Raw genomic sequence first — 52,769 nt, forward strand, 5'->3', positions numbered from 1 at the left:
GTCGGCCGCCACTACCAGCAGTACCAGATCGATGCCATGGGCGCCGGCCAGCATGTTGTGGATAAAGCGCTCGTGACCGGGCACGTCGATGAAGCCGGTCAGCGCTGCGCCCTCGGTCAACGCCGCATAGCGATAGCCAAGGTCGATGGTCATGCCACGGGCGCGCTCCTCCTGGCGCTGGTCACCGGCCTGGCCGGTCAGGGCCTGGAGCAGTGCGGTCTTGCCGTGGTCGATGTGGCCGGCGGTACCAACGATCACTGTACCGGCCCCAATTGCAGGGCGGGCAACTGAGCCAGCCACTGGGCCTCGTCATCCAGTTGGCGCAGGTCCAGCCACAGGGCGTCATCGTCGATTCGGCCGAGCACTGGCACGGGCAGACCGCGCAAGGCGCGCTCCACTACATGCAGGCTGCGCCCGCGCAACTTCTTCGACACCTGCGGGCGCAGGCACAATGCCGCGCTTGGCAGGCGGGCCACCGGTTGGCTGCCACTGCCAATCATGCCCAACGCCGGCTCCACACTGACCGCCCATTGCTCGCCGAGGCGAGCTTTGATTTCAGGGGCCAGGCGCTCGGCCTGGGCCTGGATTTCTGCCTGGCTGCGGGTCAGCAGGCGCAGGCTGGGCAGGCGCTCGGCCAGGCGGTCGGGGTTTCGGTACAACGCCAGCACCGCTTCGAGTGCGGCAAGGGTGATCTTGTCGACCCGCAGCGCGCGCTTGAGCGGGTTCTTCTTGATTCTGGCGATCAGCTCCTTGCGCCCGACGATGATTCCGGCTTGCGGCCCGCCAAGCAGTTTGTCGCCGCTGAAGGTGACGATATCGGCGCCGTCAGTCAGGGCCTGACGCACAGTAGGCTCGGCGGGCAGGCCCCAGCGGGTAAGGTCAAGCAGGCTGCCGCTGCCAAGGTCTTCAAGCAACGGCAAGTCATGTTGGTGGGCGATACGCGCCAGCTCGGCGGTGGGCACCTGGGTAGTGAAGCCCTGAATGCTGTAGTTGCTGCAATGCACCCGCATCAGCAGGCCCGTACGCGGGCTGATGGCGGCCTCGTAGTCACGGGCGTGAGTGCGGTTGGTGGTGCCGACTTCGTGCAGCTTCACGCCGGCGCGGGCCATGATGTCGGGGATGCGGAAGGCACCGCCGATCTCGATCAGCTCACCGCGGGAGATGATCCCCTCCTTGCGCGCACCCAGGCTGTTGAGCGCCAGCAGCACGGCGGCGGCGTTGTTGTTGACCACGGTGACGGCTTCGGCGCCTGTCAGCTCGCGGATCAGGCCCTCGATCAGGTCGTCACGGTCGCCGCGCTTGCCGGTGGCCAGGTCGAACTCCAGGTTGAGCGGGTAGCGGGCGGCGGTCTGCATGGCCTCGATGGCCTCCTCTGGCAACAGGGCGCGGCCGAGGTTGGTGTGCAACACGGTGCCGGTGAGGTTGAACACTCGGCGGACCTGGCTGCGTTGCTGGGTGGCCAAGCGTTCGCCAGTGCGGCCCAACAGGACTTCAGCGGCCAGTTCGGCGGTGCTGAGCTGGCCGGTGCGGGCGGGGTCGCGCAGGTCGTCGAGCAGTTGCCGCAGGGTGGCCAGGACCGCGTCGCGACCGTGGCGGTCGATCAGCGGGAGGCAGGCTGGGTGGCGCAAAAGGGTGTCGATGGAGGGCAGGCGTGGGGTGTCGCTGGCTAGGCTGGAGGACATGCGGTACTACCTTGGACTGATCCGTTGTCTGTACTGGCCTCTTCGCGGGTAAACCCGCTGCTACAAGGGCCGCGCAAGCCTCAAAAGCTGCGCGGGCCCTGTGGGAGCGGGTTTACCCGCGAAGAAGCGACTCGGTCTTACAGTGTAGACACTCTCCATTACCCGGGTGCGAGCATCAGGTTCGGTGCCAACCGATGGAAGCCCTCCTCGTCCAGGCGAATGTCCAGTGCCAGGCTGGCCAGGTCATCGGCCAGCGGCTCGGCCGCCGCATCGTTTTCCAGGTAGTTCTGCTTCAGGTAGCTCTCGCACTCCGGGCAGCACTCCGCCCGTAGCGGCGCCTTGCCCGGCGCATGGCGGTCATCGTCAAGGCTGGTATAGCGCAGGTCCTTGCTCGACTCGCAGTACACGCATTTGACCCGCACCACATGCCATTCGCAGGCACACAGCGAACAAGCCAGGTAGCGCAGGCCATTGTGCTTGCCGCGGTTGCGCACCACCCCGGCCATCGCCGGCGAACCGCAGGCCGGGCACTGGGCCAGGCTGTCGGCGGGCTTGAGCTCTGGTGCGGGCAGCGCCAGCAACCAGCTGGACCAGGCCGCCTGCAAGGCCGCCCCGATGAACGGCACCAGTGCTGCGGGCACTGCGTCGTACTGGCCGGCGAGCAAGGCGATGCCCCAACCCTTGCGTTGACAGTCATCACTGCTGCGCAGGACTTGCAGCGCCTCCCCTAATGGACCGCTGGTCTGCGCATTGAAGTGCTTGAGCAAGGCCTGCAACCAGACCAGCCACGGCCCTTCACGCACCAGGCTGTCCGCCGCCAGTGGCGGCAAACCATGACTTATGCACAGGCGCTGACGCTCCTCTGCCACCGGCATGCCAGCGGGTGGGTTATCCACAAGCTGCTGCTGGATACGGCACAAACACGCCACCAGCTTCAGGTATTCGCCAAGGGCATTGCCCTCGGCCAGCTGCTCCAGGCGCTCGGCGCGCAGTTCGAACAGGTTGGCGGGGGGCAGGTGCAGAAACGGCGGCATCACTGCCGACGCTTCGATCTGCCCGGGTTCGAGTATCGTGCTCAAGCGCTCATCCTTCTTTTCGTCCGTGATTGCCCGGCGTCTTGTCACCAGTCACTTCGCGGTACCACAACTCATGGTGCTTGCGCGCCCAGGCGCGGCTGACCCAGCCATGCAGCATGGCGCCGATCGAGCCCTTGATCCAGATACCGGCGTAGATGTGCACGATGATGCTGAGGATCAGCACGAACGCCGCCAGGGCGTGGAGCAGAGCGGACAGCCGAATGACCTCGATGCCGAACAAATGGCTGAAGTATGCACGCCAGATCACCACACCGCTGACCAGCAGAACCAGCATGCACACCAGCAGGGTCCAGAACAACAGCTTCTGCCCGGCGTTGTACTTGCCGATCGGTGGCACACCCTCCTCCTTGTTGAGCATCACCCGGTCCACCCGGCGCAGCCACAGTCGGTCATTGGCAGTGATGAAATTGGCGCGCCAGAAACGCAGCACCAGGCCGAGGAAGAACACGAACATCGCCACCCCGAGGAAGGGGTGCAGGATGCGTGTCCACGGGCCACCGCCGAACAGGTTGCTGAGCCAGAACAGCGCCGGATGGAACAGCGCCAGCCCCGACAGGCCAGCCAGGATGAACAGGATCGCGACGACCCAGTGGTTACTGCGCTCGTTGGCGTTGTAGCGCAGGATGGGTTTGTTGTCGTTCATGGTCGCTGCTCCCCTTGCCCACCGGGCTTGGTCGGATCATAGACATGGACCGACGGGTCCACCTGGTGCACGCTTTCATCCGCGGGTGTCGGGTGTTCGTCCTCCTCCACCCGCTGTGGCCCTACCCGCACATAGTGGAAGAACCCGGCCAGCACCGCAGCCCCCATGGCCAGCAGCGCCAGCGGCTTGGTAATGCCCTTCCACAGCCCCACCAGCGGACTGATCACCGGCTGGTCCGGCAGGCCGGCGTACAGCTTCGGCGTGTCGGCATGGTGCAGCACATACATCACGTGGGTGCCACCGACGCCGTCCGGGTCGTAAAGCCCAGCCTTGTCGTAGCCCCGCGACTGCAGGTCGACGATGCGCTCGGCAGCATGCACCTTCATCTCATCCTTGGTGCCGAACACGATCGCCCCGGTCGGGCAGGTTTTCACGCAGGCCGGCTCCAGGCCCACGGTCACGCGGTCGGAACACAGGGTGCACTTGTACGCCTTGTGGTCCTTCTGCGAAATACGCGGGATATTGAACGGGCAACCGGTGATGCAGTACCCACAACCGATGCAGTGGTCCTGGTTGAAGTCGACGATGCCGTTGGCGTGCTTGATGATCGCCCCAGGGCTCGGGCACGCCTTCAGGCAACCTGGCTCGGCGCAGTGCATGCAGCCATCCTTGCGAATCAGCCACTCCAGGTTGCCGTCGTCGCGCTCGTGCTCGGTAAAGCGCATCAGGGTCCAGGTCTCGGCAGTGAGGTCCTGGGGGTTGTCGTAGGTGCCGTGGTTGTGGCCGACCTCGTCACGCAGTTCGTTCCACTCCGAACACGCCACCTGGCAAGCCTTGCAGCCGATGCATTTGGTGGTGTCGATCAGCTTGGCGACTTCCTGCTGCTGGCGTACCGAAGGCGGTACGGTGGTGGTGGCCGAGCGGGCGATGATGTCTTGGCTGGCCATCAGAGTTTCTCCACTTTGACGAGGAACGACTTGGACTCTGGCGTCTGGGTATTGCCGTCACCCAGGAAAGGCACCAGGGTGTTGGTCAGGTAGCCATGCCGCGTAGCCCCGGTGAAGCCCCAGTGCAGCGGGATGCCGATCTGGTGCACGGTCTGGTTGTTGACCTGGAGCGGGCGAATCCGCTTGGTCACTACCGCCACCGCATCGATATGCCCGCGCTTGCTCGATACCCGCACCCGGTCACCGGCCTTGATACCTTTCTCGTTGGCCAGCACCTCGCCGATTTCGACGAACTGCTCGGGCTGGGCAATGGCGTTGAGCCGGCAATGCTTGCTCCAGAAGTGGAAGTGCTCGGTCAGCCTGTACGTGGTCGCCGCGTACGGGAACTCTTCGTGCTTGCCGAGGGTGTCCCACACCGAGTCGAACACCCGCCCGGCCGGGTTGCTGGTGGCCTTCTTGTTCTGCGGGTGCAGCGGGTTGATGCCAATCGGCGTCTCGAACGGCTCGTAGTGCTCGGGGAACGGGCCTTCGGCCATCTTGTCGATGGCAAAGAACCGCGCCACGCCTTCGGGGTTCATGATGAACGGGTTCATCCCCGCCTCGGGCGGCGAGTCGACCTTGAAGTCGGGCACATCGGTCCCGGTCCAGGCCTTGCCGTTCCACCACACCAGGCGCTTCTTCTCCGGGTCCCACGGCTTGCCTTGCGGGTCGCTGGAAGCACGGTTGTAGAGGATGCGGCGGTTGGCCGGCCAGGCCCAGGCCCAGTTCTGCACCTGGTGCATGCCGTACGGGTCGCTGTTGTCACGGCGAGCCATCTGGTTACCCTGCTCGGTCCAGCTGCCGGCGAAGATCCAGCAACCGGACGCAGTGCTGCCGTCGTCCTTGAGCTGGCCAAAGCCCGCCAGTTGCTGGCCGGCCTTGAGCACTGCGCCAGTCGGATCGGTGACGTCCGTCACCGCCCAGCCGTTCATTTCCTTGGCCAGCTCCTCCGGGGATGGCTCTTCAGGGACCTTGTATGGCCAGTTGATGTTCATCAGCGCGTCAGGATAGGCGCCGCCTTCGGCCTGGTAGCGTCGGCGCAGGCGCAGGAACAGCTCGCTCATGATGTGAACGTCGGTGCGGGTCTCGCCCGGGCCGTCGGCGCCCTTCCAGTGCCACTGCAGCCAGCGGCTGCTGTTGACCAGCGAGCCGTCTTCCTCGGCAAAGCAGGTAGTGGGCAGGCGGATCACTTCGGTCTGGATGTTGGCCGTGTCGACATCGTTGAACGGCCCGGCGTTGCGCCAGAACTCCGAGGTCTCGGTGGCCAGCGGGTCCATGATCACCAGCCACTTGAGTTTGCTCAGGGCGGCAGTGACACGGTTCTTGTCCGGCAGCGCGGCAATCGGGTTGAAACCTTGGCACATGTAGCCGTTTACCTTGCCCTGGCCCATCATCTCGAACATGCGCAGCACGTCGTAGGCCGGCACATCGAGCTTGGGCAGCCAGTCGTAGCCCCAGTTGTTCTCCGCCGTGGCATTGGCGCCGTACCACGCCTTCATCAGGCTGACATGGAACTTGCCGTAGTTCTGCCAGTACGACAGTTGGCCAGGACGCAGTGGCTTGGAGGCGCGCTTGTCGATATAGGCGGCATAGTCCTGCTCGGCATCGCCGGCAAGGGTCAAGTAACCCGGCAACGAGTTGGACAGCAGGCCGAGGTCGGTCAGGCCCTGGATGTTGGAGTGCCCGCGCAAGGCGTTGACCCCGCCACCTGGCATGCCGACGTTACCCAGCAGCAACTGCACCATGGCCGCACTGCGGATGATCTGCGCACCGATCGAGTGCTGCGTCCAGCCCAGCGCGTAGAGGATCGTCATGGTCTTGCCCGGTACCGAGCAGGTGGCGATCTCTTCCCAGATCTTCAACATGGCGTCCTGCGGCATGCCACAGGTCATGCTTGCCAGTTCCGGTGTATAGCGGCTGTAGTGCTGCTTCATCAGCTGGAACACGCAGCGCGGGTGCTGCAGCGTCGGGTCAACCTTGGCAAAGCCGTCTGCACCCAGCTCGTAACCCCAGCCGGACTTGTCGGAATACACGCGCTTGGCCTCGTCGTACCCGCTGAACAGGCCATCCTCGAAGCCATAGTTCTCTTTGACGATGAACGACACATCGGTGTAGTTGCGCACGTACTCGTGCTGGATCTTGTCATTGCTCAGCAAGTAATTGATCAACCCGCCCATGAAGGCGATGTCGGTACCGGTACGAATCGGTGCGTAGTAGTCGGCCACCGAAGCGGTACGGGTAAACCGCGGGTCGACCACGATCAGCCGCGCCTTGTTGTGCGCCTTGGCCTCGGTCACCCACTTGAAGCCGCACGGATGCGCTTCTGCTGCGTTGCCACCCATCACCAGGACCAGATTCGCATTGGCGATATCGGACCAGTGGTTGGTCATGGCGCCACGGCCGTACGTCGGGGCAAGACTTGCCACCGTCGGGCCATGTCAGACACGAGCCTGGTTATCGAACCCCAGCATGCCTGTTGCGCGGATGACCTTGTGGGTCAGGTAGCCGGCCTCGCTGGAGGCGGCGGAAGCAGCAAGAAAACCGGTGGTGAGCCAGCGGTTGACCGTTTGCCCCTGGGCGTTCTTTTCGATGAAGTTGGCGTCGCGGTCCTGCTTCATCAGGTCGGCGACGCGATCGAGCGCCTCGTCCCAGCTGACCCGCACCCACTCCTTGCTGCCCGGCTTGCGTACCTCGGGGTACTGCAGGCGGCTCGGGCTGTGGATGAAGTCCAGCAGGCCAGCGCCTTTCGGGCAGAGGGTGCCGCGGTTGACCGGGTGGTCGGCGTCACCTTCGATATGGATGATGTTCTGTTTGACGTTCTTGCCCGCATCGCCCTGGCTGTACATGATCAGGCCGCAGCCGACCGAGCAGTAAGGGCAGGTGTTACGGGTTTCCTTGGTATGCGCCAGCTTGAAGTGACGCACCTGCTCGGCAAATGCTGGTGTCGGGGCCATGCCCAACGCCGCAAGGCTCGAGCCTCCAAGGCCGACGGCGGCGACCTTGAAGAACTGCCGACGGTTCAGGTCCATCGTGCACTCCTGATCAGGTGGTGGACGCACGGAACATGGCCGGCGCCTCTTGGTAGTCACGGTGGCGGCCAATTGATGGCCGCCAACAGTTAAGACTAGCCAAGAATCGAGAAGGTGCGATGACATGGGTCAGCTGAAGGCGCTGTGTTGCCTGATTCGCGGGTGAACCCGCTCCCACAGTTACTGCACATGCCCGAAGCAGGGCGCCATTCCTGTGGGAGCGGGCGTGCACGCGAACACCGGCAACACCGGTGCCATCCACCACCGGCCGATCAGCAAGCCGGCAGGTTGCGCACCACGTTCAGCGCCGCACTGCTCTGGGCCACCGGCATGATCTCGATGGTATTGATGTTCACATGCGCCGGCTGCTCGGCAATCCAGGCCACCGTGGCCGCGATGTCCTCGGGCAGGATGGCCTCCACGTCCCGATACAGCGCCTGCACGGCATCCAGATCGCCGTTCAGGCGCACCACCGAGAAATCGGTCCCCGAGCACAGCCCAGGCTCGATGTTGCTCACTCGAACGCGGGTGCCCGCCAGATCGGCGCGCAGGTTGAGGCTGAAGTGGCGAACGAAGGCCTTGCTGGCGCCATACACGTTACCGCCCGGGTAGGGATAGGTGCCGGCGATCGAGCCGATATTGATGATCATGCCGCTGTCAGCTTCCACCATCTGCGGCAGGATCTTGTGGGTGACCATGGCCAGGCCAGTGATGTTGGTGTCGATCATCCGCTGCCAGTTTTCCGCACTACTGGCCTGGGCACGGTCCACGCCCAGCGCCAGCCCGGCATTATTGACCAGCAGGTCGACCTGCAGTGACGCATCACTAATCTGCTCGACCACCTTCTCGAGCGACACCGGGTCGGTGACATCCAGCGCCAGCGGAATGAAATTGACGCCTAGCTCGGCGGCCAGCGCTTGCAGCTTGTCCATGCGCCGGGCGCCACCGATCACGCGGTAGCCTTTGCCGATCAAGGTACGGCAGATGGCGCGGCCAAAGCCCGAGGAGGCGCCGGTTACGAATGCAGTTTTCATCAGTTGTCTCCTATGGAAGGGTCAGGCCAGATACTTAACGCCCAGGCTGGTGAACAGGCAGAGCATCGAGAACACCAGCGCCTTGCGCACCACTTCGTTGCCCTTGCGCAGGGCCAGTGCACTGCCAAGGTGGTTACCGAGGATGTTGCAGGCCACCAGCGGCACCGCCAGCAGGTAGACGACCTTGCCGGCAATGACGAAGGCCACCAAAGCGCCGATGTTGGATGCGAAGTTGAAGGTTTTTGAATTGGCCGAGCTGGAGACCAGGTCCATGCGCAGCAGGTAATGGAACGCGATGATGAACATGCTGCCGGTACCCGGGCCGAAGAAGCCGTCGTAGAAGCCGATGGCCAGGCAGGTCAGCGGCACCACGGTGAAGACCATGCGCGATGACAGTTCGCGCTCCTCGACCAAGCGGTCCTTGGGGGTGAGGAAGATGAGGATGCCGAAGGGGATCAGCGCCAGGATGATCTTGCCCACAGCCTCCTGGGAGATCGAGACGATCAGGTGCGCTCCCAGGTAGGCACCGAGCAACGAGAATGGCACGCCGACCAGCGCCACCTGCCAGACCATCTTGCTGTTGGCCAGGAAGTTGCGAATGGCTGCCAGTGTGCCAAGGGTACTGACCAGTTTTTCCTGGCCGAGGGCAACCTGCGGTGGCATGCCGACCAGCAGAAAGCCCGGCACCAGGAACAACCCGCCGCCACCGGCAATGCTGTCTACGAAGCCGGCAACGAAAGCGATAGCCCCAAGCATGAGCACCGCCAGCAACCAGTGTTCCGCCCAGAAAGCGCCCAGAATTTCCATAGCGAAGTCCATCCAGTGGAGTGTCCTGCCAAGCACAACGCAAGTGTGCATGTCCCAATCAGCGCGATGATTGTAATTACGAAAATTGAATCGATGCAATATCGAATTAAATCGACTCAATGGCGAAGATTACCATCATTACCCGCATCCTGGCTTTCATGTTAGGCTGCGCGCAATTGCAGAATCTGGTGCCATTTCCATGTGGGTCCCTCAATACGGCGATCAAACCCAGCCGGTTTATCTGATGATCGCTAATGCCCTTGAACAGGACATCGAAAGTGGTCGGCTTGCAGCAGGCGATCGTTTGCCCACCCTCAAAGACCTTGCCGAGGCACTGAATGTAACCCCCGGCACCGTTGGAAGAGCCTACGACGAAGCCGCCAAGCGCGGCCTGGTGGTTGGAGAGGTAGGCCGTGGCACATTTGTCAGGCAGTTGCGACAGCGGTTATCCGCCCCGTCGGTGCCTACACCAGTTACTGGCGGAAGCAGCCAGATCGATCTCTCGATCATCAAACCCAACGACGCCCACATGAGTTGGCTGGGTACGGCGATCAGCGAGCTGGCCACCTCTGCGGACCTGGGACAGGTACTCGACTATGTGACAGAAGGTGGTCACACCTCCCACAAACAAGCAGGTGCAGACTGGATTCGGCGCTGGCTGCCTGATGCGCGCTGGCAACAGGTTGTACTGACCTCTGGCGCGCAGCATGGACTATTGGTGGCCATCAGCAGCCTGTCGAAGAGCGACGATGTGGTGCTGTGCGAATCGTTCTGCTACCCAGGCATCATCTCCCTGGCCCACAGCATGGGCCGCCGCCTGCGTGGCGTGGCCATGGACGAGCATGGCCTTATTCCCGAGGCATTGCGCGCGGCCTGCCTGGAGCATCGCCCTTCCCTGTTGGTGTGTGTCACCACCCACCAGAATCCCACCAACTCGATCATGCCCCACGCACGGCGCCAGGCCATCGCAGAGATCGCCCGCGAGTTCGACCTGTTCATCGTCGATGACGATATCTACGGCTTCCTTGAACCCGCACCGGATTACCAGCCACTGGCGGCGTATGCGCCAGAACGTTCGGTGTATCTCACCAGCCTGTCCAAAAGTGTGCTGCCGGCGCTGCGTATCGGTTACCTGTACGCCCCACCGCAAACCCTCTCGCGGCTATCGTCGATGGTACGCAGCAGCGTCTGGATGCCATCGCCGTTGATGGCACAACTGGCCAGCAACCTGATCAACAGCGGCATGGCCGACCAGTTGGTGCGAGAACAACAGGAAGAGGCGGCCGCGCGCCAGCAAATGGCCCAGGAGATCCTTGGCAAGTACAAGATCCGCAGCCAGCCCAACAGCTTCCACATCTGGCTGGAGTTGCCCGAGCCGTGGACCAGCGACGAATTCGCCAACCTGGCGCGTAACAACGGCGTCACTGTAGTCAGTGGCAGCCAGTTCCTGCCAGAGCGCAGCCACGCCAGCTGCGGCGTGCGCATCGCCTTGATGGCCCCCAGCCGTCAGGAGTTGGGCTTTGCCCTGACCAAGCTGGTCAGCTTGCTGGACTCGCCGGAGCCGCGGCTGTTCTATTGATCAGGCTCGCTACTGGAGTGGCAGTCGGTACCAATTCATTCTCGGGCAAACCCGCCCACAAAAAGGTACGCGGCACCGCCCATAAAAAAACCCAGGGCAACTGCCCTGGGTTTCTGGTTTTGCCAGACGCCTAACCGTTCTGATCAGAACGGAATATCGTCATCGAAGCTGTCGAAGTCAGCCGCCGGCTGCGGGGCTGGCTGCTGCGGGGCCGGGCGCTGAGGAGCCTGTTGCGGGCGCGGGGCCTGCTGGCGTGGGGCCTGGTTGTACTGCTGCGGCTGGCCGCCACCGTAGTTGCCGCCACCCTGGTTGTACGGGTCACCGCCCTGCTGCTGGTTCTGCGGACGACCGCCGAGCAGCTGCATGGTGCCGTTGATGTCGACGATGATCTCGGTGGTGTAGCGCTTGATGCCGTCTTTTTCCCACTCGCGGGTCTGCAGCTTGCCTTCGATGTAGCACTGCGAACCTTTGCGCAGATATTCGCCGGCGATTTCGGCAACCTTGCCGAACAGCGACACACGGTGCCACTCGGTACGCTCGACCTTCTGGCCCGACTGCTTGTCGGTCCACTGCTCGCTGGTAGCCAGGCTCAGGTTGGTCACGGCGTTACCGTTGGGCAGGTAGCGGACTTCGGGATCCTGGCCACAGGTGCCGACCAGAATGACTTTGTTAACCCCACGGGCCATAACGTTCTCCTAGGCTTCGCACGCCGAAGAGGCCGGGTTCACCAGGCGCTCGAGGGTCGTACGGTCCAAAATTTTCGTATCCAGTTTGATATAGATGGCGGCTTCTTCCGCCACCACGACGGCGTCGGTCACACCCGGTACAGCCATCAGGCGCTCGGTCAGGCCGGCTTCCCGGACTGCCTCTGGCGTCAGCGGCATGCGCAGGCTGGTCACATAGGGCGGCTCGTTCATGCGCAAGGCGACGACCAACCAGATGGCACACAGTACCGCACAACCGAGGAACACCATGTTCAGCCCGCCGTGCTGGAACAACCAGCCACCGAGGATTCCTCCCAGGGCAGCACCGAGGAACTGGCTGGTGGAGTAGACCCCCATTGCCGTCCCCTTGCCACCTGCAGGCGACACCTTGCTCACCAGCGAAGGCAGTGATGCCTCCAGCAGGTTGAATGCAGTAAAGAATACCACGGTGCCGATCACCAGTCCGCGCAAACCGTCAGCCCACTGCCAGAAGAACACCTCCACCAGCAGCAACACACTGACCGCCCCGGCCAGCACGCGTTTCATCTTGCGCTTTTTTTCGCCATAGATGATGAACGGGACCATTGCAAAAAATGAGATGAACAACGCGGTCAGGTATACCCACCAGTGCTGCTCCTTCGGCAGGCCGCCGCGCTCGACAAAGGCCAGTGGCAATGCGACGAAGCTGGCCATGAGGATGGCGTGGAGGATGAAGATGCCCACATCCAGGCGCAGAAGGTCCGGATGGCGCAGGGTCGGGCCGATGGCCTGGCGCGCCACACCCGACTCACGGTGCTGCAGGATGCTGTGGGTATTGGGCACCACAAAGGCGATCAGCAAGATGCCGACCAGGGCAAGTCCTGCCGTGGCGAGGAACAATCCTGACAAGCCAAAGGCACGAGTCAGCAATGGGCCGACGACCATGGCGACGGCAAACGACAGGCCGATGCTCATGCCGATCATGGCCATGGCCTTGGTCCGGTGCTGCTCGCGGGTGAGGTCGGACAGCAGCGCCATGACCGCAGCGGAAATCGCCCCGGCGCCCTGCAGGATACGCCCGGCGATCACTCCCCAGATGGAGTCGGCCTGGGCCGCCAATACACTGCCCAGGGCAAAGATGACCAGCCCCAGGTAAATCACCGGCCGGCGGCCGATGCGATCGGAAATCATCCCGAACGGGATCTGCAATACGGCCTGCGTCAGGCCATAGGCACCAATGGCCAGGCCGATCAGCGCAGGCGTGGCACCTGCCAGGTCCATGCCGTAGGTGGCCAGCACCGGCAAGACCATGAACATGCCCAGCATACGAAAGGCAAAGACCAGGGCCAGGCCGCCAGCGGCGCGGGTTTCGCCGCCACTCATGCGCTCGTTGTGGGTGTCGTGCATGGATTAACCTCGTGTGAACCGGCGGCGATTCTATCAGTCCGACAGCTTGACGGCATCTACGCGACGCTTTGCCGCGTACTGGCAGCGCGCCGTATACTTCCTTGTTTATGCCCGCCGAGCGAGGCCGCAGTGGACAAGATCCTGATTCGTGGGGCACGTACCCACAACCTGAAGAACATCGACCTGACCCTGCCCCGGGACAAGCTGATCGTGATCACCGGCCTGTCCGGTTCCGGAAAGTCGTCCCTGGCGTTCGACACCCTGTACGCCGAAGGCCAGCGCCGCTATGTGGAATCGCTGTCGGCCTACGCCCGGCAGTTCCTGTCGATGATGGAAAAGCCCGACGTCGACACCATCGAAGGCCTGTCGCCGGCCATTTCCATCGAGCAGAAGTCGACCTCGCACAACCCCCGCTCCACGGTCGGCACCATCACCGAAATCTACGACTATCTGCGCCTGCTGTACGCTCGCGTGGGTACCCCACGCTGCCCGGATCACGATATCCCGCTGGAAGCGCAAACGATCAGCCAGATGGTCGACCTGGTGCTGGAGCGACCGGAAGGCAGCAAGCTGATGCTGCTGGCGCCGGTGGTGCGCGAGCGCAAGGGCGAGCACCTGGCGGTATTCGACGAGCTACGGGCCCAGGGCTTTGTGCGCGCCCGGGTCAACGGCAAGCTCTACGAGCTCGACGAACTGCCCAAGCTGGACAAGCAGAAAAAACACAGCATCGATGTGGTGGTGGACCGTTTCAAGGTCCGCGCCGACCTGCAACAGCGCCTGGCCGAGTCGTTCGAGACCGCGCTCAAGCTGGCCGACGGCATAGCCCTGGTAGCGCCGATGGATGACGAGCCAGGCGAGGAGACGATCTTCTCCGCGCGTTTCGCCTGCCCGGTCTGTGGCCATGCCATCAGCGAGCTGGAGCCGAAACTGTTCTCCTTCAACAACCCCGCCGGCGCCTGCCCGACCTGCGATGGACTGGGGGTGAAGCAGTTCTTCGACACCAAGCGCCTGGTCAATGCCGAGCTCACCTTGGCCGAAGGCGCGATCCGCGGCTGGGACCGGCGCAACGTGTACTACTTCCAGATGCTCGGCTCGCTGGCCGCGCATTACGGCTTCAGCCTGGAGGAACCATTCGGCCAGCTTTCGGCCGAGCACCAGAAGGTGATCCTGCAGGGCAGCGGCAAGCAGAGCGTCGACTTCAAGTACCTCAACGACCGTGGCGACATCGTCAAGCGCTCGCACCCGTTCGAAGGCATCGTGCCGAACCTGGAGCGTCGCTACCGCGAGACCGAGTCGGCCACCGTGCGCGAAGAACTGGCCAAGTTCCTCGGCACCCAGCCGTGCCCCGATTGCCGCGGCACCCGCCTGCGCCGTGAGGCAAGGCATGTGTGGGTGGGCGAAAAAACGCTACCGGCAGTGACCAACCTGCCGATCGGTGAAGCCAGCAACTACTTCGGCGAGCTGACTCTGACCGGACGCCGTGGCGAGATTGCGGCGAAGATCCTCAAGGAAATCTGCGAGCGCCTGCAGTTCCTGGTGAACGTCGGTCTCGACTATCTCACCCTGGACCGCAGCGCTGATACCCTATCCGGTGGCGAAGCGCAGCGTATCCGCCTGGCCAGCCAGATCGGTGCTGGCCTGGTGGGAGTGATGTACATCCTCGATGAGCCGTCCATCGGCCTTCATCAACGTGACAATGACCGCCTGCTGGCCACCCTCAACCACCTGCGCGACCTGGGCAACACGGTGATCGTGGTGGAACACGACGAAGACGCCATCCGCCTGGCTGACTACGTGGTGGACATCGGCCCTGGGGCCGGCGTGCACGGCGGTCAGATCGTCGCCGAGGGGTCGCCGCAGGAAGTCATGGAGCACCCCGACTCGCTGACCGGCAAGTACCTGTCAGGGCGCAAGAAGATCGTAGTGCCGGCCAAGCGCACGCCGCGCAACAAGAAGCTGCAACTCAAGCTCAAGGGCGCGCGTGGCAACAACCTGCAAAACGTCGACCTTGAAATCCCGATCGGCCTGCTGACCTGCGTGACGGGGGTGTCCGGTTCGGGCAAGTCGACACTGATCAACAACACCCTATTCCCACTGGCCGCGACCGCCCTGAATGGCTCAAGCAGCCTGGAAGCGGCGCCGCATGCCAGCATGGATGGCCTGCAGCACCTGGACAAGGTAGTGGACATCGACCAGAGCCCGATCGGCCGCACCCCTCGCTCGAACCCGGCGACCTACACCGGCATCTTCACGCCGATCCGCGAGCTGTTCTCCGGTGTGCCGGAATCGCGTTCGCGCGGCTATGGTCCGGGGCGTTTCTCGTTCAACGTCAAGGGAGGCCGTTGCGAGGCCTGCCAGGGCGATGGCCTGATCAAGGTGGAGATGCACTTCCTGCCGGATATCTATGTGCCGTGCGACGTGTGCAAGAGCAAGCGCTACAACCGCGAAACCCTGGAGATCAAGTACAAGGGCAAGAACATCCACGAGGTGCTGGAAATGACCATCGAGGATGCCCGCGAGTTCTTCGACGCAGTGCCGGCGCTGGCGCGCAAGCTGCAGACGTTGATGGATGTGGGGCTGTCATACATCAAGCTGGGCCAGTCGGCGACCACGCTGTCGGGCGGTGAGGCACAGCGAGTGAAGCTGTCGCGCGAGCTGTCCAAGCGTGATACCGGCAAGACCTTGTACATTCTCGACGAGCCGACCACGGGCCTGCACTTTGCCGATATTCAGCAGTTGCTGGACGTCCTGCATCGCCTGCGCGACCACGGCAATACCGTGGTGGTGATCGAGCACAACCTGGATGTGATCAAGACCGCGGATTGGCTGGTGGATCTGGGGCCGGAGGGTGGTTCGAAAGGCGGGCAGATCATTGCCTGCGGTACGCCGGAAGAACTGAGTACGATGAAGCAGTCGTATACCGGGCACTACCTGAAACCGTTGCTGGAGCGGGATCGGGCGTAAGGCCTTGGGGGCGCTTTTTGCCCTTTTCGCGACAAAAGGCCGCTCCACAGGAGGAATGCATTTCCCTGTGGGAGCGGCCTTTTGTCGCGATAGGGCTGCAGAGCAGCCCCAGCCTTTTACATCTGCGACTGCAGGTAATTCTCGAGGCCAATGGCCTTGATCAGCCCCTGCTGCTTCTCCAGCCAGTAGGTGTGATCTTCTTCGGTATCAGCCAACTGAGCGCGCAGGATGTCGCGGCTGATGTAGTCCTTGTGCAATTCGCACAGTTCGATGCCTTTGCACAGCGCGCCGCGTACCTTGTACTCGAGCTTGAGGTCGGCCTCGATCATTTCCGGCACGGTGCTGCCCACTTCCAGGTCGTCCGCGCGCATGTCAGGGGTGCCTTCGAGCATGAGGATGCGACGCATCAGGGCATCGGCGTGCTGCGTCTCTTCTTCCATTTCGTGGTTGATGCGCTCGTAGAGCTTGGACAGGCCCCAGTCTTCGTACATACGCGAGTGAATGAAGTACTGGTCGCGAGCCGCCAGTTCGCCCTTCAGCAGCGTAACGAGGTAGTTGATTACGTCCGGGTGACCTTGCATCGCCCTGTTTCTCCATGTGAAAACGTCTATGCCACACAGTGTGAACCAGCTTTTGCCTGCGGTCACTGAAAACCGCGCAATTAGAAGCAAAAAATCGGTTAAACAGTAGTGATATTCATTGAAAAACCGCCCAAATGAGGGCGGTTCTTCTTATCACTTCGACTTAGGCGAGATTGACGCCCAAGGCCTTGGCAACCCCTTCGCCGTAGGCCGGATCGGCCTTGAAGAAGTATTGCAGCTGACGCTGGATCACGTCTTCGCTGACGCCTGCCATGGTGCCGGCTATGTTGTTTATCAGCAGGGCTTTCTGCTCATCGCTCATCAGGCGGAACAGCGCGCCGGCGTGGCTGTAGTAGTCGGTATCCTCGCGGTGGTCGTAGCGATCTGCCGAACCATTCAGGGCCAGTGCAGGCTCGGCGTGGCCTGGTGACTGCTTCGGTGCATCGCTGTAGCTGTTGGGCTCATAGTTCGGCGCGCTGCCGTAACTGCCAGCGGCCATGGAACCATCACGCTGGTAGCTGTTGACCGGGCAGCGTGGTGCGTTCACCGGCAGCTGCTGGTGGTTGGTACCCACCCGGTAGCGATGCGCGTCGGCGTAGGCGAATACCCGCCCTTGCAGCATGCGGTCCGGCGACAGGCCAACACCCGGCACCATGTTGCTCGGGCCAAACGCAGCCTGCTCGACCTCGGCAAAGTAGTTGAGCGGGTTACGGTTGAGCTCCAGCACGCCCACTTCAATCAGCGGGTAGTCCTTCTGCGACCAGGTCTTGGTAACGTCGAAGGGGTTTTCGTCGCGGCTGGCAGCCTCGGCTTCGCTCATCACCTGGATGCATACGGTCCAGCGTGGGTAATCGCCCCGCTCGATGGCTTCGAACAGGTCGCGCTGGGCGTAGTCTGGGTCAGTACCTGCCAGGCGCGCAGCATCTGCCGGTGCGAGGTTCTTGATGCCTTGCTGGGTCTTGAAGTGCCATTTGACCCAGGTGCGTTCACCCTTGGCATTGATCAGGCTGTAGGTATGGCTACCGAAGCCGTGCATGTGGCGGTAGCCGTCCGGAATGCCGCGATCGGAGAACAGAATGGTGACCTGATGCAGCGCCTCGGGAGAGTGTGACCAGAAGTCCCACATCATCTGAGCGTTCTTCAGGTTGGATTGTGGGTGACGCTTCTGGGTGTGGATAAAGTCCGGAAACTTCAGTGGGTCGCGGATGAAGAACACCGGCGTGTTGTTGCCGACGATGTCCCAATTGCCTTCCTCGGTGTAGAACTTGACGGCAAAACCACGGGGATCGCGCTCGGTATCAGCGGAGCCACGCTCACCACCAACGGTGGAGAAGCGCAGGAAGGTTTCGGTCTGCTTGCCAACCTGTTCAAACAACTTGGCACTGGTGTAATCGGTGATATCGCGGGTGACGGTAAAGGTGCCGTAGGCGCCCGAGCCTTTTGCGTGTACGCGGCGCTCAGGAATGTTCTCGCGGTTGAAGTGGGCGAGCTTCTCGATCAGGTGGAAGTCATCGAGCAGCAGCGGGCCGCGCGGGCCGGCGGAACGGGAATTCTGGTTGTCTGCTACAGGTGCACCGCTGGCGGTGGTGAGAATCTTGCTCATGGGCTCTCCTTATCGGTCTTCAAGCGCCGGCTAATCGGCTCTGGGAGAGTATTGACGAGCAAGGTTACAAGAACAAATGCATTACATGACTTGAATCAATAGGAATAAACAATACATCTTAAAACAAAAAACCGGGCACTAGGCCCGGTTCTTTGTAGCAGACAGAACGTCTTACTCAGCAGCTTCTACAGCACCGCCGACCGGACGATCAACCAGCTCGACGTACGCCATAGGAGCGTTGTCGCCAGCGCGGAAACCGCACTTCAGGATGCGCAGGTAGCCGCCCTGACGGGTGGCGTAACGCTTGCCCAGGTCGTTGAACAGCTTGCCAACAGCGGACTTCGAACGGGTACGATCGAAGGCCAGACGGCGGTTAGCTACGCTGTCTTCCTTGGCCAGGGTGATCAGCGGCTCGGCAACGCGGCGCAGTTCCTTGGCTTTCGGCAGGGTGGTTTTGATCAGCTCGTGCTCGATCAGCGACACTGCCATGTTCTGGAACATAGCCTTGCGGTGAGAGCTGGTACGGCTCAGGTGACGTCCACTTTTACGATGACGCATGATTCATTCCTTACCAAACACTACGTTCGGTGATTACGACGATCAGGCGGTCGCCTTGTCGTCTTTCTTAAGACTTGCAGGCGGCCAGTTGTCGAGGCGCATGCCGAGAGACAGACCACGAGAGGCCAGGACGTCCTTGATTTCAGTCAGGGACTTCTTGCCCAGGTTAGGAGTCTTCAACAGCTCTACTTCGGTACGCTGAATCAGGTCGCCGATGTAGTAGATGTTCTCCGCCTTGAGGCAGTTGGCCGAACGTACAGTCAGTTCCAGGTCGTCAACCGGACGCAGCAGGATCGGATCGATCTCGTCTTCCTGCTCGACTACGACAGGCTCGCTGTCACCTTTGAGGTCGACGAACGCGGCCAGCTGCTGTTGCAGGATGGTCGCAGCGCGGCGGATAGCCTCTTCAGGATCCAGGGTTCCGTTGGTTTCCAGATCAATGACCAGCTTGTCCAGGTTGGTACGCTGTTCAACACGGGCGTTCTCGACCACATAGGCGATACGACGCACCGGGCTGAACGAAGCGTCCAACTGCAGACGGCCAATGCTACGGCTTTCGTCTTCGTCGGTTTGACGGGAGTCGGCCGGCTCGTAACCACGACCACGAGCTACAGTGAGCTTCATGTTCAGGGCGCCGTTCGACGCCAGGTTCGCGATTACGTGATCGGGGTTGACGATCTCGACATCGTGATCCAGCTGAATATCGGCAGCGGTAACCACCCCCGAACCCTTTTTCGACAAGGTCAGCGTAACTTCGTCACGACCGTGCAGTTTGATAGCCAGGCCTTTCAGGTTCAACAGGATTTCAATGACGTCTTCCTGAACACCTTCGATCGCGGAGTACTCGTGGAGTACGCCGTCGATCTCGGCCTCGACTACTGCACAGCCAGGCATGGAGGACAACAGGATGCGGCGCAGCGCGTTGCCCAGGGTATGGCCGAAACCACGCTCGAGAGGCTCGAGCGTAATCTTGGCGCGGGTCGGACTGACTACCTGCACATCAATGTGGCGGGGAGTCAGGAACTCATTTACCGAAATCTGCATGGATGCACCTATTTTCTAGCCCTTACTTGGAGTAGAGCTCGACAATCAGGTTCTCGTTGATGTCGGCAGACAGGTCGCTGCGAGCAGGAACGTTCTTGAAAACGCCCGACTTTTTAGCAGCATCCACGTCAACCCACTCAACGCGGCCACGCTGGGCGCACAGTTCAAGGGCTTGAACAATGCGCAGCTGGTTCAGCGACTTCTCGCGAACCGCGACCACGTCACCCGGACGAACTTGGTAGGATGGAATGTTTACAGTCTTACCGTTGACGCTGATCGCTTTGTGCGAAACCAGCTGACGGGACTCGGAACGAGTCGAGCCGAAGCCCATACGGTAGACGACGTTATCCAGACGGCACTCGAGCAGTTGCAGCAGGTTCTCACCGGTTGCGCCTTTTTTCGAGGCTGCAGCCTGGTAGTAACCGCGGAACTGACGCTCCAGAACACCGTAGATACGACGAACTTTTTGCTTCTCGCGCAGCTGGGTACCGTAGTCGGACTGACGGCCACGGCGCTGGCCGTGGATACCTGGGGCTGCTTCGATGTTGCACTTCGATTCCAGAGCGCGAACGCCGCTCTTCAGGAACAGGTCAGTGCCTTCACGACGAGACAGTTTGCATTTTGGACCAATGTAACGTGCCATTTATCTGTCTCCTGATTACACGCGACGCTTCTTCGGCGGACGGCACCCGTTGTGCGGGATTGGCGTCACGTCGGTGATGCTGGCGATCTTGTAGCCGCAGCTGTTCAGTGCACGAACGGCGGACTCACGACCTGGACCTGGACCCTTGACGTTTACGTCGAGGTTCTTCAGACCGTATTCCAGCGCAGCTTGACCAGCACGCTCAGCAGCGATCTGGGCTGCGAACGGGGTGGATTTGCGCGAACCACGGAAACCCGAACCACCGGAGGTCGCCCAGGACAAAGCGTTGCCCTGACGGTCGGTGATGGTCACGATGGTGTTGTTGAAAGAGGCATGGATGTGGGCGATGCCATCAACCACTGTCTTTTTGACTTTCTTACGAGGACGAGCAGCAGGTTTTGCCATGTCTATATTCCTGGGCGATTACTTGCGGATCGGCTTACGCGGGCCCTTACGGGTGCGTGCGTTGGTCTTGGTGCGCTGACCGCGAACCGGCAGACCTTTACGATGACGCAGGCCGCGATAGCAACCCAGGTCCATCAAGCGCTTGATCTTCATGTTGATGTCACGACGCAGGTCACCTTCGGTGGTGAACTTCGCGACTTCGCCACGCAGGGTTTCGATTTGCTCGTCGCTCAGATCCTTGATCTTAGCGGCTGGGTTTACACCAGCGTCTGCACAGATCTTCTGTGCAGTAGTGCGACCGACACCATAGATGTAGGTCAGCGAGATAACAGCATGCTTGTTATCTGGAATGTTGACGCCTGCAATACGGGCCATTCAGTGGGACTCCAATTGACAGCTACCTACGCCCCGGAAGCCAAGAAATAGGGCGCGAGATAATATCGCTGTAGAAACGAATAATCAACCCAGCAGCACACTAGCTGCTGGGTTTGAAGCGCAGATCACACTCAGCCTTGGCGCTGTTTGTGACGCGGTTCCGCGCTGCAGATCACTCGTACGACGCCTTCGCGACGGATGATCTTGCAGTTACGGCACAGCTTTTTCACCGATGCACGAACTTTCATTACCGACTCCTCGAACCTTAGGGGCGTATCAGCGCAGCAGACCGCTGCCACCGTAGCCTTTCAGGTTGGCTTTCTTCATCAGGGATTCGTACTGGTGCGAAACGAGGTGCGATTGTACTTGGGACATGAAGTCCATCACAACCACTACCACAATCAGCAACGAGGTCCCGCCAAGGTAGAACGGCACATTTGCTGCCACCACCAGGAACTGGGGCAGAAGGCAGACGGCCATCATGTAAAGAGCACCGAACATGGTCAGACGGGTCAGAACGCCATCAATGTAGCGTGCCGACTGCTCACCAGGACGGATACCCGGAATAAAGGCACCGGACTTCTTCAGGTTTTCCGCTACGTCTTTCGGGTTGAACATCAGCGCTGTGTAGAAGAAGCAGAAGAAAATGATCCCTGCACTAAACAGCAGAATGTTCAACGGCTGACCAGGAGCGATCGACTGCGAGATGTCCTGCAGCCAGCCCATACCTTCGGACTGACCGAACCAGGCACCCAGCGAAGCCGGGAACAGCAGAATGCTGCTCGCGAAAATGGCCGGGATAACCCCCGCCATGTTCACCTTCAGCGGCAAGTGGCTGGTCTGCGCAGCGAAGACCTTGCGGCCCTGCTGACGCTTGGCGTAGTGAACGGCGATACGACGCTGACCACGCTCAATGAACACCACAAAACCGATAATCGCTACTGCCAGCAAACCGATAGCGACCAGGGCGAAAATGTTGATATCGCCTGTGCGCGCAGACTCGAAAGACTGCCCGATTGCTCTCGGAAGACCGGCAACGATACCCGCGAAGATCAACATCGAGATACCGTTGCCCACACCGCGCTCGGTGATCTGCTCGCCCAGCCACATCATGAACATCGCGCCTGCCACGAAGGTGGAGACGGCAACGACATGGAAGCCCAGGCCTACAGAAAACGCCACGCCCTGGTTGGCCAGGCCAATGGACATGCCAATGGCTTGAACCAGTGCCAGGATAACGGTGCCGTAGCGGGTGTACTGGCTGATCTTGCGACGGCCAGCTTCACCTTCCTTCTTCAACTGTTCCAGTTGCGGGCTGACCGCCGTCATCAGCTGCATGATGATCGATGCCGAGATGTACGGCATGATCCCCAGTGCAAAGATGCTCATGCGCTCAAGCGCGCCACCGGAAAACATGTTGAACAAGCTAAGAATGGTCCCCTCATTCTGCCGAAACAGATCCGCCAGACGGTCTGGATTGATGCCAGGAACCGGGATATGCGCACCTATCCGATAGACGATGATCGCCATGAACAGAAAGCGCAGACGAGCCCAGAGTTCCGACATCCCGCCCTTACCGAGCGAAGAGAGAGCACCTTGCTTAGCCATTTATTCCTCGAACTTGCCGCCAGCTGCTTCGATAGCCGCACGCGCACCCTTGGTGGCTGCGATACCCTTGATGGTGACTGCGCGAGTGACTTCGCCAGACAGCATGATTTTCACGCGCTGTACGTTCTGGCCGATCACGTTGGCATCCTTCAGGGATTGCACGGAGATCACGTCGCCTTCCACCTTGGCCAGCTCGGACAGACGCACTTCGGCGCGATCCATGGCTTTCAGGGAAACGAAGCCGAACTTCGGCAGACGACGGTGCAGCGGCTGTTGACCGCCTTCGAAGCCAGGAGCGATCGAACCACCCGAACGGGAAGTCTGACCTTTGTGGCCACGGCCGCCGGTCTTACCCAGACCGCTACCGATACCACGACCTGGACGATGCTTCTCGCGACGGGAACCCGGCGCTGGACTCAGATCATTGAGTTTCATCGATTAACCCTCGACCTTCAGCATGTAGTAAGCCTTGTTGATCATCCCGCGGTTTTCGGGAGTATCCTGGACTTCTACAGTGTGACCGATGCGACGCAGACCCAGGCCCTTAACGCACAGCTTGTGGTTAGGCAGACGGCCCGAGACGCTCTTGATCAGCGTTACTTTTACGGTTGCCATGATCAGAAGATCTCCTCGACGCTCTTGCCGCGCTTGGCAGCAATGGATTCAGGAGATTGCATGGCTTTCAGACCCTTGAAGGTGGCGTAAACCACGTTCACTGGGTTGGTCGAACCATAGCACTTGGCCAGAACGTTCTGAACACCAGCAACTTCCAGGACAGCACGCATTGCGCCACCGGCGATGATACCGGTACCTTCCGAGGCAGGCTGCATGTAAACCTTCGAGGCGCCGTGGGCAGCCTTGGTGGCGTACTGCAGGGTGGTGCCCTTCAGGTCAACCTGGATCATGTTGCGGCGAGCAGCTTCCATGGCTTTCTGGATCGCGGCAGGTACTTCGCGCGATTTGCCACGGCCGAAGCCAACACGGCCTTTACCATCACCTACCACGGTCAGCGCGGTGAAGGTGAAGATACGGCCGCCTTTTACGGTTTTGGCAACGCGGTTAACTTGAACCAGCTTCTCGATGTAGCCTTCGTCGCGCTTTTGATCGTTATTTGCCATAACTTAGAACTCCAGCCCGCCTTCACGAGCAGCATCGGCCAGCGCTTTGACGCGGCCATGGTACTTGAAGCCGGAACGGTCAAAGGCAACTTGAGATACACCGGCGGCTTTCGCACGCTCAGCTACCAGCTTGCCAACCTTAGTGGCCGCGTCGATGTTGCCAGTGGCGCCATCACGCAGTTCTTTGTCCAAGGTCGAGGCGCTTGCCAGAACCTTGCTGCCGTCGGCCGAAATGACCTGGGCGTAGATGTGCTGCGAGGAGCGGAACACGCACAGGCGCACGACTTCGAGTTCGTGCATCTTGAGACGTGCTTTGCGAGCGCGACGCAGTCGAGTAACTTTTTTGTCGGTCATTTGCTAGGCCCTACTTCTTCTTGGCTTCTTTACGACGGACTACTTCGTCCGCGTAACGCACACCCTTGCCTTTGTAAGGCTCTGGCGGACGGAAGTCGCGGATTTCAGCGGCCACCTGACCCACCAGCTGCTTGTCGATACCCTTGATCAGGATGTCGGTCTGGCTTGGGGTTTCAGCGGTGATACCGGCTGGCAGTTCGTAGTCCACTGGGTGCGAGAAGCCCAGGGCCAGGTTCAGGACGGTGCCCTTGGCCTGTGCCTTGTAACCAACACCGACCAGCTGGAGCTTGCGCTCGAAGCCTTGGCTTACGCCCTGGACCATGTTGTTCACCAGAGCGCGGGTGGTACCGGCCATGGCGCGAGCTTGCTGGTCACCGTTACGAGCGACGAAACGCAGCTCGCCAGACTCTTCGGTAACTTCAACAGACGAGTGAACGTTCAGTTCGAGAGTGCCTTTGGCACCCTTCACCGAAAGCTGCTGGCCGGCGAATTTGACTTCGACGCCTGCTGGCAGCTTAACGGGGTTCTTAGCGACGCGAGACATGCCTATCTCCCCTTAGAACACTGTGCACAGAACTTCGCCGCCGACACCGGCAGCGCGCGCAGCGCGATCAGTCATCACACCTTTGTTGGTGGAGACGATAGACACGCCCAGACCGCCACGTACTTTCGGCAGTTCTGCGACGGACTTGTACTGGCGCAGGCCTGGACGGCTGGAGCGCTTCAGTTCCTCGATGACCGGACGGCCTTCGAAGTACTTCAGTTCGATCGACAGGGAAGGCTTGGCCTCACCAGTTACCTGGTAGCCGGCGATGTAACCTTCGTCTTTCAGAACTTTGGCAACCGCGACCTTCAGGGTGGAGGAAGGCATGCTTACGACGGACTTTTCAGCCATCTGGGCATTACGGATGCGAGTTAGCATGTCCGCTAACGGGTCCTGCATACTCATGGGCTAGATGCTCCTGATACAAGAATTATTAGCCTTGCGGCTATCACAACCACCCGAGCGGACAGGGCAAAAAACCCAGGCTCAGGTGAGCCGGTCATTCTAGACACAAGGTAGAAACGAAACAAGCCCCATATAGGGGCTTGTTTGTTGGCGAGGTCACCGGCGGTCGGAAGATTGCTCCCCTTCCGCCGGGATCCAGCCTGCAGCGATTACCAGGAGGCCTTGACCAGACCTGGTACGTCACCGCGCATTGCAGCTTGACGCAGCATGTTACGGCCCAGGCCGAACTTACGGTATACACCGTGAGGACGACCGGTCAGGCGGCAACGGTTGCGCAGACGCGAAGCGCTGGCATCACGTGGCTGCTTCTGCAGGGCGACAACGGCAGCGAAACGCTCTTCAGGAGAGGCGTTCAGGTTGACGATGGTCGCTTTCAGCTCGGCACGCTTCTTGGCGTACTTGGCTACCGTGAGCTGACGCTTCAGCTCGCGGTTTTTCATGCTCTTCTTGGCCATTTTCCTACTCCAATCAGTTGCGGAACGGGAACTTGAAAGCACGCAGCAGAGCGCGGCCTTCGTCGTCCGAACGAGCAGTGGTGGTCAGGGTGATGTCCAAACCGCGCAGAGCATCGATCTTGTCGTAGTCGATTTCCGGGAAGATGATCTGCTCTTTCACGCCCATGCTGTAGTTGCCACGGCCATCGAAGGACTTGGCATTCAGGCCGCGGAAGTCGCGAACCCGAGGCAGGGAGATCGCCAGCAGGCGGTCCAGGAATTCGTACATCTTGTCGCGACGCAGGGTCACCTTGACACCGATCGGCCAGCCTTCACGGACTTTGAAGCCCGCGATGGATTTACGAGCGAAAGTCACTACCGGCTTTTGACCGGTGATCTTTTCCAGGTCGGCAACAGCGTGCTCGATGACTTTCTTGTCGCCGATCGCTTCGCCCAGACCCATGTTCAGGGTGATCTTGGTAACGCGCGGAACTTCCATCACGTTCGACAGCTTAAGTTCTTCCTTAAGCTTAGGAGCGATTTCGTTCCGGTAAATCTCTTTCAGTCGTGCCATGGTCTTCTACCTAGCAGTGTTCAAGCATCAACCGCTTTTTGGGTCGACTTGAAGACACGAATTTTTTTACCGTCTTCTACTTTGAAACCAACGCGGTCAGCCTTGTTGGTTTCGCCGTTGAAGATGGCAACGTTGGAAGCGTGCAGAGGCGCTTCTTTTTCGACGATACCGCCCTGTACGCCCGCCATCGGGTTAGGCTTGGTATGACGCTTGACCAGGTTCACACCACCAACAACCAGACGGTTGTCAGCCAGAACCTTCAGCACCTTACCGCGCTTACCTTTGTCTTTGCCGGCGATCACGATGATCTCGTCGTCACGACGAATCTTTTGCATGTCGGATCTCCTTACAGCACTTCAGGGGCGAGCGAGACGATCTTCATGAACTTCTCAGTACGAAGTTCACGGGTCACTGGCCCGAAGATGCGAGTGCCGATCGGCTCTTGCTTGTTGTTCAGCAGAACAGCAGCGTTGCCGTCGAAACGAATGATGGAACCGTCAGCGCGACGAACACCGTGACGGGTGCGCACGACAACAGCAGTCATCACTTGGCCTTTCTTGACCTTACCGCGCGGAATTGCTTCCTTGACGGTTACTTTGATGATGTCACCGATGCCGGCGTAACGGCGGTGCGAACCGCCGAGTACCTTGATGCACATGACGCGACGAGCGCCGCTGTTATCGGCCACATCGAGCATGGATTGAGTCTGAATCATAAAATTTCTCCGACCCCTAGCCCTTAGACTTCAACAGCGCGTTCGAGGACTTCAACCAGTGCCCAGGACTTGGTCTTGGCCAGCGGACGGGTTTCACGGATGGAAACCTTGTCGCCGATCTTGCACTGGTTGGCTTCGTCGTGCGCGTGCAGCTTAGTCGAACGCTTAACGTATTTACCGTAGATCGGGTGCTTTACGCGACGCTCGATCAGAACGGTGATGGTCTTGTCCATTTTGTCGCTGACGACACGGCCAGTCAGCGTACGGACGGTTTTTTCAGCTTCAGCCATGATCACTTACCTGCCTGCTGGTTGAGCACAGTTTTCACGCGAGCGATGTCACGCTTAACTTGCGAGAGCAGGTGCGACTGCCCCAACTGGCCAGTTGCTTTCTGCATACGCAGATTGAACTGGTCGCGCAGCAAGCCGAGCAGTTGCTCATTCAGTTGCTGTGCCGATTTTTCACGAAGTTCATTCGCTTTCATCACATCACCGTCCGCTTAACAAAGGAGGTGGCGAGAGGCAGCTTTGCAGCAGCCAGGGCGAAAGCTTCGCGCGCCAGCTCTTCAGAAACACCCTCGATTTCATACAGGACTTTGCCTGGCTGAATCTGGGCAACCCAGTATTCCACGGAACCCTTACCTTTACCCATACGAACCTCGAGAGGCTTCTTGGAGATCGGCTTGTCCGGGAACACACGGATCCAGATCTTACCGCCACGTTTTACGTGACGGGTCAGCGCACGACGTGCGGACTCGATCTGGCGAGCGGTGAGGCGACCGCGAGCAACAGCTTTCAGGGCGAATTCGCCGAAGCTGACTTTGCTACCGCGCAGTGCCAGACCACGGTTGTGGCCAGTCATCTGCTTGCGGAATTTTGTACGCTTTGGTTGCAACATTTGGCGTACCCCTTACTTAGCAGCTTTTTTACGAGGCGCTGGTGCTTGTGGTTTCAGTTCTTCTTGGCGACCACCAATAACTTCGCCTTTGAAGATCCAAACCTTCACACCGATCACACCGTAAGTGGTGTGAGCTTCGTAGGTGTTGTAGTCGATATCGGCACGCAGGGTGTGCAGAGGCACACGACCTTCGCGATACCACTCGGTACGAGCAATCTCAGCACCGCCGAGACGACCGCTCACCTGGATCTTGATGCCCTTGGCACCAATACGCATGGCGTTCTGTACGGCGCGCTTCATGGCGCGACGGAACATTACGCGGCGTTCCAGCTGCTGAGCTACGCTCTGCGCAACCAGCATAGCGTCGAGTTCCGGCTTGCGGATCTCTTCGATGTTGATGTGCACAGGCACACCCATCTGCTTGGTCAGGTCCTGACGCAGCTTCTCGACATCTTCACCTTTCTTACCGATAACGATACCGGGACGAGCGGTGTGGATGGTGATGCGTGCAGTTTGAGCCGGACGATGAATATCGATACGGCTTACGGACGCGCTTTTTAGTTTGTCCTGGAGGTACTCACGCGTTTTCAGATCCTTCAACAGGTAATCTGCGTAAGTAGCACCGTCTGCGTACCAGACGGAGGTGTGCTCCTTGACGATTCCCAGGCGAATGCCAGTGGGATGTACTTTCTGACCCATCTGATCGACTCCGTTACTTGTCCGCAACCTTGACAGTGATATGGCAAGACCGCTTGACGATGCGATCAGCACGGCCTTTGGCACGTGGCATGATGCGCTTCAGCGAACGCCCTTCGTTGACGAAGACGGTGGAGACCTTCAGGTCATCAACGTCTGCGCCTTCGTTGTGTTCGGCGTTGGCAACGGCCGACTCGAGGACTTTCTTCATGATTTCAGCGGCTTTTTTGCTGCTGAAGGCCAACAGGTTGAGCGCTTCGCCCACCTTCTTCCCGCGGATCTGGTCGGCGACCAAGCGGGCTTTCTGGGCGGAGATGCGAGCGCCCGACAACTTAGCGGCTACTTCCATTTCCTTACCCCTTAACGCTTGGCTTTCTTGTCAGCCACGTGCCCGCGATAGGTGCGGGTACCGGCGAACTCGCCCAGTTTGTGGCCGACCATGTCTTCGTTCACCAGAACTGGGACATGTTGACGACCGTTGTGTACCGCGATGGTCAGACCGACCATTTGTGGCAGGATCATCGAACGGCGCGACCAGGTTTTAACTGGCTTGCGATCGTTCTTCTCCACCGCCACTTCGACCTTCTTCAGCAGGTGAAGATCGATAAAAGGACCTTTTTTCAGAGAACGTGGCACTGTCGTATCCCTCTAGTTACTTGCGACGACGGACGATCATGTTGTCGGTACGCTTATTACCACGGGTCTTCGCACCCTTGGTTGGGAAGCCCCATGGCGATACCGGATGACGACCACCGGAGGTACGACCTTCACCACCACCATGTGGGTGGTCAACCGGGTTCATGGCAACACCACGAACGGTTGGGCGAACGCCGCGCCAGCGTTTGGCACCAGCTTTACCCAGCGAACGCAGGCTGTGCTCGGAGTTCGAGACTTCGCCCAGGGTCGCACGGCACTCAGCCAGTACTTTACGCATCTCACCGGAACGCAGACGCAGAGTCACGTAGACGCCTTCACGAGCGATCAGCTGAGCCGAAGCACCAGCGGAACGAGCGATCTGAGCACCTTTACCCGGCTTCAGTTCGATGCCGTGAATGGTGCTACCTACTGGGATATTGCGCAGCTGCAGGGAGTTACCGGCCTTGATTGGGGCCAGGGCACCTGCGATCAGCTGGTCGCCAGCGCTCACGCCTTTAGGGGCGATGATGTAGCGACGCTCACCGTCTGCGTAGCACAGCAGGGCGATGTGAGCAGTACGGTTCGGGTCGTATTCGATACGCTCGACAGTGGCTGGAATGCCATCTTTGTCGTTGCGACGGAAGTCGACCAGACGGTAATGCTGCTTATGACCACCACCAACGTGACGAGTGGTGATGCGGCCATTGTTGTTACGACCACCAGACTTCGATTTTTTCTCGATCAGCGGTGCGTGAGGAGCGCCTTTGTGCAGCTCCTGGTTGACCACCTTGACCACGAAACGGCGGCCAGGGGAAGTCGGTTTGCATTTAACGATTGCCATGATGCACCCCTTCCTTACTCAGCACTGCTGCTGAAATCGAGATCTTGGCCTGGCTGAAGGGAGACGATCGCCTTCTTCCAGTCATTACGCTTGCCCAGACCACGTGCGGTACGCTTGGTTTTACCCAGAACGTTAACAGTCGACACGTTTTCAACTTTTACGTTGAACAGGCCTTCGACAGCTTTCTTGATTTCCAGCTTGGTTGCATCGGTAGCAACCTTGAATACGAACTGGCCTTTTTTCTCAGCCAGAACGGTAGCCTTCTCGGAAACGTGCGGGCCAAGGAGGACTTTGAATACGCGTTCCTGGTTCATCCCAGCAGCTCCTCGAATTTCTTCACGGCCGAGACAGTGATCAACACTTTCTCGTATGCGATCAGACTGACCGGGTCGGAACCTTGCACGTCACGTACATCGACGTGCGGCAGGTTGCGAGCAGCCAGGTACAGGTTCTGATCAACAGCGTCGGAAACGATCAGTACGTCGTTCAGACCCATGCCGTTCAGCTTGTTCAGCAGATCTTTGGTTTTCGGTGCTTCAACAGCGAAGTCCTGAACCACGACCAGACGGTCGCTACGCACCAGCTCAGCGAGGATGGAGCGCAGGGCTGCGCGGTACATCTTCTTGTTGAGCTTCTGCGAGTGATCTTGAGGGCGAGCTGCGAAGGTTACACCACCGCCACGCCAGATCGGACCACGAGTGGTACCAGCACGAGCACGGCCAGTACCCTTCTGACGCCATGGGCGCTTACCGCCACCAGCCACGTCGGAACGGGTCTTCTGCTGCTTGGTGCCCTGACGGCCGCCGGCCATGTAGGCCACGACTGCTTGGTGTACCAGCGTCTCGTTGAATTCGCCACCGAAAGTCAGTTCGGAAACTTCGATCGCCTGAGCGTCATTTACATTGAGTTGCATGTCAGTTTCCCCTTAACCGCGAGCCTTGACAGCTGGACGTACAACCACGTCGCCGCCAGTAGCGCCTGGAACGGCACCCTTGACCAGCAGCAGGTTGCGTTCAGCGTCTACGCGAACTACTTCCAGGGACTGAACAGTCACGCGCTCGGCGCCCATGTGACCGGACATTTTCTTGCCCTTGAACACACGACCAGGAGTCTGGCACTGGCCGATGGAACCTGGGACACGGTGCGACACGGAGTTACCGTGGGTGTTGTCCTGGCCACGGAAGTTCCAGCGCTTGATGGTACCGGCGAAGCCTTTACCTTTGGACTGACCAGTAACGTCTACCAGCTGGCCTGCAGTGAAGAGTTCAGCTTTGATCAGATCGCCAGCCTGGAAATCGCCTTCTTCAAGACGGAACTCCCAGACACCGCGACCAGCGGCAACGTTGGCCTTGGCGAAGTGGCCTGCCTGAGCGGCAGTCACGCGCGAAGCACGACGCTCGCCGACAGTGACTTGCACTGCACGGTAGCCATCGGTTTCTTCAGTTTTGAACTGGGTGACGCGATTCGGCTCGATCTCGATGACCGTGACCGGAATGGAGACACCTTCTTCGGTGAAAATGCGGGTCATACCGCACTTGCGACCGATTACACCAATAGTCATGTTGTAAACCTCATGAGTGTACGGGGCTTTCACCCGCTATGGCCGCCCATTTCAGAGCGTTACACGACCAGACCGAAGTCTTAGCCGAGGCTGATCTGTACTTCCACACCTGCCGCCAGATCAAGCTTCATCAGCGCATCAACGGTTTTATCCGTTGGCTGGACGATGTCCAGAACACGCTTATGAGTGCGGATCTCGTACTGGTCACGCGCGTCTTTGTTGACGTGCGGGGAAACCAGAACGGTGAAACGCTCTTTGCGGGTAGGCAGTGGAATTGGACCACGCACTTGTGCACCAGTACGTTTCGCGGTTTCCACGATTTCCTGGGTGGATTGGTCGATCAGGCGATGGTCGAAAGCCTTCAACCTGATACGGATTTGCTGATTTTGCATTGGATTTCAGACTCCAGGCTGTTCCCAACGGACGCACTACGCCCGCTAAAAGGAGGCGTGATTCTATAGACGCCCCCATTTAGTGTCAACCCAATAAAAAAAACCCCCGCTGAGCGGGGGTTTTTTCAATCGGTCGAGTGATTACTCGATGATTTTTGCTACGACGCCGGCGCCGACGGTACGACCGCCTTCACGGATAGCGAAGCGCAGACCGTCTTCCATTGCGATGGTCTTGATCAGGGTGACAGTCATCTGAATGTTGTCACCTGGCATTACCATTTCAACGCCTTCCGGCAGTTCGCAGTTACCGGTCACGTCAGTGGTACGGAAGTAGAACTGAGGACGGTAGCCTTTGAAGAACGGAGTGTGACGACCGCCTTCTTCCTTCGACAGAACGTAGACTTCTGCGGTGAACTTGGTGTGCGGCTTGACCGAACCTGGCTTGACCAGAACCTGGCCACGCTCAACGTCGTCACGCTTGGTACCACGCAGCAGAACGCCGCAGTTCTCGCCAGCACGGCCTTCGTCCAGCAGCTTGCGGAACATTTCAACACCGGTGCAGGTGGTGGTCGAAGTGTCACGCAGACCAACGATTTCCAGCGGATCCTGAACGCGGACGATACCACGCTCGATACGACCGGTAACAACGGTACCACGACCCGAGATCGAGAATACGTCTTCGATCGGCATCAGGAACGGCTGGTCAACGGCACGAACCGGCTCAGGGATGTAGGCATCCAGAGTTTCTACCAGCTTCTTGACAGCGGTAGTACCCATTTCGTTGTCGTCTTTGCCTTCCAGGGCCATACGAGCCGAACCGATGATGATCGGGGTGTCGTCGCCTGGGAAGTCGTAGGTGGACAGCAGGTCGCGAACTTCCATCTCGACCAGTTCCAGCAGCTCGGCGTCGTCTACCAGGTCAGCCTTGTTCAGGAAGACCACGATGTAAGGAACGCCTACCTGACGGGACAGCAGGATGTGCTCACGGGTTTGCGGCATCGGACCATCGGCGGCCGAGCAAACCAGGATCGCGCCGTCCATCTGGGCAGCACCGGTGATCATGTTCTTCACGTAGTCAGCGTGACCTGGGCAGTCAACGTGAGCGTAGTGACGAATGTTCGAGTTGTACTCGACGTGAGCGGTGTTGATGGTGATACCGCGCGCTTTTTCTTCCGGAGCCGAGTCGATCTTGTCGAACTCAACGACTGCCGAACCGAAAACTTCGGAGCAGACGCGAGTCAGAGCTGCGGTCAGAGTGGTCTTACCGTGGTCAACGTGGCCGATGGTGCCGACGTTAACGTGGGGAAGGGAACGATCAAATTTTTCTTTAGCCACGACAGTGAACCTCTTGCCTAAAGGGGATTAGCCTTGTTTTTTAACGAGTGCTTCGACGATGTTCGACGGAGCTTCGGCGTATTTGGAGAATTCCATGGAGTAGCTTGCGCGACCCTGAGACATGGAACGAACGTCGGTTGCGTAACCGAACATCTCTCCGAGCGGAACTTCAGCGCGGACGACACGGCCAGAGACCGATTCATCCATACCCTGGACCAGACCACGACGACGGTTCAGGTCACCCATCACGTCACCCAGGTAGTCTTCCGGGGTTACAACTTCGACCTTCATGATCGGCTCGAGGACCACGCCACCACCCTTCTGGGCCAGTTGCTTGGTTGCCATCGAAGCAGCGATCTTGAACGCCATTTCGTTGGAGTCGACGTCGTGGTACGAACCGTCGAACACGGTAGCCTTCAGGCCGATCAGCGGATAGCCGGCAACAACGCCGTTCTTCATCTGCTCTTCGATACCCTTCTGGATCGCAGGGATGTATTCCTTCGGAACCACACCACCAACGACTTCGTTGGTGAAGACCAGGCCCTCAGTGATATTGCCCTTATCGTCTTCATCCGGCTGCGAGAAGCGAATCCAGCAGTGACCGAACTGACCACGACCACCCGACTGGCGAACGAACTTGCCTTCGATCTCCACACCGGACTTGGTGATCTTCTCGCGGTACGAAACCTGCGGCTTGCCGATGTTGGCCTCAACGTTGAATTCACGCTTCATGCGGTCAACGATGATGTCCAGGTGCAGCTCACCCATACCGGAGATGATGGTCTGACCAGTCTCTTCGTCGGTCTTGACGCGGAACGACGGGTCTTCCTGAGCCAGCTTGCCCAGAGCGATACCCATCTTTTCCTGGTCCTGCTTGGTCTTCGGCTCGACAGACAGCGAAATCACTGGCTCCGGGAAGTCCATGCGCTCAAGGATGATTGGCTTGTCGGCGTCGCACAGGGTTTCACCAGTGGTAACGTCCTTCATGCCGATCAGGGCCGCGATGTCGCCAGCGCGCACTTCCTTGATCTCTTCACGCTGGTTGGCGTGCATCTGCACCATACGACCAACGCGCTCTTTCTTGCCTTTGACCGAGTTGATGACCGAGTCACCGGAGCTCAGAACGCCCGAGTAGACGCGAACGAAGGTCAGGGTACCTACGAACGGGTCGGTAGCGATCTTGAACGCCAGAGCCGAGAACGGCTCGTTGTCGTCGGCGTGACGCTCGTCCTGCTGCTCTTCGGTGATCTCATCCTTCGGCACTTCGGCCAGATCAGGGTGGATACCCTTGATCGCAGGAATTTCGGTCGGAGCAGGCAGGAAGTCGATAACGGCGTCGAGAACCAGGGGAACACCCTTGTTCTTGAACGACGAACCGCAGACAGCCGGAACGATCTCGCTGGCCAGGGTGCGCGCACGCAGACCTGCCTTGATTTCTTCGACGGTCAGCTCACCTTCTTCAAGGTACTTGTTCATCAGCTCTTCGCTGGCTTCGGCGGCGGCTTCAACCATGTTGTTGCGCCATTCGTTAGCCAGTTCGACCATGTCCGCTGGAATTTCTTCTTCGCGGTACGTGGTGCCCTTGTCGTCTTCGTTCCAGTAGATGGCTTTCATCTTGATCAGGTCGACCTGACCCTGGAAGTCGTCTTCTGCACCGATAGCCAGCTGGACCGGAACCGGGGTGTGACCCAGGCGGTTCTTGATCTGACCGACAACGCGCAGGAAGTTGGCACCAGCACGGTCCATCTTGTTCACGTAGACAACACGCGGAACACCGTACTTGTTGGCCTGACGCCATACGGTTTCGGACTGCGGCTCAACGCCGGAGGTACCGCAGAACACAACGACCGCGCCGTCGAGTACACGCAGCGAACGCTCTACTTCAATGGTGAAGTCAACGTGGCCGGGGGTATCGATGACGTTTACGCGGTAGTTGTCGTACTGACCACGGGAACCTTTCCAGAAGGTGGTAACGGCAGCGGAGGTAATGGTGATACCGCGCTCCTGCTCCTGCACCATCCAGTCGGTGGTCGCGGCGCCGTCGTGCACCTCGCCCATCTTGTGGCTCAGACCTGTGTAGAACAGGATCCGCTCGGTAGTGGTAGTCTTGCCCGCGTCAACGTGGGCGCAGATACCGATGTTACGGTAGCGGTTAATTGCTGTAGTACGAGCCATAAAGCCCTCGCAAAATGATTGATGCTTGAATTAGAAGCGGTAGTGCGAGAACGCTTTGTTGGCCTCGGCCATACGGTGCACGTCTTCACGCTTCTTGACTGCAGCACCCTTGCCTTCAGCAGCATCCAGCAGTTCGCCGGCCAGGCGCAGGGCCATCGACTTCTCGCCGCGCTTGCGGGCGTAGTCTACGAGCCAGCGCATTGCCAGAGCGTTACGACGGGACGGACGAACTTCAACCGGAACCTGGTAAGTGGCACCGCCAACACGGCGGGACTTAACTTCGACCAGCGGAGCGATGGCGTCGAGAGCTTTCTCGAAGATTTCCAGGGGGTCGCTGTTCTTGCGTGCTTTGACGGTATCCAGGGCACCGTAAACGATGCGCTCGGCTACGGCCTTCTTGCCGCTTTCCATCACGTGGTTCATGAACTTGGCGAGAATCTGGGATCCGTACTTCGGATCGTCAAGGATCTCACGTTTTGCTGCTACACGACGTCTTGGCATGATAAGCCCTCAAACGGTCTTCAGGTTAGCCCGGGACCAGGTCTTTCGACCCCTGCCCGACCTTACTCTTATCGACTCAAATAAATGGATGTCTGCAAACGGCCGATTACTTCGGACGCTTGGTACCGTACTTCGAACGACCCTGGTTACGGCCTTTAACGCCCGAAGTATCCAGAGAGCCGCGAACGGTGTGGTAACGAACACCTGGCAAGTCTTTTACACGGCCGCCACGGATCAGGACGACGCTGTGCTCTTGCAGGTTGTGGCCTTCACCACCGATGTACGAGGAAACCTCGAAACCGTTGGTCAGACGCACACGGCATACTTTACGCAGTGCCGAGTTTGGTTTTTTCGGCGTGGTGGTGTACACGCGGGTGCACACGCCACGACGCTGCGGGCAGTTCTGCAGCGCAGGTACGTCGGATTTCTCGACGGTACGCTTACGCGGCTGACGTACCAGCTGGTTGATAGTTGCCATCTACTAGCTCCACTGATTGTCTTGCGACGCTATTGTCTTGCAAGAAAGCCAAAAATTGGCGAGACGGAGCCTCACCAAATTTAAGGGTACAAAAGTCTAAAGAGGATCTTGCACCCAGTCAAGACGAGGCCCCGGCCCTCCCCGTCCGATCATCGGCAACATTTCATGTCGCCGCTGATCGCTCGGGGCTTGCCGGGGCCCTGCCCTGTACTTAGTTACCGCTGGAGTTCAGCGCTTCGGTCAGTGCGGCTTCCACCTCACTGGCGCTCACACGCAGCGGCTTGTCGGCATCACGGCGACGCTTACGCTCGCTGTGGTAGGCCAGACCAGTACCGGCCGGAATCAGACGACCCACGACCACGTTCTCTTTCAGGCCGCGCAGGTAGTCGCGCTTGCCGGTTACCGCCGCTTCGGTCAGTACGCGGGTGGTTTCCTGGAAGGAAGCCGCGGAGATGAACGACTCGGTCGACAGCGAGGCCTTGGTGATACCCAGCAGCACGCGGGAGAACTTGGAGATGAACTTGTCCTCGCTGGCGAGACGCTCGTTCTCTACCAGTACCTGGGTCAGTTCCATCTGGTCGCCCTTGATGAAGCTGGAGTCACCCGACTCGGTGATCTCGACCTTGCGCAGCATCTGACGCAGGATGGTCTCGATGTGCTTGTCGTTGATCTTAACGCCTTGCAGACGGTAAACGTCCTGGATCTCGTTGACGATGTACTTCGCCAGCGCGCTCACACCCAGCAGACGCAGAATGTCGTGCGGATCGCTCGGGCCGTCGGAGATAACTTCGCCGCGGTTTACCTGTTCGCCTTCGAAGACGTTCAGGTGGCGCCACTTCGGAATCAGCTCTTCGTACGGATCGCTACCGTCGGTCGGGGTGATGACCAGACGACGCTTGCCCTTGGTCTCCTTGCCGAACGCGATGGTGCCGCTGACTTCAGCCAGAATCGAGGCCTCTTTCGGACGGCGCGCTTCGAACAGGTCGGCAACGCGCGGCAGACCACCGGTGATGTCACGGGTCTTCGACGTTTCTTGCGGGATACGCGCGATAACGTCACCAACACCGATCTGGGCACCGTCAGCCACGCCGACGAGGGCGTTGGCCGGCAGGAAGTACTGGGCAGGTACGTCGGTACCTGGCAGGTACAGATCCTTGCCAGAAGCGTCGACCATCTTGATAGCAGGACGGATTTCCTTGCCAGCGGCAGGGCGATCCTTGACGTCCAGTACTTCAATGTTGGTCAAACCCGTCAATTCGTCAGTCTGACGCTTGATGGTGATGCCTTCTTCCATGCCAACGAAGGTCACGGTACCTTTCAGTTCGGTAACGATCGGGTGGGTGTGCGGGTCCCACTTGGCGACGATAGCGCCAGCTTCGACCTTTTCACCTTCCTTGACCGAAATTACCGCACCATAAGGCAGCTTGTAGCGCTCACGCTCACGACCGAACTCGTCGGCAATGGCCAACTCGCCCGAACGCGATACGGCAACCAGGTTGCCATCGGCACGTTCTACCTGCTTCAGGTTGTGCAGACGCACCATACCGCCGTTCTTCACCTGGACGCTGTCGGCAGCCGAGGTACGGCTTGCAGCACCACCGATGTGGAACGTACGCATGGTCAGCTGGGTACCCGGCTCACCGATCGACTGCGCAGCGATAACGCCGACAGCTTCACCGATGTTCACCTGGTGACCGCGAGCCAGGTCACGACCGTAGCACTTGGCGCAGATGCCGTAACGGGTTTCGCAGTTGATCGGCGAACGCACGACCACTTCGTCGATGCTGTTCAGCTCGATGAATTCGACCCACTTCTCGTCGACCAGGGTACCGGCCGGAACGATGACGTCCTCGGTGCCTGGCTTGAACACGTCACGGGCGATGACACGACCCAGCACACGCTCACCCAGCGGTTCTACAACGTCACCACCTTCGATGTGCGGGGTCATCAGCAGGCCCTGGTCGGTGCCGCAGTCGATCTCGGTAACAACCAGATCCTGGGCAACGTCTACCAGACGACGAGTCAGGTAACCGGAGTTGGCGGTCTTCAGTGCGGTATCCGCCAGACCCTTACGAGCACCGTGGGTCGAAATGAAGTACTGCAGAACGCTCAGACCTTCACGGAAGTTCGCAGTGATCGGCGTCTCGATAATGGAGCCGTCCGGCTTGGCCATCAGGCCACGCATACCGGCCAGCTGACGGATCTGGGCTGCGGAACCCCGCGCACCGGAGTCAGCCATCATGTACATCGAGTTGAAGGACTCTTGCTCGACTTCCTTGCCTTCGCGATCGATGACCTTCTCTTTCGAGAGGTTGGCCATCATCGCCTTGGACACTTCGTCGTTCGCCTTCGACCACAAGTCGATGACCTTGTTGTACTTTTCGCCCTGGGTTACCAGGCCGGAGGCGTACTGGCTCTCGATTTCCTTCACTTCGTCGGTAGCGGTACCGATGATGCGAGCTTTCTCGTCCGGGATAACGAAGTCGTTAACACCAATCGAAACGCCGGAAATGGTCGAGTAAGCGAAACCGGTGTACATCAGCTGGTCAGCAAAGATTACGGTCTCTTTCAGACCAACCACGCGGTAGCACTGGTTGATCAGCTTGGAGATCGCCTTCTTCTTCATCGGCTGGTTGACCACGTCGTAGGGCAGACCTGCCGGTACAACCTGGAACAGCAGCGCACGGCCGACGGTGGTGTCGACGATGCGGGTGTTCTTGACCACGGAACCGTCACGCTCTTTCACGGTTTCGTTGATACGAACCTTGATTTTCGCGTGCAGGGCAGCTTCGCCGGCGCGGAATACGCGGTCGACTTCCTGCAGGTCGGCGAACACGCGACCTTCGCCCTTGGCGTTGATGGCCTCACGGGTCATGTAGTACAGACCCAGTACCACGTCCTGCGACGGAACGATGATTGGCTCACCGTTGGCTGGCGACAGGATGTTGTTGGTCGACATCATCAACGCGCGCGCTTCGAGCTGGGCTTCCAGGGTCAGCGGCACGTGAACAGCCATCTGGTCACCGTCGAAGTCGGCGTTGTACGCGGCACAGACCAGCGGGTGCAGCTGGATAGCCTTACCTTCGATCAGAACCGGTTCAAATGCCTGGATACCCAGACGGTGCAGGGTCGGTGCACGGTTGAGCAGCACGGGGTGTTCGCGGATCACCTCGGCGAGTACGTCCCACACCTCTGGCAGCTCACGCTCGACCATCTTCTTGGCAGCCTTGATGGTGGTCGCCAGACCACGCATTTCCAGCTTGCCGAAAATGAACGGCTTGAACAGCTCGAGGGCCATCTTCTTCGGCAGACCGCACTGGTGCAGACGCAGGGTCGGGCCTACGGTAATTACCGAACGGCCGGAGTAGTCCACACGCTTACCGAGCAGGTTCTGACGGAAGCGACCTTGCTTACCTTTGATCATGTCGGCCAGGGACTTCAGCGGACGCTTGTTCGAGCCAGTGATGGCGCGACCGCGACGGCCGTTGTCCAGCAGGGCGTCGACCGCTTCCTGCAGCATGCGCTTTTCGTTGCGCACGATGATGTCCGGCGCCGACAGATCCAGCAGGCGCTTCAGACGGTTGTTACGGTTGATCACCCGACGATACAGGTCGTTCAGGTCGGAGGTCGCGAAGCGGCCGCCATCCAGCGGTACCAGCGGACGCAGGTCCGGCGGCAGCACAGGCAGGACGGTCAGGACCATCCACTCAGGCAGGTTGCCCGAACCCTGGAACGCTTCCATCAGCTTCAGGCGCTTGGACAGCTTCTTGATCTTGGTTTCCGAGTTGGTCTGCGGAATCTCTTCGCGCAGGCGACCGATCTCGTGCTCCAGGTCGATAGCGTGCAGCAGCTCGCGGACAGCCTCGGCACCCATGCGGGCGTCGAAGTCATCACCGAACTCCTCCAGCGCTTCGAAGTACTGCTCGTCGTTCAGCAGCTGGCCTTTTTCCAGGGTCGTCATGCCCGGGTCGATAACGACGTAGCTCTCGAAGTAGAGCACGCGCTCGATGTCACGCAGGGTCATGTCCATCAGCAGGCCGATACGGGACGGCAGCGACTTCAGGAACCAGATGTGGGCAACCGGCGAGGCCAGTTCGATGTGCGCCATGCGCTCACGACGAACTTTTGCCAGGGCAACTTCAACGCCGCACTTCTCGCAGATCACGCCGCGATGCTTGAGGCGCTTGTACTTGCCGCACAGGCACTCGTAGTCCTTGACTGGGCCAAAGATCTTGGCGCAGAACAGGCCGTCACGCTCAGGTTTGAACGTACGGTAGTTGATGGTTTCCGGCTTCTTAACTTCACCGAACGACCACGAACGGATCATTTCAGGCGACGCCAGACCGATGCGGATGGCGTCGAACTCTTCGACTTGACCCTGGTTTTTCAGCAAATTCAGTAGGTCTTTCAAGGCCTTTCCTCCTGGCGGAGCAGGGAGCGGGCATTACCTGCCCCACTCCCCTTCGCGTCACGTGTTATTCGGTTTCCAGATCGATATCGATACCGAGCGAACGGATCTCTTTGATCAACACGTTGAAGGACTCGGGCATGCCCGGCTCCATACGGTGATCGCCATCCACGATGTTCTTGTACATCTTGGTACGGCCGTTCACGTCGTCCGACTTCACTGTGAGCATTTCTTGCAGGGTGTATGCCGCGCCGTATGCTTCCAGCGCCCACACTTCCATCTCCCCGAAACGCTGACCACCGAACTGCGCCTTACCACCCAGCGGCTGCTGGGTAACCAGGCTGTAGGAACCAGTGGAACGCGCGTGCATCTTGTCGTCCACCAAGTGGTTCAGCTTGAGCATGTACATGTAACCAACGGTCACAGGACGCTCGAACTTGTTGCCGGTACGGCCATCGAACAGCACCATCTGGCCGCTCTCTGGCAGGTCGGCCAGCTTAAGCATGGCCTTGATCTCGCGCTCCTTGGCACCATCGAAGACCGGGGTAGCCATTGGCACGCCCTTCTTCAGGTTGTGGGCCAGGGCCAGGATCTCTTCGTCGGTGAACTCGTCCAGGTTTTCCTGACGACCGCCGATCTCGTTGTAGACCTCGGTCAGGAACACGCGCAGCTCAGCGGCCTTGCGCTGCTCTTCGATCATGCGGTCGATCTTTTCGCCCAGACCCTTGGCAGCCAGGCCCAGGTGGGTTTCGAGGATCTGACCGACGTTCATACGCGAAGGTACACCCAGCGGGTTCAGTACGACATCGACCGGAGTACCGTTGGCGTCGTGCGGCATGTCTTCGACCGGCATGATTACCGAGACCACACCCTTGTTACCGTGACGACCGGCCATCTTGTCACCCGGCTGGATGCGACGGCGGATTGCCAGGTAAACCTTGACGATCTTCAGTACGCCCGGTGCCAGGTCATCACCCTGCTGCAGCTTGCGCTTCTTGTCTTCGAACTTGTCGTCCAGCAGACGGCGACGATCGACGATGTACTGCTGAGCCTTTTCCAGCTGCTCGTTCAGTGCATCTTCGGCCATGCGCAGTTTGAACCACTGCCCGTGCTCCAGACCATCCAGCACTTCGTCAGTGATCACGGTGCCTTTCTTCAGGCCCGCGCCACCGTCGACCACCTGGCCGTTCAGAGCAGAACGCAGACGCTCGAAGGTTGCACCTTCGACGATGCGGAACTCTTCGTTGAGGTCCTTGCGGATCTCGTCCAGCTGCATCTTCTCGATGGCCAGGGCGCGACTGTCGCGCTCGACGCCATCACGGGTGAAGACCTGTACGTCGATGACGGTACCCTTGGTGCCGGTTGGCACGCGCAGGGAGGTGTCCTTAACGTCGCTGGCCTTCTCACCGAAGATTGCGCGCAGCAGTTTTTCTTCCGGAGTCAGCTGGGTTTCGCCTTTTGGCGTTACCTTGCCGACCAGGATGTCGCCAGCGCCGACTTCGGCACCCACGTAGACGATACCGGCTTCGTCCAGCTTGTTCAGTGCGGCTTCACCCACGTTCGGGATGTCCGCAGTGATTTCCTCTGGGCCAAGCTTGGTGTCACGCGCCACACAGGTCAGTTCCTGGATGTGGATGGTGGTGAAGCGGTCTTCCTGAACCACACGCTCGGACAGGCAGATGGAGTCTTCGAAGTTGAAGCCGTTCCACGCCATGAACGCGATGCGCATGTTCTGACCCAGTGCCAGTTCACCCATGTCGGTGGACGGGCCGTCGGCCATGATGTCGCCACGCTGAACCTTGTCACCCTTGCTCACCAGCGGACGCTGGTTGATGCAGGTGTTCTGGTTCGAACGGGTGTACTTGGTCAGGTTGTAGATATCCACACCTGCTTCGCCGGTTTCCACTTCGTCGTCGGCAACGCGAACAACGATACGGCTGGCGTCGACCGAGTCGATCACACCACCGCGGCGAGCAACCACGCAGACACCGGAGTCACGGGCAACGTTGCGCTCCATGCCGGTACCTACCAGCGGCTTGTCGGCGCGCAGGGTCGGTACAGCCTGACGCTGCATGTTGGAACCCATCAATGCACGGTTGGCGTCGTCGTGCTCGAGGAACGGAATCAACGACGCAGCGACGGAAACAACCTGCTTCGGCGAAACGTCCATCAGGGTGACGTCTTCCGGCGCCTTGACGGTGAATTCGTTCAGGTGACGAACAGCTACCAGCTCATCGATCAGTTGCTTCTTCTCGTTCATCGCGGCCGAAGCCTGGGCGATGACGTGATCCGCTTCTTCAATGGCCGACAGGAACACGATGTCGTCGCTGACCACGCCTTCCTTCACCACGCGGTACGGGCTTTCCAGGAAGCCGTACTGGTTGGTGCGGGCATAGGCTGCCAGGGAGTTGATCAGACCGATGTTCGGACCTTCTGGGGTCTCGATCGGGCACACACGGCCGTAGTGGGTCGGGTGTACGTCACGGACTTCGAAGCCGGCACGCTCACGGGTCAGACCGCCTGGGCCGAGTGCGGAGACGCGGCGCTTGTGGGTAATCTCGGAGAGCGGGTTGTTCTGGTCCATGAACTGGGACAGCTGGCTGGAACCGAAGAACTCTTTCACCGCTGCCGCAACCGGCTTGGCGTTGATCAGGTCTTGCGGCATCAAGCCTTCGCTTTCCGCCATCGACAGGCGTTCCTTGACGGCGCGCTCGACACGCACCAGGCCAACGCGGAACTGGTTCTCGGCCATCTCACCGACGCAACGTACACGACGGTTACCCAAGTGGTCGATGTCGTCGACGATGCCTTTGCCGTTACGGATGTCGACCAGGGTCTTCAGAACCTCGACGATATCTTCCTTGCTCAGCACGCCCGAACCTTCGATCTCGGTACGACCGATACGACGGTTGAACTTCATGCGGCCAACGGCGGACAGGTCGTAACGCTCGGCGCTGAAGAACAGGTTGTTGAACAGGGTCTCGGCAGCATCCTTGGTCGGCGGTTCGCCAGGACGCATCATGCGGTAGATCTCGACCAGGGCTTCCAGCTGGTTGCTGGTGGTGTCGATCTTCAGGGTATCGGAGATGAACGGACCGCAATCGATGTCGTTGGTGTACAGGGTCTCGATACGGACGACCTGTGCCTTGGCGACCTTGATCAGCAGTTCGGTGGTCATCTCGGTGTTGCATTCGGCCAGGATCTCGCCGGTAGCCGGATGCACGATGGCCTTGGCGGTAGTGCGGCCCAGGACGTATTCCATAGGAACGTCCAGCTGCTTGACGCCGGCCTTCTCGAGCTGGTTGATGTGGCGCGCGGTAATACGGCGGCCCTGCTCGACGATGACTTTGCCGGTTTCGTCATGGATATCCATGACTGCAACCTCACCACGCAGACGCTGCGGTACCAGTTCCAGGCTGAGTTTCTCGCCGGAAATATGGAACACGTTGGTGGTGTAGAAGGTATTCAGCACTTCTTCAGTGCTGTAACCCAGGGCACGCAGCAGCACCGAGGCCGGCAGTTTGCGGCGACGGTCGATACGTACGAACACGCAGTCCTTCGGATCGAACTCGAAGTCCAGCCAGGAGCCGCGGTACGGGATGATGCGAGCGGAGTACAGCAGCTTGCCGGAGCTGTGAGTCTTGCCACGGTCGTGGTCGAAGAACACACCAGGCGAACGGTGCAGCTGGGAAACGATCACACGCTCGGTACCGTTGATAACGAAGGTACCGTTCTCAGTCATCAGGGGGATTTCACCCATGTAGACTTCTTGCTCTTTGATGTCCTTGATCGCTTTGTTCGACGATTCCTTGTCGAAGATGATCAGGCGCACCTTGACCCGCAGTGGGACCGCGAAGGTCACGCCACGCAGGACACATTCCTTCACATCGAAGGCGGGTTCGCCCAGGCGATAGCCTACGTACTCCAGGGCAGCATTGCCGGAGTAGCTGATGATCGGGAATACCGATTTGAAGGCCGCGTGCAGGCCGACGTCGCGGAACTGATCCTTGGATGCTCCCGCTTGCAGGAATTCGCGATACGAATCCAGCTGGATGGCCAGGAGGTAAGGCACATCCATGACGTCCGGCAACTTGCTAAAGTCCTTGCGGATACGTTTTTTCTCAGTGTATGAGTAAGCCATCAGCGTTCCCCAGCTTGGTCACCTGCTTGTTTGGCTTCTCCCGGCGGGAGCAGCCAGAAAATCGTGCAAACCCCTTGGTTTGCGCCACCCACATGGGTGTCTTGCAGCTTGTTATCGGGGCCGGCCTGACCGGCCACCAATAACGGAAAAAGGCCGGTGGCATAAGCCACCAGCCATCAGCCCTTCGCTCAACGCTCGGACTGGAGTCGCAAGGTCGAGATTACTTCAGCTCGACTTTAGCGCCAGCTTCTTCCAGCTTCTTCTTCGCGTCTTCAGCGGCTTCTTTCGAAACGCCTTCAGCGATAACCTGAGGAGCGCCGTCGACTTTCTCTTTGGCTTCTTTCAGGCCCAGACCGGTCAGTTCACGAACGGCCTTGATCACGTTTACTTTCTTGTCGCCAGCTTCGGTCAGAACGACGTTGAACTCGGTCTGCTCTTCAACAGCGGCAGCAGCGCCAGCAGCTGGGCCAGCGGCAACAGCGGCAGCAGCGGTAACGCCGAAGGTTTCTTCCATCGCTTTGATCAGTTCAACAATTTCCAGAACAGTTTTCTGGCCGATTGCTTCGATGATTTGCTCGTTAGTCAGAGACATGACTTCAATCCTGTATTGGGGTGACAGCCTACGCAGCCATCAAATTAAACGTATGATTTTGAAAGAGTTGCGCGTGCCTTAGGCAGCAGCAGCTTCTTTCTGGTCGCGCAGAGCTGCCAGGGTACGAGCCAGCTTGCTGGTTGCACCTTGGATTACGCTCATCAGCTGTGCGATAGCCTCGTCGCGAGTTGGCAGGGTTGCCAGCACGTCGATCTGGTTAGCGGCAAGGAACTTGCCGTCGAACGCAGCTGCCTTGATCTCGAACTTGTCCTGACCCTTGGCGAACTCTTTGAACAGACGAGCAGCAGCGCCCGGGTGTTCGTTGGAGAAAGCAATCAGGGTCGGGCCTTTGAACGCGTCGTTGAGGATCGAGAATTCGGTGCCTTCAACAGCGCGCTTCAGCAGGGTGTTACGTACGACACGTACGTAAACGCCAGCTTCGCGGGCCTCTTTACGGAGTCCGGTCATTGCGCCTACAGTCACACCACGGGCATCAGCCACGACAGCGGACAGAGCGACTTTGGCAGCCTCGTTGACTTCAGCGACGATGGCCTTCTTGTCTTCGAGTTTAATTGCCACGGGTTTACTCCTGGTTTTTACCGTTTCATCTGGCCGAGGCCGGATGTCGTTTTGGTGTCTGATTCGGTAACGAATCGGGAGCACCATCTGCGTGGGCTGGTGTTTTAAGGCTTGCGCCGCCTACGGTCTTGGATAGCCCCCGCCAGGCAGGGACCCCAATTTTTGCTGGTGGCGCGACAGGTCGCGCCACCATGTTCTTACACGTTCAGCGAGCTCTGATCGATGACCAGACCTGGGCCCATGGTGGTGCTCAGGGTAACGCGCTTGACGTAGATACCTTTCGAGGAAGCTGGCTTGATACGCTTCAGATCAGCGATCAGGGCTTCAACGTTTTCCTTCAGCTTGCCGGCTTCGAAGCCGACCTTGCCAACGGAGGTGTGGATGATACCGTTCTTGTCGGTACGGTAGCGAACCTGACCAGCCTTGGCGTTCTTGACGGCGCCGGCTACGTCTGGGGTCACGGTACCAACTTTCGGGTTAGGCATCAGGCCGCGAGGACCCAGAACCTGACCCAGCTGACCTACAACGCGCATGGCATCAGGCGATGCGATAACGACGTCATAGTTCAGGTCGCCGCCTTTCATTTCGGCAGCCAGATCGTCCATACCTACGCGGTCAGCGCCGGCAGCCAGAGCGGCTTCAGCAGCTGGACCCTGGGTGAAGACAGCAACGCGAACGGTCTTGCCAGTGCCGTGCGGCAGCACGGTAGCGCTACGTACGACCTGGTCGGATTTACGCGGGTCAACACCGAGGTTAACGGCGATGTCGTAGGATTCTACGAACTTGGCAGCCGGCAGCGAAGCCAGCAGAGTGGCCGCTTCTTCGAAGTTGTAGGCCTTGCCTGCTTCGATTTTCTCGGCGATTGCCTTTTGGCGTTTGGTCAGCTTAGCCATTACACACCCTCCACGTTCAGGCCCATGCTGCGGGCAGAGCCAGCGATGGTGCGTACAGCAGCGTCCAGGTCAGCGGCAGTCAGATCAGCCTGTTTAGCCTTGGCGATGTCTTCCAGCTGAGCACGGGTAACGGTACCGACTTTAACGGTGTTCGGGCGAGCCGAACCACTGGTCAGGCCAGCAGCTTTCTTCAGCAGAACCGAGGCAGGGGTGCTCTTGGTCTCGAAGGTGAAGCTACGGTCGCTGTAGACAGTGATGATAACAGGAGTCGGCAGGCCGGCTTCTTGACCCTGGGTACGGGCGTTGAAGGCCTTGCAGAATTCCATGATGTTCACACCGTGTTGACCCAGTGCTGGACCAACGGGTGGGCTTGGGTTGGCCTGGCCGGCCTTAACTTGCAGCTTGATGTAAGCCTGAATCTTCTTAGCCATGAGCTACTCCAAAATCGGGTACGAACGCCTGCTGGCTCCCCGGATGACTTGCGTTTTATCCCAGTGACGACAAAACCCCGCAGCACACAGGGCTGCGGGGTATGGGATGCTTCGTCCGCCTAGACCTTTTCGACCTGGCTGAACTCGAGCTCTACCGGAGTAGAGCGACCGAAAATGAGCACCGCTACCTGCAGGCGACTCTTTTCGTAGTTAACCTCTTCGACACTACCATTGAAGTCAGCGAACGGACCGTCAATGACTCGAACCACTTCACCAGGCTCGAACAGCGTCTTCGGCTTCGGCTTGTCGCTACCGTCGGCAACGCGACGCAGGATAGCCTCTGCTTCTTTATCGGTGATCGGCGCAGGCTTGTCTGCGGTGCCACCAATAAAGCCCATCACACGAGGGGTGTCCTTGACCAAGTGCCAAGTCCCTTCGTTCATCTCCATCTGGACCAGTACATAGCCAGGGAAGAATTTACGCTCACTCTTGCGCTTCTGGCCGTTGCGCATTTCGACGACTTCTTCGGTCGGGACCAGGATCTCGCCGAAACCGTCTTCCATGCCAGCCAGCTTGACGCGCTCGATCAGGGAGCGCATTACATGCTTCTCGTAACCCGAGTAAGCATGCACAACATACCAACGCTTAGCCACGGGACACCTTTAGCCAACGATCAAGGAGACCGCCCAGCCGAGCAGGGAATCAAGACCCCACAGCAGCAGTGCCATAACCAGCACGACAGCCACGACAATCAGCGTGGTCTGGGTGGTTTCCTGGCGGGTCGGCCACACGACTTTACGAATCTCGGTACGAGCTTCCTTCGCCAGCGCAAAGAACGACTTACCCTTCGCAGTCTGCAGAGCTACAAAGCCCGCGACAGCAGCCAGGACGAGAAGTGCAAGGACGCGATACAGGATCGGAGAGGCGGAGTAATACTGGTTACCCACTACACCGACAACCACCAAAGCCACTACAGCCAGCCACTTGAACAGATCAAAACGCGATTCTTGGGCTTCAGTTTTGGGAGTCATCGAGGAGGATCCTGTGAGAAGAAAGCCATCACACCGAGGTGAAATGGCAGGTCAGGAGGGAATCGAACCCCCAACCTACGGTTTTGGAGACCGTCGCTCTGCCAATTGAGCTACTGACCTGTAACGCTGTATCAGGCCGGCCATTATACCGGCCTGATCAAGTAAATCAACTACTTATTCAATAATTTTTGCTACGACGCCGGCGCCGACGGTACGACCGCCTTCACGGATAGCGAAGCGCAGACCGTCTTCCATTGCGATGGTCTTGATCAGGGTGACAGTCATCTGAATGTTGTCACCTGGCATTACCATTTCAACGCCTTCCGGCAGTTCGCAGTTACCGGTCACGTCAGTGGTACGGAAGTAGAACTGAGGACGGTAGCCTTTGAAGAACGGAGTGTGACGACCGCCTTCTTCCTTCGACAGAACGTAGACTTCTGCGGTGAACTTGGTGTGCGGCTTGACCGAACCTGGCTTGACCAGAACCTGGCCACGCTCAACGTCGTCACGCTTGGTACCACGCAGCAGAACGCCGCAGTTCTCGCCAGCACGGCCTTCGTCCAGCAGCTTGCGGAACATTTCAACACCGGTGCAGGTGGTGGTCGAAGTGTCACGCAGACCAACGATTTCCAGCGGATCCTGAACGCGGACGATACCACGCTCGATACGACCGGTAACAACGGTACCACGACCCGAGATCGAGAATACGTCTTCGATCGGCATCAGGAACGGCTGGTCAACGGCACGAACCGGCTCAGGGATGTAGGCATCCAGAGTTTCTACCAGCTTCTTGACAGCGGTAGTACCCATTTCGTTGTCGTCTTTGCCTTCCAGGGCCATACGAGCCGAACCGATGATGATCGGGGTGTCGTCGCCTGGGAAGTCGTAGGTGGACAGCAGGTCGCGAACTTCCATCTCGACCAGTTCCAGCAGCTCGGCGTCGTCTACCAGGTCAGCCTTGTTCAGGAAGACCACGATGTAAGGAACGCCTACCTGACGGGACAGCAGGATGTGCTCACGGGTTTGCGGCATCGGACCATCGGCGGCCGAGCAAACCAGGATCGCGCCGTCCATCTGGGCAGCACCGGTGATCATGTTCTTCACGTAGTCAGCGTGACCTGGGCAGTCAACGTGAGCGTAGTGACGAATGTTCGAGTTGTACTCGACGTGAGCGGTGTTGATGGTGATACCGCGCGCTTTTTCTTCCGGAGCCGAGTCGATCTTGTCGAACTCAACGACTGCCGAACCGAAAACTTCGGAGCAGACGCGAGTCAGAGCTGCGGTCAGAGTGGTCTTACCGTGGTCAACGTGGCCGATAGTGCCGACGTTAACGTGGGGAAGGGAACGATCAAACTTTTCCTTAGCCATCGATACAATCCTCCGCAGAAGAAATAGTCTTGCGCTGATAAAACAAAGGCAGATATTTTCATATCTGCCTTGTTTATATGGAGCTCTTGAGCGGACTTGAACCGCTGACCTCACCCTTACCAAGGGTGTGCTCTACCAACTGAGCTACAAGAGCGAAACACTTTGCGCAAAATCCAGCAAACTTGGAGCGGGTAGCGGGAATCGAACCCGCATCATCAGCTTGGAAGGCTGAGGTTCTACCACTAAACTATACCCGCGGAGCTTGCGGCTCTCGCTAAAACTGGTGGAGGGAGAAGGATTCGAACCTTCGAAGCTCTCGCAACGGATTTACAGTCCGTCCCCTTTGACCGCTCGGGAATCCCTCCAGATGTGGCCGGCATTCTATTTGTCTGCCGTCCCAGTGTCAAGCGTTTTTTCAAATTTTTTCAATCAAATCTGAAACTTAGCTGCTTTGACACTGCTTCCAGTTCTGCCACCTAAGTGGTGTTCCCTGTGAAGCGGGCGCCATTCTATCAAGCTATTCGCCAGTTGCAATACCCTGGCAGAAAATAATTTTGTGTTTTAAGTCTTTGAAATCGTTGGAAAGAGTCGCAAGGACGGTTTGGTCCAGCAAACGCTCGCTTTCCGGGGCAACCTTGAGCCAACGACCGTCCGCCCCTGGCAGCTGCCCCACCACCGGCAGCGTGGCAATATCCAAGCTCACCAAACGCTGACGCAGCGCATCGAGCTGCCCCTGCCCCATCACACCACCGACCACCAGGCACTCGTCCCGCCGCTTGGGCGGTGCCGACACCCCTGTTTCGCGCAACAGGCGGATTTCTTGCTGATTGCCCTTGTACAGCGACAAGGGCGCGACTTCCTTGACCTTCAGCGGGGCTTCCTGCTGGTGCCACACGTAATAGAAGACGTTAAGCACCAGTAACAGCAGAAACAACCAACGCATAGGCACCTCAATCCAATGGGCAGGCCATGGCCAGGCCTACGAAAACCAGGTCAGGCACGACACGCGCCTGGGGGACGGCCTCCTTTACCAGCGGCGCATCGCCACCTGTGAGGAACACCGTGAAATCCTCCCCCCACAATGCACGCGCCTGTTCGAGCTGGGTACGCGCAAAACCCTGAAGCATCAACACGCAACCGCGCTCGACCGCCTCGACCGTCGAGCGTCCCGGCGCCAGGCTGGCCAATGCCCGCTCGGCGGAAGCATCGTCATAACGGATACGCCGGGTGTGCGTACGCAACTGGCTACGCATCAATGGCATCCCCGGGCAGATGTAGCCACCCAGATGCTCGCCATCCGCCGCAACGAAATCCGCTTTTGCAGCGGTCCCCAGATCAATGACCAGGCAGGCGCCCCTGGCCAAGTGAAAGGCCCCCAGCGCCGCCAACCAACGGTCCATGCCCAGGCGCTGGTAATCGTCATAGCCATTGCGCACACCCGCCATTTCCCGGGCCGGGTGCGCCACCCGTGCCTGCACGGCAAACGCCTGGGCAATCAGCGCGCAAAGCGCATCGGTTTCTTCCTCACTGCGCACACTGACAATGCGGCAACCGCTGAGACGCACCGAAGCCAGTGCAGCCACTTCGGCCACCAGCGCCTGATCGGAGTCGACGATACCGCCGCTTTCAATCACTGCATCAGCGACATGGATTACTCGCCATTTGATGAAGCTGTTACCGCAATCGAGCTCAAGAATCATCACGCAACCTCAAACTGAGCTCACCACCACTGAAGCTCTTCTCCACCCCGTCCACCTCAAGGCGCAAGCCGCCCTGCCCGTCGACGCCAAGAACCACGCCATCAATACGCATGCTACCGGCAACCAGAGAAACACTGCGCCCCTGCCAGAGGTGCGCCTGTTCCCATTCTTCCTGGAATGCGGCAAACCCATAGCGACGATGCCGTGCCAATTCGTGCTGCAACTGCTGATTGAGCAACGCTACCAGCCGGTTACGATCGATTGCCGCACCTACTTCGCGACGCATCGAGGTCCACACCTGGTCGACCTGATCGTTGGTCTGCATGTTCACATTGATGCCGATACCCAGCACCACATGACAAACATCTGCAGGGTCGCCCACCAACTCCAGGAGGATACCGGTGATCTTTTGCCCGCGTACGAGGACATCGTTGGGCCATTTGAGCCCCACATCCTTTACCCCAAAAGCCTGCAGGGTACGCATTACTGCCAACCCCACCACCAGGCTCAAGCCCTCGAGCTGGCGCATGCCACCATCTACGCGGAGAACCAGGCTGTAATACAGGTTTTCGGCAAACGGGCTGACCCATTGCCGACCGCGACGACCCCGGCCGGCGCTCTGGCGCTCGGCCAGGACCAGAAATGGAGCGACCTGCCCTTCCCCGGCTAGCCGCAGGCCTTCGGCATTGGTCGAGTCGATGGTTTCGTGGATGAAGACGGGCCAATGCTCGCCTTCGGCAAACTCGGAGATCGCATGTGCATCGAGCAAAGCCAGTGGCGCCGACAGCTGATAGCCGCGCCCACGAACCTTGTGAATACTAAGGTTCAGCTCGCTCTCCAGGTGCTGCAGCTGTTTCCAAACGGCGCTGCGACTTACCCCGAGGGCCGCCCCCAGAGCTTCTCCGGAATGGAACCGACCATCCTTGAGGAGATTCAACAACTTCAGCATGCCAGTCTCGACTTGGAATAAGGCAGGCATGATAGCTATGGGCCGTTGGCTTGCATAGGAAAAGGGCCCGCCGGCAAGGCGATGGGGATCCTGCAGCATACCCTGAAGACCCGCGCCGCACTTATGGGCTTTCGCCGCAAAGCAGGCGACGCGGTGGATGGCACCGGCCTTGCCGGCGTTCGCGGGTGAACCCGCTCCCACAGGGGCGGCGTATGCTTGGGATTTTTTGCACC

58 protein-coding genes and 4 tRNA genes (1 of these 62 only partly in view) are annotated in these 52,769 nt (G+C 59.3%); 2 read left to right on the forward strand and 60 right to left on the reverse strand.

Annotation, left to right across the window (positions count from 1 at the left end):
• The 8 genes from selB to MJ643_RS07505 form a co-directional block, all read right to left on the reverse strand.
• A protein-coding gene (gene selB / locus MJ643_RS07470; protein WP_013970654.1) for a selenocysteine-specific translation elongation factor crosses the window boundary here: on the reverse strand, positions 1-258 show its start. 1,665 nt of this gene lie to the left of the window's left edge; 258 of the gene's 1,923 nt are visible here — the first part of the coding sequence; its start codon is at positions 256-258; the stop codon falls past the left edge of the window.
• On the reverse strand, positions 255-1,682 hold the full coding sequence (gene selA, locus MJ643_RS07475) for an L-seryl-tRNA(Sec) selenium transferase (RefSeq protein ID WP_047932855.1): 1,428 nt from the start codon (positions 1,680-1,682) through the stop codon (positions 255-257). Before selA ends, selB begins: the two co-directional genes overlap by 4 nt.
• Positions 1,683-1,840: 158 nt before the next feature.
• Entirely contained in the window at positions 1,841-2,761 is a 921-nt protein-coding gene (gene fdhE / locus MJ643_RS07480; RefSeq protein WP_024086174.1) for a formate dehydrogenase accessory protein FdhE, read from the reverse strand.
• 4 nt (positions 2,762-2,765) lie between these two features.
• Positions 2,766-3,422: a formate dehydrogenase subunit gamma gene (locus MJ643_RS07485; RefSeq protein WP_013970651.1), complete on the reverse strand. Its 657-nt coding sequence runs from the start codon at positions 3,420-3,422 to the stop codon at positions 2,766-2,768.
• The gene (gene fdxH, locus MJ643_RS07490; protein ID WP_013970650.1) at positions 3,419-4,369 is read right to left on the reverse strand and encodes a formate dehydrogenase subunit beta; all 951 of its coding nucleotides are present in this window, start codon (positions 4,367-4,369) and stop codon (positions 3,419-3,421) included. Before fdxH ends, MJ643_RS07485 begins: the two co-directional genes overlap by 4 nt.
• Positions 4,369-7,437 carry a formate dehydrogenase-N subunit alpha gene (gene fdnG / locus MJ643_RS07495; RefSeq protein WP_143133120.1) on the reverse strand — a complete coding sequence of 1,023 codons (3,069 nt, stop codon included), beginning with the start codon at positions 7,435-7,437 and terminating at the stop codon, positions 4,369-4,371. The genes fdxH and fdnG overlap by 1 nt, the downstream gene beginning before the upstream one ends.
• Before the next feature lie 272 nt (positions 7,438-7,709).
• Positions 7,710-8,471, reverse strand: a complete 762-nt coding sequence (locus tag MJ643_RS07500; RefSeq protein WP_013970647.1) for an SDR family NAD(P)-dependent oxidoreductase — start codon at positions 8,469-8,471, stop codon at positions 7,710-7,712.
• 21 nt (positions 8,472-8,492) lie between these two features.
• Positions 8,493-9,278, reverse strand: coding sequence for a TSUP family transporter (locus tag MJ643_RS07505; protein WP_031325527.1), 786 nt, complete (start codon positions 9,276-9,278; stop codon positions 8,493-8,495).
• A gap of 199 nt (positions 9,279-9,477) precedes the next feature.
• Between MJ643_RS07505 and MJ643_RS07510 the strand changes: the two genes are divergently transcribed.
• Positions 9,478-10,857 (forward strand): PLP-dependent aminotransferase family protein, encoded by a 1,380-nt coding sequence (locus MJ643_RS07510; RefSeq protein WP_047932847.1) that lies wholly within the window; start codon positions 9,478-9,480, stop codon positions 10,855-10,857.
• 143 nt (positions 10,858-11,000) lie between these two features.
• Here the strand turns inward: MJ643_RS07510 and MJ643_RS07515 are convergent, their stop codons facing one another.
• Together MJ643_RS07515 and MJ643_RS07520 are read right to left on the reverse strand one after the other, a co-directional pair.
• Positions 11,001-11,543: a single-stranded DNA-binding protein gene (locus MJ643_RS07515; protein WP_013970644.1), complete on the reverse strand. Its 543-nt coding sequence runs from the start codon at positions 11,541-11,543 to the stop codon at positions 11,001-11,003.
• A 9-nt stretch (positions 11,544-11,552) separates the two neighbouring features.
• Complete coding sequence (locus tag MJ643_RS07520) at positions 11,553-12,947, reverse strand: MFS transporter (protein ID WP_015268752.1); 1,395 nt, start codon at positions 12,945-12,947, stop codon at positions 11,553-11,555.
• A gap of 129 nt (positions 12,948-13,076) precedes the next feature.
• On the opposite strand from MJ643_RS07520, the gene uvrA reads away from it, so the two are divergent.
• The gene (gene uvrA / locus MJ643_RS07525; RefSeq protein ID WP_013970642.1) at positions 13,077-15,911 is read left to right on the forward strand and encodes an excinuclease ABC subunit UvrA; all 2,835 of its coding nucleotides are present in this window, start codon (positions 13,077-13,079) and stop codon (positions 15,909-15,911) included.
• A gap of 116 nt (positions 15,912-16,027) precedes the next feature.
• On the opposite strand, the gene bfr is transcribed toward uvrA, so the two are convergent.
• The 50 genes from bfr to birA form a co-directional block, all read right to left on the reverse strand.
• Positions 16,028-16,492 carry a bacterioferritin gene (gene bfr / locus MJ643_RS07530; protein ID WP_003257116.1) on the reverse strand — a complete coding sequence of 155 codons (465 nt, stop codon included), beginning with the start codon at positions 16,490-16,492 and terminating at the stop codon, positions 16,028-16,030.
• A gap of 163 nt (positions 16,493-16,655) precedes the next feature.
• Positions 16,656-18,095 carry a catalase gene (locus MJ643_RS07535; protein WP_013970641.1) on the reverse strand — a complete coding sequence of 480 codons (1,440 nt, stop codon included), beginning with the start codon at positions 18,093-18,095 and terminating at the stop codon, positions 16,656-16,658.
• A 171-nt stretch (positions 18,096-18,266) separates the two neighbouring features.
• Complete coding sequence (rplQ, locus tag MJ643_RS07540; protein ID WP_003255451.1) at positions 18,267-18,653, reverse strand: 50S ribosomal protein L17; 387 nt, start codon at positions 18,651-18,653, stop codon at positions 18,267-18,269.
• A gap of 42 nt (positions 18,654-18,695) precedes the next feature.
• Entirely contained in the window at positions 18,696-19,697 is a 1,002-nt protein-coding gene (gene rpoA / locus MJ643_RS07545; protein WP_003255452.1) for a DNA-directed RNA polymerase subunit alpha, read from the reverse strand.
• A 22-nt stretch (positions 19,698-19,719) separates the two neighbouring features.
• Positions 19,720-20,340, reverse strand: coding sequence for a 30S ribosomal protein S4 (gene rpsD, locus MJ643_RS07550; RefSeq protein WP_003257114.1), 621 nt, complete (start codon positions 20,338-20,340; stop codon positions 19,720-19,722).
• A 15-nt stretch (positions 20,341-20,355) separates the two neighbouring features.
• Positions 20,356-20,745 (reverse strand): 30S ribosomal protein S11, encoded by a 390-nt coding sequence (rpsK, locus tag MJ643_RS07555; protein ID WP_003255454.1) that lies wholly within the window; start codon positions 20,743-20,745, stop codon positions 20,356-20,358.
• An 18-nt stretch (positions 20,746-20,763) separates the two neighbouring features.
• On the reverse strand, positions 20,764-21,120 hold the full coding sequence (rpsM, locus tag MJ643_RS07560) for a 30S ribosomal protein S13 (protein ID WP_003257112.1): 357 nt from the start codon (positions 21,118-21,120) through the stop codon (positions 20,764-20,766).
• Between the two features lie 131 nt (positions 21,121-21,251).
• On the reverse strand, positions 21,252-21,368 hold the full coding sequence (rpmJ, locus tag MJ643_RS07565; protein WP_002555468.1) for a 50S ribosomal protein L36: 117 nt from the start codon (positions 21,366-21,368) through the stop codon (positions 21,252-21,254).
• Between the two features lie 28 nt (positions 21,369-21,396).
• Positions 21,397-22,728: a preprotein translocase subunit SecY gene (secY, locus tag MJ643_RS07570; RefSeq protein ID WP_003257108.1), complete on the reverse strand. Its 1,332-nt coding sequence runs from the start codon at positions 22,726-22,728 to the stop codon at positions 21,397-21,399.
• Positions 22,729-23,163, reverse strand: a complete 435-nt coding sequence (gene rplO / locus MJ643_RS07575; RefSeq protein WP_003257107.1) for a 50S ribosomal protein L15 — start codon at positions 23,161-23,163, stop codon at positions 22,729-22,731.
• A 3-nt stretch (positions 23,164-23,166) separates the two neighbouring features.
• Positions 23,167-23,343 carry a 50S ribosomal protein L30 gene (gene rpmD / locus MJ643_RS07580; protein WP_003255463.1) on the reverse strand — a complete coding sequence of 59 codons (177 nt, stop codon included), beginning with the start codon at positions 23,341-23,343 and terminating at the stop codon, positions 23,167-23,169.
• A 2-nt stretch (positions 23,344-23,345) separates the two neighbouring features.
• A complete protein-coding gene (gene rpsE / locus MJ643_RS07585) occupies positions 23,346-23,846 on the reverse strand; it encodes a 30S ribosomal protein S5 (protein WP_003255465.1) in 501 nt (166 codons plus the stop codon).
• Positions 23,847-23,849: 3 nt separating this feature from the next.
• Positions 23,850-24,200 (reverse strand): 50S ribosomal protein L18, encoded by a 351-nt coding sequence (gene rplR, locus MJ643_RS07590; protein ID WP_009397496.1) that lies wholly within the window; start codon positions 24,198-24,200, stop codon positions 23,850-23,852.
• A 10-nt stretch (positions 24,201-24,210) separates the two neighbouring features.
• Entirely contained in the window at positions 24,211-24,744 is a 534-nt protein-coding gene (gene rplF, locus MJ643_RS07595; RefSeq protein WP_009681972.1) for a 50S ribosomal protein L6, read from the reverse strand.
• Positions 24,745-24,756: 12 nt separating this feature from the next.
• The gene (gene rpsH, locus MJ643_RS07600) at positions 24,757-25,149 is read right to left on the reverse strand and encodes a 30S ribosomal protein S8 (protein WP_009681971.1); all 393 of its coding nucleotides are present in this window, start codon (positions 25,147-25,149) and stop codon (positions 24,757-24,759) included.
• A 209-nt stretch (positions 25,150-25,358) separates the two neighbouring features.
• Complete coding sequence (gene rpsN, locus MJ643_RS07605) at positions 25,359-25,664, reverse strand: 30S ribosomal protein S14 (RefSeq protein ID WP_013970638.1); 306 nt, start codon at positions 25,662-25,664, stop codon at positions 25,359-25,361.
• Positions 25,665-25,677: 13 nt separating this feature from the next.
• Complete coding sequence (gene rplE / locus MJ643_RS07610; protein WP_003257095.1) at positions 25,678-26,217, reverse strand: 50S ribosomal protein L5; 540 nt, start codon at positions 26,215-26,217, stop codon at positions 25,678-25,680.
• 20 nt (positions 26,218-26,237) lie between these two features.
• Positions 26,238-26,552 carry a 50S ribosomal protein L24 gene (gene rplX / locus MJ643_RS07615; protein ID WP_013970637.1) on the reverse strand — a complete coding sequence of 105 codons (315 nt, stop codon included), beginning with the start codon at positions 26,550-26,552 and terminating at the stop codon, positions 26,238-26,240.
• Positions 26,553-26,563: 11 nt separating this feature from the next.
• The gene (rplN, locus tag MJ643_RS07620) at positions 26,564-26,932 is read right to left on the reverse strand and encodes a 50S ribosomal protein L14 (protein WP_002555479.1); all 369 of its coding nucleotides are present in this window, start codon (positions 26,930-26,932) and stop codon (positions 26,564-26,566) included.
• A gap of 23 nt (positions 26,933-26,955) precedes the next feature.
• Complete coding sequence (gene rpsQ / locus MJ643_RS07625) at positions 26,956-27,222, reverse strand: 30S ribosomal protein S17 (RefSeq protein ID WP_003255478.1); 267 nt, start codon at positions 27,220-27,222, stop codon at positions 26,956-26,958.
• 2 nt (positions 27,223-27,224) lie between these two features.
• Positions 27,225-27,416: a 50S ribosomal protein L29 gene (rpmC, locus tag MJ643_RS07630; RefSeq protein WP_002555481.1), complete on the reverse strand. Its 192-nt coding sequence runs from the start codon at positions 27,414-27,416 to the stop codon at positions 27,225-27,227.
• Entirely contained in the window at positions 27,416-27,829 is a 414-nt protein-coding gene (rplP, locus tag MJ643_RS07635) for a 50S ribosomal protein L16 (protein WP_003255479.1), read from the reverse strand. Before rplP ends, rpmC begins: the two co-directional genes overlap by 1 nt.
• Positions 27,830-27,841: 12 nt before the next feature.
• Positions 27,842-28,528 (reverse strand): 30S ribosomal protein S3, encoded by a 687-nt coding sequence (gene rpsC, locus MJ643_RS07640; RefSeq protein WP_003255481.1) that lies wholly within the window; start codon positions 28,526-28,528, stop codon positions 27,842-27,844.
• A 13-nt stretch (positions 28,529-28,541) separates the two neighbouring features.
• On the reverse strand, positions 28,542-28,874 hold the full coding sequence (rplV, locus tag MJ643_RS07645; RefSeq protein WP_003103908.1) for a 50S ribosomal protein L22: 333 nt from the start codon (positions 28,872-28,874) through the stop codon (positions 28,542-28,544).
• Between the two features lie 11 nt (positions 28,875-28,885).
• On the reverse strand, positions 28,886-29,161 hold the full coding sequence (gene rpsS, locus MJ643_RS07650) for a 30S ribosomal protein S19 (RefSeq protein WP_003255482.1): 276 nt from the start codon (positions 29,159-29,161) through the stop codon (positions 28,886-28,888).
• A 16-nt stretch (positions 29,162-29,177) separates the two neighbouring features.
• The gene (rplB, locus tag MJ643_RS07655; RefSeq protein ID WP_015268750.1) at positions 29,178-30,002 is read right to left on the reverse strand and encodes a 50S ribosomal protein L2; all 825 of its coding nucleotides are present in this window, start codon (positions 30,000-30,002) and stop codon (positions 29,178-29,180) included.
• A 14-nt stretch (positions 30,003-30,016) separates the two neighbouring features.
• The gene (gene rplW, locus MJ643_RS07660; RefSeq protein ID WP_003255484.1) at positions 30,017-30,316 is read right to left on the reverse strand and encodes a 50S ribosomal protein L23; all 300 of its coding nucleotides are present in this window, start codon (positions 30,314-30,316) and stop codon (positions 30,017-30,019) included.
• Complete coding sequence (gene rplD, locus MJ643_RS07665) at positions 30,313-30,915, reverse strand: 50S ribosomal protein L4 (RefSeq protein WP_008089819.1); 603 nt, start codon at positions 30,913-30,915, stop codon at positions 30,313-30,315. The genes rplW and rplD overlap by 4 nt, the downstream gene beginning before the upstream one ends.
• A gap of 12 nt (positions 30,916-30,927) precedes the next feature.
• Positions 30,928-31,563: a 50S ribosomal protein L3 gene (rplC, locus tag MJ643_RS07670; protein WP_003257089.1), complete on the reverse strand. Its 636-nt coding sequence runs from the start codon at positions 31,561-31,563 to the stop codon at positions 30,928-30,930.
• A gap of 80 nt (positions 31,564-31,643) precedes the next feature.
• Positions 31,644-31,955, reverse strand: coding sequence for a 30S ribosomal protein S10 (rpsJ, locus tag MJ643_RS07675; protein ID WP_003186070.1), 312 nt, complete (start codon positions 31,953-31,955; stop codon positions 31,644-31,646).
• A 141-nt stretch (positions 31,956-32,096) separates the two neighbouring features.
• On the reverse strand, positions 32,097-33,290 hold the full coding sequence (gene tuf, locus MJ643_RS07680; RefSeq protein ID WP_013970634.1) for an elongation factor Tu: 1,194 nt from the start codon (positions 33,288-33,290) through the stop codon (positions 32,097-32,099).
• Between the two features lie 27 nt (positions 33,291-33,317).
• Positions 33,318-35,465 carry an elongation factor G gene (gene fusA, locus MJ643_RS07685; RefSeq protein WP_013970633.1) on the reverse strand — a complete coding sequence of 716 codons (2,148 nt, stop codon included), beginning with the start codon at positions 35,463-35,465 and terminating at the stop codon, positions 33,318-33,320.
• 30 nt (positions 35,466-35,495) lie between these two features.
• The gene (rpsG, locus tag MJ643_RS07690; protein ID WP_003246741.1) at positions 35,496-35,966 is read right to left on the reverse strand and encodes a 30S ribosomal protein S7; all 471 of its coding nucleotides are present in this window, start codon (positions 35,964-35,966) and stop codon (positions 35,496-35,498) included.
• Between the two features lie 106 nt (positions 35,967-36,072).
• Positions 36,073-36,444, reverse strand: coding sequence for a 30S ribosomal protein S12 (rpsL, locus tag MJ643_RS07695; RefSeq protein WP_003257088.1), 372 nt, complete (start codon positions 36,442-36,444; stop codon positions 36,073-36,075).
• Between the two features lie 211 nt (positions 36,445-36,655).
• Entirely contained in the window at positions 36,656-40,855 is a 4,200-nt protein-coding gene (rpoC, locus tag MJ643_RS07700; protein WP_013970632.1) for a DNA-directed RNA polymerase subunit beta', read from the reverse strand.
• A 64-nt stretch (positions 40,856-40,919) separates the two neighbouring features.
• On the reverse strand, positions 40,920-44,993 hold the full coding sequence (gene rpoB, locus MJ643_RS07705; protein ID WP_013970631.1) for a DNA-directed RNA polymerase subunit beta: 4,074 nt from the start codon (positions 44,991-44,993) through the stop codon (positions 40,920-40,922).
• A gap of 220 nt (positions 44,994-45,213) precedes the next feature.
• Complete coding sequence (rplL, locus tag MJ643_RS07710; protein WP_013970630.1) at positions 45,214-45,585, reverse strand: 50S ribosomal protein L7/L12; 372 nt, start codon at positions 45,583-45,585, stop codon at positions 45,214-45,216.
• Between the two features lie 78 nt (positions 45,586-45,663).
• Entirely contained in the window at positions 45,664-46,164 is a 501-nt protein-coding gene (gene rplJ, locus MJ643_RS07715; protein ID WP_003257082.1) for a 50S ribosomal protein L10, read from the reverse strand.
• Between the two features lie 197 nt (positions 46,165-46,361).
• On the reverse strand, positions 46,362-47,057 hold the full coding sequence (rplA, locus tag MJ643_RS07720; RefSeq protein ID WP_013970629.1) for a 50S ribosomal protein L1: 696 nt from the start codon (positions 47,055-47,057) through the stop codon (positions 46,362-46,364).
• Complete coding sequence (gene rplK / locus MJ643_RS07725; protein ID WP_003255500.1) at positions 47,057-47,488, reverse strand: 50S ribosomal protein L11; 432 nt, start codon at positions 47,486-47,488, stop codon at positions 47,057-47,059. Before rplK ends, rplA begins: the two co-directional genes overlap by 1 nt.
• 119 nt (positions 47,489-47,607) lie before the next feature.
• Entirely contained in the window at positions 47,608-48,141 is a 534-nt protein-coding gene (gene nusG / locus MJ643_RS07730; RefSeq protein WP_003255501.1) for a transcription termination/antitermination protein NusG, read from the reverse strand.
• A 9-nt stretch (positions 48,142-48,150) separates the two neighbouring features.
• Complete coding sequence (gene secE / locus MJ643_RS07735) at positions 48,151-48,519, reverse strand: preprotein translocase subunit SecE (protein ID WP_003257081.1); 369 nt, start codon at positions 48,517-48,519, stop codon at positions 48,151-48,153.
• A 44-nt stretch (positions 48,520-48,563) separates the two neighbouring features.
• Positions 48,564-48,639, reverse strand: a tRNA-Trp gene (locus tag MJ643_RS07740).
• Positions 48,640-48,693: 54 nt separating this feature from the next.
• Positions 48,694-49,887: an elongation factor Tu gene (gene tuf / locus MJ643_RS07745; protein ID WP_013970634.1), complete on the reverse strand. Its 1,194-nt coding sequence runs from the start codon at positions 49,885-49,887 to the stop codon at positions 48,694-48,696.
• 78 nt (positions 49,888-49,965) lie between these two features.
• Positions 49,966-50,041: transfer RNA gene (locus MJ643_RS07750), tRNA-Thr, on the reverse strand.
• Between the two features lie 29 nt (positions 50,042-50,070).
• Positions 50,071-50,144, reverse strand: a tRNA-Gly gene (locus MJ643_RS07755).
• Between the two features lie 24 nt (positions 50,145-50,168).
• A tRNA-Tyr gene (locus tag MJ643_RS07760) sits at positions 50,169-50,252 on the reverse strand.
• A gap of 152 nt (positions 50,253-50,404) precedes the next feature.
• Positions 50,405-50,830, reverse strand: a complete 426-nt coding sequence (locus tag MJ643_RS07765) for a hypothetical protein (protein ID WP_023662661.1) — start codon at positions 50,828-50,830, stop codon at positions 50,405-50,407.
• Positions 50,831-50,837: 7 nt separating this feature from the next.
• The gene (locus tag MJ643_RS07770) at positions 50,838-51,587 is read right to left on the reverse strand and encodes a pantothenate kinase (protein WP_013970624.1); all 750 of its coding nucleotides are present in this window, start codon (positions 51,585-51,587) and stop codon (positions 50,838-50,840) included.
• The gene (gene birA / locus MJ643_RS07775) at positions 51,577-52,536 is read right to left on the reverse strand and encodes a bifunctional biotin--[acetyl-CoA-carboxylase] ligase/biotin operon repressor BirA (protein WP_013970623.1); all 960 of its coding nucleotides are present in this window, start codon (positions 52,534-52,536) and stop codon (positions 51,577-51,579) included. Before birA ends, MJ643_RS07770 begins: the two co-directional genes overlap by 11 nt.
• Positions 52,537-52,769: the final 233 nt, after the last annotated feature.

The sequence above is a fragment of the Pseudomonas sp. PNPG3 genome, assembly GCF_023093815.1.
In the GTDB taxonomy this organism is placed as follows: domain Bacteria; phylum Pseudomonadota; class Gammaproteobacteria; order Pseudomonadales; family Pseudomonadaceae; genus Aquipseudomonas; species Aquipseudomonas asiatica.

Excerpts from the sequence above, each read along its gene's own strand:
- selA (WP_047932855.1), bottom strand. The coding sequence starts at position 1,682 with ATGTCCTCCAGCCTAGCCAGCGACACCCCACGCCTGCCCTCCATCGAC.
- MJ643_RS07485 (WP_013970651.1), bottom strand. The coding sequence starts at position 3,422 with ATGAACGACAACAAACCCATCCTGCGCTACAACGCCAACGAGCGCAGT.
- fdxH (WP_013970650.1), bottom strand. The coding sequence starts at position 4,369 with ATGGCCAGCCAAGACATCATCGCCCGCTCGGCCACCACCACCGTACCG.
- MJ643_RS07500 (WP_013970647.1), bottom strand. The coding sequence starts at position 8,471 with ATGAAAACTGCATTCGTAACCGGCGCCTCCTCGGGCTTTGGCCGCGCC.
- MJ643_RS07505 (WP_031325527.1), bottom strand. The coding sequence starts at position 9,278 with ATGGAAATTCTGGGCGCTTTCTGGGCGGAACACTGGTTGCTGGCGGTG.
- MJ643_RS07510 (WP_047932847.1), top strand. The coding sequence starts at position 9,478 with ATGTGGGTCCCTCAATACGGCGATCAAACCCAGCCGGTTTATCTGATG.
- MJ643_RS07515 (WP_013970644.1), bottom strand. The coding sequence starts at position 11,543 with ATGGCCCGTGGGGTTAACAAAGTCATTCTGGTCGGCACCTGTGGCCAG.
- MJ643_RS07520 (WP_015268752.1), bottom strand. The coding sequence starts at position 12,947 with ATGCACGACACCCACAACGAGCGCATGAGTGGCGGCGAAACCCGCGCC.
- bfr (WP_003257116.1), bottom strand. The coding sequence starts at position 16,492 with ATGCAAGGTCACCCGGACGTAATCAACTACCTCGTTACGCTGCTGAAG.
- MJ643_RS07535 (WP_013970641.1), bottom strand. The coding sequence starts at position 18,095 with ATGAGCAAGATTCTCACCACCGCCAGCGGTGCACCTGTAGCAGACAAC.
- rplQ (WP_003255451.1), bottom strand. The coding sequence starts at position 18,653 with ATGCGTCATCGTAAAAGTGGACGTCACCTGAGCCGTACCAGCTCTCAC.
- rpoA (WP_003255452.1), bottom strand. The coding sequence starts at position 19,697 with ATGCAGATTTCGGTAAATGAGTTCCTGACTCCCCGCCACATTGATGTG.
- rpsD (WP_003257114.1), bottom strand. The coding sequence starts at position 20,340 with ATGGCACGTTACATTGGTCCAAAATGCAAACTGTCTCGTCGTGAAGGC.
- rpsK (WP_003255454.1), bottom strand. The coding sequence starts at position 20,745 with ATGGCAAAACCTGCTGCTCGTCCTCGTAAGAAAGTCAAAAAGACAGTG.
- rpsM (WP_003257112.1), bottom strand. The coding sequence starts at position 21,120 with ATGGCCCGTATTGCAGGCGTCAACATTCCAGATAACAAGCATGCTGTT.
- rpmJ (WP_002555468.1), bottom strand. The coding sequence starts at position 21,368 with ATGAAAGTTCGTGCATCGGTGAAAAAGCTGTGCCGTAACTGCAAGATC.
- secY (WP_003257108.1), bottom strand. The coding sequence starts at position 22,728 with ATGGCTAAGCAAGGTGCTCTCTCTTCGCTCGGTAAGGGCGGGATGTCG.
- rplO (WP_003257107.1), bottom strand. The coding sequence starts at position 23,163 with ATGAAACTCAATGATCTGAGTCCAGCGCCGGGTTCCCGTCGCGAGAAG.
- rpmD (WP_003255463.1), bottom strand. The coding sequence starts at position 23,343 with ATGGCAACCGTAAAAGTAACGCTGATCAAGAGCGTCTCGGGCCGTCTG.
- rpsE (WP_003255465.1), bottom strand. The coding sequence starts at position 23,846 with ATGGCAAATAACGATCAAAAGCGCGACGAAGGCTACATCGAGAAGCTG.
- rplR (WP_009397496.1), bottom strand. The coding sequence starts at position 24,200 with ATGACCGACAAAAAAGTTACTCGACTGCGTCGCGCTCGCAAAGCACGT.
- rplF (WP_009681972.1), bottom strand. The coding sequence starts at position 24,744 with ATGTCTCGCGTCGCTAAGAACCCCGTTAAGCTGCCAGCAGGCGTCGAA.
- rpsH (WP_009681971.1), bottom strand. The coding sequence starts at position 25,149 with ATGAGTATGCAGGACCCGTTAGCGGACATGCTAACTCGCATCCGTAAT.
- rpsN (WP_013970638.1), bottom strand. The coding sequence starts at position 25,664 with ATGGCCAAGAAGAGCATGAAAAACCGCGAGCTGAAGCGTCAGCTCACG.
- rplE (WP_003257095.1), bottom strand. The coding sequence starts at position 26,217 with ATGGCACGACTGAAAGAGATTTACCGGAACGAAATCGCTCCTAAGCTT.
- rplX (WP_013970637.1), bottom strand. The coding sequence starts at position 26,552 with ATGCAAAAGATTCGTCGTGACGACGAGATCATCGTGATCGCCGGCAAA.
- rplN (WP_002555479.1), bottom strand. The coding sequence starts at position 26,932 with ATGATTCAGACTCAATCCATGCTCGATGTGGCCGATAACAGCGGCGCT.
- rpsQ (WP_003255478.1), bottom strand. The coding sequence starts at position 27,222 with ATGGCTGAAGCTGAAAAAACCGTCCGTACGCTGACTGGCCGTGTCGTC.
- rpmC (WP_002555481.1), bottom strand. The coding sequence starts at position 27,416 with ATGAAAGCGAATGAACTTCGTGAAAAATCGGCACAGCAACTGAATGAG.
- rplP (WP_003255479.1), bottom strand. The coding sequence starts at position 27,829 with ATGTTGCAACCAAAGCGTACAAAATTCCGCAAGCAGATGACTGGCCAC.
- rpsC (WP_003255481.1), bottom strand. The coding sequence starts at position 28,528 with ATGGGTCAGAAAGTACATCCCACTGGCATTCGCCTGGGAATCGTCAAG.
- rplV (WP_003103908.1), bottom strand. The coding sequence starts at position 28,874 with ATGGAAGTAGCCGCTAAGTTGTCGGGCGCTCGCATCTCCGCCCAGAAA.
- rplB (WP_015268750.1), bottom strand. The coding sequence starts at position 30,002 with ATGGCAATCGTTAAATGCAAACCGACTTCCCCTGGCCGCCGTTTCGTG.
- rplW (WP_003255484.1), bottom strand. The coding sequence starts at position 30,316 with ATGAACCAGGAACGCGTATTCAAAGTCCTCCTTGGCCCGCACGTTTCC.
- rplD (WP_008089819.1), bottom strand. The coding sequence starts at position 30,915 with ATGCAACTCAATGTAAATGACGCTCAGGCGATCGAAGTTTCCGAACTG.
- rplC (WP_003257089.1), bottom strand. The coding sequence starts at position 31,563 with ATGACTATTGGTGTAATCGGTCGCAAGTGCGGTATGACCCGCATTTTC.
- rpsJ (WP_003186070.1), bottom strand. The coding sequence starts at position 31,955 with ATGCAAAATCAGCAAATCCGTATCAGGTTGAAGGCTTTCGACCATCGC.
- fusA (WP_013970633.1), bottom strand. The coding sequence starts at position 35,465 with ATGGCTCGTACTACAGCAATTAACCGCTACCGTAACATCGGTATCTGC.
- rpsG (WP_003246741.1), bottom strand. The coding sequence starts at position 35,966 with ATGCCAAGACGTCGTGTAGCAGCAAAACGTGAGATCCTTGACGATCCG.
- rpsL (WP_003257088.1), bottom strand. The coding sequence starts at position 36,444 with ATGGCAACTATCAACCAGCTGGTACGTCAGCCGCGTAAGCGTACCGTC.
- rpoB (WP_013970631.1), bottom strand. The coding sequence starts at position 44,993 with ATGGCTTACTCATACACTGAGAAAAAACGTATCCGCAAGGACTTTAGC.
- rplL (WP_013970630.1), bottom strand. The coding sequence starts at position 45,585 with ATGTCTCTGACTAACGAGCAAATCATCGAAGCAATCGGCCAGAAAACT.
- rplA (WP_013970629.1), bottom strand. The coding sequence starts at position 47,057 with ATGGCTAAGCTGACCAAACGCCAAAAGGCAATCGCCGAGAAAATCGAA.
- rplK (WP_003255500.1), bottom strand. The coding sequence starts at position 47,488 with ATGGCTAAGAAGATTCAGGCTTACATCAAGCTGCAAGTTAAGGCCGGC.
- secE (WP_003257081.1), bottom strand. The coding sequence starts at position 48,519 with ATGACTCCCAAAACTGAAGCCCAAGAATCGCGTTTTGATCTGTTCAAG.
- tuf (WP_013970634.1), bottom strand. The coding sequence starts at position 49,887 with ATGGCTAAGGAAAAGTTTGATCGTTCCCTTCCCCACGTTAACGTCGGC.
- MJ643_RS07765 (WP_023662661.1), bottom strand. The coding sequence starts at position 50,830 with ATGCGTTGGTTGTTTCTGCTGTTACTGGTGCTTAACGTCTTCTATTAC.
- MJ643_RS07770 (WP_013970624.1), bottom strand. The coding sequence starts at position 51,587 with ATGATTCTTGAGCTCGATTGCGGTAACAGCTTCATCAAATGGCGAGTA.
- birA (WP_013970623.1), bottom strand. The coding sequence starts at position 52,536 with ATGCTGAAGTTGTTGAATCTCCTCAAGGATGGTCGGTTCCATTCCGGA.